Below are 57671 nucleotides of genomic sequence, written 5' to 3'. Positions count from 1 at the left end.
TCTAAAATAGTTGCTTAAGAATGCGTGGCCGTCCCGGCGTTTTTGAACCATGTCATCAACAGCTTTGTCTGAACTGTCCTTCGCTCCGGACACGAGTACGTCGGAGTATGTTTTGATGATGTGCCGGTCTTCAATCGGTGCTCCAAGCATTTCAGCAATGATAATAACAGGAAGGGGGCCTGCTATATCATCTATCATATCGATTGTGTCTTTTTGCCGCGCCTCCTGTAAGAGGAATGCTGTAACGTCTTTTATGCGGGTTTCGATTTGTTTCACTGCCTTAGGAGTAAATGATTTGTTGACGAGTGCACGTAATTTGGTATGTTTCGGAGGGTCCATTGTTAAAATGCTTTCTGCCTGTATGCCGCGTTTAGATGAAAAAAGTTTGGGATTTTTCAGGATGAATTGAACGTCATCATATTTAAAAACATCCCAGCAATCACGCTGTTTGTCATAGCGGACAGGAGACAATTTCCGAAGCTTCTCATAAATCGGGAAGGGGAAAAGACGGTCTTTTTCGAATTGTAATTCTTTCATGGGGATTAAGTTGGCGTAACGTTCATCTTTGGCAGGACGAGCTGCTTGCTTTGTCATTTTATCATCTCCTTTATCCATACGTTATCAAAGGCTGTTTTTCAATTCAACGGACATATATTGAAGAAAATGTGAATCGGACAATAGTTTTAAATTGAAGATAATAGTGAAAATAAGTTATAATGAACAAAACAAACTGTGTACCAAATGTTCACTTTATCTTTTATTCTCTCTAGCCATATAAACATCACTCACAAAATAACTCGATTAACCAGATCATTAATAGAAAGCAGGAGAACAATAGGAAAAATTGAATATTTAGTACATAGTATTCTCAGTTTACAGAGAAGGGGTGCAGACGATGAAAGAAGAAAAAAGAAGTTCCACTGGATTTTTGGTCAAACAGCGTGCGTTTTTGAAACTTTATATGATTACCATGACTGAGCAGAAAAGACTCTACGGATTAAAGCTTCTGGAAGTGCTTCGATCAGAATTTAAAGAGATTGGTTTTAAACCAAACCATACAGAGGTTTACCGGTCTTTGCATGAGCTCCTTGATGATGGGATATTAAAACAAATCAAAGTAAAGAAAGAAGGGGCTAAGCTTCAAGAAGTTGTTCTCTATCAATTTAAAGATTATGAGGCAGCCAAGCTGTATAAAAAACAGCTGAAAGTGGAGCTGGATCGCTGTAAAAAACTGATTGAAAAAGCACTGTCAGATAATTTTTAACATAGAAAAAACCCGGTATAGCCACGAGTATCGGGTGTTTTCTGTTTTTCATTATACATATTTGTCGAATTGAAACAATACAAATCAATAGTGACCTTCAAACTTGACATCATTTCCTCACGTGGTAACATTTTAAACGTGTGAAAATACGAACAAAAAAGCGAACAAAGGAGATGTTACCGATCTTTGATCAAAAAAAGGTAGCTTTTATTGGAGCCGGATCTATGGCGGAAGGAATGATATCAGGTATCGTTCGTGCCAAAAAAATCCCAAAACAAAACATCTGCGTTACAAACCGCAGCAATACGGAGCGATTAGCAGAGCTTGAACTTCAATATGGAATCAAAGGCGTGGCGCCGGATCACTTATGTATTGAAGACATGGATGTGCTCATTTTGGCGATGAAGCCAAAAGATGCTGAACACGCTCTGTCATCATTAAAAACACGTATCCAACCCCATCAATTAATTTTGTCGGTGCTAGCCGGCATAACCACCTCTTATATTGAACAATCATTGCATAATCAACAGCCGGTTGTCCGAGTAATGCCTAACACATCAAGTATGATCGGCGCTTCTGCAACTGCCATCGCGCTTGGCAGGCATGTGACAGATGATTTAGAAAAACTGACGGCGGCTTTGCTCGGCTGTATGGGTGAAGTGTATACAATCCAGGAAAATCAAATGGACATTTTCACGGGAATTGCCGGCAGCGGCCCTGCTTATTTTTATTACTTAATGGAATTCATCGAAAAGACGGGCGAAGAAGCGGGACTCGATAAACAATTATCACGAAGCATCGGTGCACAGACACTCTTAGGTGCTGCAAAAATGCTGATGGAAACAGGAGAACAGCCTGAGGTGCTGAGAGACAATATCACCTCGCCAAATGGAACGACTGCTGCCGGATTGCAGGCTTTGAAGAAGAGCGGCGGAGGAGAAGCGATTTCTCAAGCCATTAAACATGCGGCTAAGCGTTCAAAGGAAATTAGCGATGATCTTGAAAAAACAGCGGCACCGCTATAAAACAGGAGTGATAAAGTGACGTCTGAAACAGAAATGAAAAGAGTTGTCGTGAAGATCGGCAGCAGTTCATTAACAAGTCTTCATGGGGAAATCAGCATTCGGAAACTGGAAGCTTTAGTGGACCAGGTTGCCAAACTAAAAGACGCCGGATATGAAGTGATCCTGGTTTCTTCCGGCGCAGTTGCTGCAGGATATCGCAAGCTCGGATTTCTTCAACGACCAGAAAATCTGCCTGAAAAACAAGCGTCTGCTTCAATCGGTCAAGGATTGCTGATGGAGGCTTATTCAAAGCTGTTTTTGGCGCACGGTTACGTGGCTTCCCAGATTTTAATTACGAGAAGTGACTTTTCTGATGAATACCGATATCACAATGTTCGGAACACAATGAATGTACTGCTTGAACGCGGTATTATCCCGATAATTAACGAAAATGACACAGTGACCGTCAATCGGCTTAAGTTTGGCGATAATGATACACTCGCGGCGAAAGTCGCCGGATTAATCGATGCGGACCTGCTTGTGATTTTATCGGATATCGATGGTTTATATGACGGCAATCCGCGAAAGAATCCAAAAGCGAAAAGGATGCAGCGGGTCAGTGAGATTACACCGGAAATTGAAGCGTGCGCAGGCGATACAGACAGCGAAGTCGGCACCGGAGGCATGAGATCCAAATTGGATGCGTTTAAAATTGTGATGGCATCTGGCATTAAAGGATTTCTTGGCCAGGCAGACGCCGCCGATATATTATATCAAGCTGTTCATGGAGAGGCGGAAGGCACCTATTTTGAAGCTGAGGGAACGCTTCCATTGAATCAAAAAGAGCAGTGGATCGCTTTTAATTCCGGACCTGAAGGTGAAATTGTGTTATCAGATGACTGTTCCGGCCAAATAGCTGACGGTCAATCGAGTATTTACCCAGATGGTGTAAGGGAGATTAAAGGAAAATTTTAAAGCGGCGCTGTTGTCCGCCTGACTGATTCTCATGGTGAAGACATCGGCCTCGGGATCGTCAATTATTCTTCCGCGCAGCTTGAGACACCCGAAAAAAATAAAGGTATGAAAAACAAAGCTGTGATCGATCCGGAAGCGTTTGTATGCCATTTGGATTTATCTTTACCTGTATATTAAATAGGAGACATACACGAAAAAAACCCGAACTTCCGCACAGAAGCTCGGGTTTTTTTTATTGATACTGTTCCAATTTCGAGAAAAACTGTATGACAAACTCATAAAAATCCTGAGCTGACGGTGCAAGCTCTCTGTTTTTCGGCTTAATAATTCCGACAGTCCGTTTAACTTGAGGAAACTCAATTGGAATTTTCACTGTAAATCGGGGTGTCGTTTCAGCAAAAGTGCTCTCCGGCAGGAGGGTGACACCCATACCTGCGGACACCAATCCTTTGATAGCGTCCAAATCCTCACCCTCCGTAGAGACAAGAGGGGCAAACCCGGCCTGTTTGCAAGAGTCAATCGCCATTTTTCTGAGCACAAACCCTTCCGGAAACAACACAAATTGATCGTTGCGCAAATCGATTAAATGTACCGTTTTTTGTTTGGCAAGCGGATGATTTAATGGTACAAGCGCGTAAATTTTTTCTGTGAATAGGATATTTCCTGCTATATCTGGAAAATTCGTCGGCACAGGGCCTAATAACGCTAAATCGATATCACGGTTTCTGACAGCTTCAATCAGAAACTTATAAGAGCCTTGGCGCAGCAAAAACTCGACGTGCGGATATTCTTCTTTAAATGCCGAAACGACAGTCGGCAGAAGCTGACTGGCGAGGCTTGTAGGAAAACCAATTTTTACTGTTCCGCGATGCGGGTCAAGGTACTCATCAATTTGTTCTTTTGCATAATCGATGGCTTTCATCGCTGTTTTGACGTGAATTAAAAATTCTTTTCCAATCGGAGTGAGTTTGATATTTCTCCCTTCACGCTCAAATAAAGTGACATTTAATTCTTCTTCAAGGTTTGCAATTTGTCTGCTGATGGCTGATTGGGCCACATGCAGATAATCAGCGGCTTCTGAAACGTGTTCTCGCTCAGCAACCTCCATAAAATAGCGCAGTTGGCGCAGCTCCATGTATGTTTCACATCCATCTATCTCATTTTGAGATTCTTTTGATCTAAATTATATATTGTTTATATCGTTTTGAAAACCTACAATAATATTAGAGTTGTTAGATTTTATGACCGGTATTATCGGAAACTGATCGGGGGAGAGGAATTATGACTTACAATCAAATGCCAAAAGCTCAAGGTCTCTACCGTCCTGAATTTGAACATGATGCGTGCGGAATCGGCCTATATGCGCACTTAAAAGGCAAGGCGACACATGACATCGTCAAACAGGGGCTGCAGATGCTTTGCCAGCTCGACCACAGAGGAGGCCAAGGCAGTGATCCGGATACGGGAGACGGCGCCGGCTTACTGGTTCAAATCCCTGATGCTTTCTTTAAGAAAGAGTGCAAAGATATCAATCTGCCGGAAAAAGGACGTTACGGGGTAGGAATGGTCTTTTTCTCGCAGAAGGAAGATGAAAGAAAAAAAATCGAAAAGCAAATCAATGCACTGATTGAACAGGAAGGCCAAGTAGTGCTTGGATGGAGAACTGTACCTGTAAATGTCGGAAAAATCGGAACAGTAGCACAAAAAAGCTGTCCTTTTGTCCGTCAAGTATTCATTGGCGCAAGTTCTGACCTGAAGAATGATTTGTCGTTTGAGCGAAAATTGTATGTCATTCGTAAACAGGCTGAAAACTGGGGAGTAACGGAAGGTCTAGATTTTTATTTTGCCAGTCTTTCAAGCCAAACTATTGTTTATAAAGGTCTTTTAACACCTGAACAGGTTGATGCGTTTTATTCCGATCTGCAAGATGAGGCATTCGTATCCGCTTTTGCACTAGTTCATTCACGCTTCAGCACGAATACCTTCCCTACATGGGAAAGGGCACACCCAAACCGCTATTTGGTTCACAATGGTGAGATTAACACCCTTCGAGGAAATATCAACTGGATGAGAGCACGTGAACAGCAATTTGTGTCTGAAAGCTTTGGTGAGGATCTCAATAAAATTCTTCCGATTCTGAATGCTGACGGCAGTGACTCTTCCATTTTGGATAACGCATTTGAGTTTTTCGTTATGGCGGGACGCAAGCCGGCACATACGGCGATGATGCTGATTCCTGAGCCATGGACAGAAAATACGCACATGTCTAAAGAAAAAAGAGCGTTCTACGAGTACCACAGTTCATTAATGGAGCCTTGGGACGGTCCGACTGCCATTTCATTTACTGATGGAAAACAAATCGGCGCAATCCTTGACCGTAATGGTTTACGTCCGGCTCGTTATTATGTGACAAAGGATGATTATATTATTTTCTCATCTGAAGTCGGCGTTATTGAAGTTGAACAAGAAAACGTCTTATATAAAAACCGCCTTGAACCAGGAAAAATGCTTTTAATTGACCTGGAAGAAGGCCGCATCATTTCTGATGAAGAAATAAAGACACAAATCGCAACTGAATATCCATACCAAAAATGGCTTGAGGAAGAGCTCGTGCAAGTGAATCCTGATCCGGAAACAAGAGAGGAAGAGCAGTTCGCGGATCTTCTTACGCGTCAGAAAGCGTTTGGATACACATATGAGGATATTCAAAAATATTTAATTCCTGTTATTAAAGAAGGAAAAGATCCTCTCGGCTCAATGGGGAACGATTCGCCGCTTGCTGTTTTGTCTGATCGACCGCAATCGCTGTTTAACTACTTTAAGCAGTTGTTTGCACAGGTTACAAACCCGCCGATTGACGCGATTCGCGAGCAGCTCGTGACTTCAACAATGACCTGGCTCGGAGCAGAAGGCGATCTCCTTCATCCAAATGAACGTAACGTTCGCCGAATCAAGCTGTATACACCCGTGTTATCAAATGAGCAGTTTTATGCACTGAAAACAATCGTCCATCCTGATTTAAGAAGCCAAAAGATTAATGTGCTGTTTTCAGAAGATCTTGAACGCGGGTTAAAAGACATGTTCACCCAAGCTGAGAAAGCAATCAGCCAAGGCGTAAGTCTTTTGATTCTGTCCGATAGAGCAATGAATGAGCAATTAACGCCAATTCCGCCGTTGTTAGCAGTCAGCGCACTGCACCAGCATTTAATCCGAAAAGGACTGCGCACGAAAGTCAGCATTATCGTTGAATCGGGAGAAGCACGAGAAGTTCATCACTTTGCAGCTCTAATCGGCTATGGTGCTGATGCTGTCAATCCTTATCTGGCATATGCAACCTACAAGCAGGAGATTGACGAAGGCCGTTTGGATATCAGCTATGAAGAAGCGGTCAGCAAATATGGAAAAAGCATTACCGAAGGTGTCGTAAAAGTGATGTCAAAGATGGGAATTTCTACTGTACAGAGCTACAGGGGCGCCCAAATCTTTGAAGCGGTAGGAATCAGCCATGACGTAATTGACCGTTATTTTACGGGAACAGCATCACAGCTCGGCGGCATTGACTTAAATACCATTGCGGAAGAGGCGCAGCGCCGCCACCAGGAAGCGTATCAAGATGATTACAGCAAAACGCTTGAACCGGGAAGTGACTTCCAATGGAGAAACGGCGGAGAGCATCACGCGTTTAACCCAAAAACGATTCATACCTTGCAGTGGGCGTGCCGCAGAAATGATTACAATCTGTTTAAACAGTATACAAAAGCGGCAGATGAAGAACGAATCGGATTCCTGCGAAACCTGTTCTCATTTGATGAAGACCGCAAGCCTCTAAAAGTGGAGGAAGTAGAATCTGCTGAATCGATTGTCAAACGTTTTAAAACAGGTGCGATGTCATTTGGATCATTAAGTAAGGAAGCTCACGAAGCATTAGCGATTGCGATGAACCGCTTGGGCGGAAAAAGCAACAGCGGGGAAGGCGGAGAAGATCCAAAACGCTTTGTGACGGATGAAAACGGCGATGACAGAAGAAGTGCGATCAAACAAATTGCATCCGGACGATTTGGTGTAAAAAGCCATTACTTAGTCAACGCCGATGAGCTGCAGATTAAAATGGCGCAAGGCGCAAAACCGGGAGAAGGCGGACAGCTGCCGGGCAATAAAGTGTATCCTTGGGTTGCAGATGTCCGCGGATCAACACCAGGGGTCGGATTGATTTCACCGCCTCCGCACCATGACATTTATTCAATCGAGGATTTAGCCCAGCTGATTCACGATTTGAAAAATGCGAACCGTGATGCAAGAATCAGCGTGAAGTTGGTCTCGAAAGCGGGTGTCGGAACGATCGCTGCGGGTGTTGCTAAAGCAACTGCAGATGTCATTGTGATCAGCGGTTATGACGGAGGTACAGGTGCTTCACCTAAAACAAGCATTAAACATACAGGGTTACCGTGGGAGCTGGGCCTTGCAGAAGCGCACCAAACCTTAATGCTGAACGGACTCCGCGATCGTGTTGTATTAGAAACAGACGGAAAGCTTATGACAGGCCGGGACGTCGTCATGGCCGCATTGCTCGGCGCCGAAGAATTCGGTTTCGCAACTGCTCCGTTAGTTGTTCTCGGATGTGTTATGATGCGCGCCTGCCATTTGGATACATGTCCTGTCGGGGTAGCGACTCAAAATCCTGAACTTCGCAAAAAGTTCATGGGAGATCCTGATCATATTGTGAACTACATGCTGTTTATTGCTGAAGAAGTCCGTGAATACATGGCTGCATTAGGTTTTAAAACATTCGATGAAATGATCGGCCGCACTGACGCACTTAACGTGAGTGAGCGGGCAAAGGCGCATTGGAAAGCGAGCCAGCTTGATTTGTCCACACTTCTTTATCAGCCGGAAGGCGTACGGACATTCCAAACACCGCAAAACCATAAAATTGATCAATCGCTCGATATCACAACGATTCTTCCTGCTGTAAAAGATGCCATTGAATCTGGGAAAGAAGCTGATATTTCAGTCGAAATCAATAACACAAACCGTGTAGCAGGCACTGTAACAGGCAGTGAAATTTCGAAACGTTACGGTGAAGAAGGACTTCCGGAAGATACGATTAAGCTGCAATTCACAGGATCAGCCGGCCAAAGCTTTGGAGCGTTCGTTCCTAAAGGCATGACGCTTTATTTAGACGGAGATTCAAATGACTACGTCGGAAAAGGTCTGTCTGGCGGAAAAATCATTGTCAAATCACCGGAAGGATTCAACTCCGCATCACATGAAAATGTGATTATCGGCAACGTGGCATTCTATGGCGCGACGAGCGGAGAAGCATATATTAACGGCCGTGCAGGTGAACGCTTTGCCGTTCGGAACAGCGGTGTGAATGTTGTTGTTGAAGGCATCGGTGATCACGGCTGTGAATACATGACAGGCGGAAGTGTTGTCGTACTGGGTGATGTCGGCAAAAACTTCGCGGCTGGTATGTCCGGCGGAATCGCGTATGTATTAGCCGAAGATGTAAAAGCATTTAAACGCAAATGCAACCTTGAAATGATTTTGTTTGAGTCTTTAGAGGATGAAAAAGAAATTCAACAAGTTAAAGCAATGCTTGAAAAGCATGCTGCGTATACAAACAGCCAAAAAGCTGCAGACCTGCTTGAACAGTGGGAAGACAGTGTGAAAAAATTTATTAAAGTGATTCCGAAAAACTATAAACAAATGCTTGCGAGCATCGAAGAGCAAAAAGCTGCGGGCTTATCTGAGGAAGAAGCCGTTATGTACGCGTTTGAAGCCAATACGAAACCAAAGCAGAAAACAGCGCCGGCGGGACAAAAACAAGCGGTAGTGCAGTAAGGAAGGGGAGAGGAACATGGGGAAACCAACTGGATTTATGGAAATCAAACGAGAAAAACCAGCTGAGCGAGACCCTCTCACTCGCTTAAAGGACTGGAAGGAATATTCTGCTCCTTTTTCAGAAGAAGCGTCGAAACGGCAGGGGGCGCGGTGTATGGATTGCGGTACACCGTTTTGCCAGATCGGTGCTGACATTAACGGATTTACATCCGGCTGTCCGATTTACAACTTAATTCCTGAATGGAACGACCTTGTCTACAGAGGCAGATGGAAAGAAGCATTAGAAAGGCTTTTAAAAACAAACAACTTTCCTGAATTCACAGGGCGGGTTTGTCCCGCTCCTTGTGAAGGCTCATGTACACTAGCGATTTCCGATCCGGCCGTATCGATTAAAAATATTGAACGGACCATTATCGATAAAGGGTTTGAGAATGGCTGGATTCAGCCTAGAATTCCGAAAAAACGAACAGGCAAAAAAGTTGCCGTCGTTGGGTCGGGCCCAGCCGGACTGGCGAGTGCTGACCAGCTGAACCAGGCTGGACATTCTGTCACTGTATTTGAACGCGCAGACAGAGCGGGCGGACTTTTAACTTACGGCATTCCAAACATGAAACTTGAAAAAGGAATTGTCGACCGCCGCATTAAGTTGCTGACGCAAGAAGGAATCGATTTTGTTACAAATACGGAAATTGGCGTTGATATAACGGCTGATGAGCTGAAAGAGCAATTTGATGCCGTGATCCTTTGCACAGGAGCTCAAAAACAGCGCGATCTATTGATTGAGGGTCGCGAATCAAAAGGTGTTCACTACGCGATGGATTACTTGACGCTTGCTACAAAAAGCTACTTAGATTCTAACTTTAAAGACAAGCGATTCATTGATGCGAAGGGGAAAGATGTTATCGTGATCGGAGGCGGGGACACAGGAGCTGACTGTGTGGCTACCGCTTTGCGCCAAAAAGCCAAAAGCGTGCACCAATTCGGCAAACACCCGAAACTACCTCCAGCTCGCACGAATGATAATATGTGGCCTGAACAGCCGCACGTCTTTACGCTTGAATATGCGTATGAAGAAGCAGAAGCAAAATTCGGAAGAGATCCGAGAGAATATTCGATCCAAACAAAAAAATTGGTTGCCGATAAAAACGGCAAATTGAAAGAGCTCCATACGATTCAAATGGAGAAAGTGAAAAATGAGCATGGAAAATACGAGTTCCGTGAACTGCCTGGAACTGAAAAAGTATGGCCTGCTCAGCTCGTCTTTATCGCTATCGGCTTTGAAGGCACAGAACAGCCGCTTTTAAAACAATTCGGTGTTGATTCTAATAACAACAAAATCAGCGCAGCATATGGGGAGTATAAAACAAATATCGATGGTGTTTTCGCCGCAGGGGATGCAAGAAGAGGGCAAAGTTTAATCGTATGGGCGATTAATGAAGGCCGTGAAGTGGCGCGTGAAGTTGATCGGTATTTGATGGGGAGTTCCGTTCTGCCGTAAATAAAGGGGATTATATAAAAAAAGAAACCGGACTGTTTGTCAGCCGGTTTCTTTTTTAATCTATTGTGATCCCGATGTTCCCAAATTGGCTGCCTTCCTGCATTCTGGTATATGCTTCATATGCTTGTTCTATAGGATATGTCCGGTCAAGCACGGGCCGAAGTTTATATTTTTCCATAAAATGCAGCATTTCATGAAATTCATCACTGCTTCCCATTGACGTTCCCAATATATTGATTTGCGGAAAGAATAAAGAACGCAGTGGAAAACTGAGATTATCACCCGAACTTGCACCAAAGCTGACAATACGGCCGTTCGGTTTCACATGATCAAAGTATTCTGAAAAGAGGGCCGGCCCTATGCTGTCGAGAATGACATCAGCTTTTTGTCCTTGAAGATGTTCAGACCAATTGCTGTAACTGTCAAAAGCATGGTCAGCTCCTAATTGTATTGCTCTTTTTCTTTTCTCCTGGCTTCGAGAAGTCACGCTTACAGTTGCTCCAATTGCTTTAGCCATTAATAGCGCGTAGGTTGCAACGCCGCTTCCAATTCCGGGTATCAAAATATGCTCGCTTTTTTTTAATTGGGCCTTTGTAAAAAGTGCTCGATATGCGGTCAGAGCTGATAATGGCAAAACGCCTGCTTCCTCCCAGGATAGATAAGAAGGTTTTTTCACTGCGTTTTTTGAAGGAATGATCACATATTCAGCAAGTGTTCCGTTTGAAGGGCCTCCCAAAATATTCGGAACAGGAGGTACATCATCTGTTCCTTCCCAATTCAATGTCGGTAAAATCACCACTTCTGTATGAACAGCCAGATCATTTACACCTTCACCGACCGCTTCAATCATGCCAGCACCGTCAGAGCCCAGAATAAACTCAGGATCTTGTTCGGTTTTATTGTTCATGAGAAACAGGTCCCGATGATTTAATCCTGCCGTTTTCAACTTTACTTTCACTTCTCCGTATCCGGGATTTTGAGAAGGGATGTACTGATACACTAACCCCCGAAGTCCGCTTTTTCCGTTATGAACAACCGCTTTCATGCCGTCTGCCTCCTAATTCCCTCGTAATCTATGACCTTCACATATTTTACACAGCGGTTTTCTTCAAGTAAAATGAACAAAAATGATTGTCGGTATCACTTTTAATCATAGCAAGAAGGTGACAGCGTGTGGAAAGTGGAGAATTAAAGATATTCCGGGCTGTTGCCCGTGAAGGAAGTATATCAAAAGCAGCCCGGCAGCTGAATTATGTTCAATCTAATGTAACAGCAAGAATCCATAAGCTTGAAACAGATCTGAATATCAAGTTATTTCACCGGACAAATCGTGGAATGAAGTTAACGGCTGCGGGGGAAAACCTATTACAATACGCAGATCAAGTGTTATCATTATTAGACGAAGCTGAGAAATCAGCACAATTAAATAAGCATCCGAAAGGGCCATTGCGGCTTGGAGCATTGGAAACAACAGCGGTCACTCACCTGCCTGAACATGCAGCTTCATTCCTCAGACGTTTTCCTGAAGTTGATTTATCAGTGAACACAGGTGATACGCACAGTTTGGTTCGGCAAGTTCTAGATCATAAGGTGGATGGCGCTTTTGTGTACGGTCCTGTTGAATACACGGATATCAAACAAATTCCTGTTTCCCGTGAGGAATTGGTGTTAATATCAGCGGAGGAAGGGGCGATAGAGGACATGCTTCGGCTGCCAATGCTCTTTTTTGGAACCGGCTGCTCTCATCGCGATAGAGTCAAAAGATTACTAGAGGAAGCAGGTATTCAACAGCAAAAAATCATAGAATTTGGCACATTGGAAGCCGTTATCAGAGGTGTTTCCGCTGGTTTGGGGACGGCGTTGCTGCCAAAGTCAGCCATTGCCTGCTCAGCCTATCGCCAAAGGGTGTACGTTCACCAGCTTCCCGCATCATATCAGGATATGACGATCGTGTTTATTTACAGAAAAGACTTTTTTATGACCAGTGCATTTCAGCGGTTTATTGCAGAATTGAATGAGACCAAATTTATTCCATCAGTCTAATCAAAAAGAGAAGATTCAGAGGGATGCTTGGATAGATTTTTGTTTTCGTAAGCTGGAAACTATTTTCAAAAAAGCATTAAGGGATTTGAATTGATTAGCTGATAAACCTTTATGCGATTCAATTTGTTGTCTGGCACATGTCTGGATGTTATATTGAACGGTATACGTACCTTAAAGAGTTTGCGAGGACAGCGAGCATGATTAATCGTCCATAGAAAAACTGTACTCGGCAAAAACGAGTACAGTTTTTCTTTTTTATTTATGTTTCAAATTAATTCCGATTGCTGCGCCGTTTCTGCTTGAATCAGCTACTCCTTTGAAGGTGCCGTTTTCACGGTCGATAAAAATGCTTTGCACGTTTCCGATGTCCACTGGACTTGTGCCGAATTTATGGCCCATGTCTTTTAATTTGCTGAGTACATTCTCTGGAACTCCGTCTTCGTATCTGTAGGAGCTCATACTGTTTGTGTAAATTCTCGGCTCTTCAACCGCTGCTTTTAATTCCATTCCATATTCGATATTATAGAGGATGGTTTGCAGCACGGAAGAAATAATCGTTGCCCCTCCAGGAGATCCGACGGTGAGAACTGGTTTGTCATCTTTAAACAAAATCGTCGGAGTCATGCTGCTTAAAGGCCGCTTGTTCGGCTGAACTTCGTTGGCTCCGCCTGGAACCGCATCAAAATCTGTTAGTTCATTGTTTAAAATGACCCCGTAATCAGGAACCATAATGCCTGTTCCAAACAGCTGTTCAATTGTTGTGGTATAGGAAACAACATTGCCCCAGCGGTCCGCGACGGTAAAGTGTGTCGTTTGGCCGTCTACTTTATCACTCGGCTGTTCGACTTGCTTATAGTTTGCGGTTCCTTCTTCGTATTTCCAAGGATCACCGGCTTTTGGTTTTTTGTTGACTTCATCTAAACTGATTAATTGCTGGCGCTCTTTTATATAGTCGGGGTGAAGCAAACCTTTGAGAGGAACATTTACAAATTCGGGATCGCCTGCATAAGCCGCACGGTCAGCGTAAGACAAATGCATGGTTTCAGCGAGCAGATGGTATTTTTCCCATGAGCGGATATCATATTGTGAAAGGTTAAAATCATCGAGAATGTTCAGCATTTGCAGTAAGAAAACGCCGCCAGAGCTTGGAGGAGGAGTCGTTGCAATTTGATAGCCTTGATATTCCCCCCAAATCGGTTCGTCAATTGTAATATCATAATTTTCTAAATCTTTTTTGGTCATTGATCCACCGAAATCCTGAACCGTATCAGAAAGCGCTTTGGCAAATTTGCCTTCATAAAAAGCGTCTATGCCTTTCGAACGAATGAGCTTAAAGGTTTTGGCCAAATCTTTTTGAATGAGAGTATCACCTTCTTTAAGCGGCTCGCCATTCGGCAGAAATACATCCTTTGCGGCAGTCCGTGATAATTTTTCCTGATAATCAGAAATCGCATTTGCTAACACTGAATCAATCGGAAAGCCTTTATCAGCGAGTTTAATAGAGGGGGAAATTAATTGTTTCATCGAACGGGTTCCCCATTTATCCAAAGCTTTTTCCAGCCCTTTCAGAGTACCCGGAACACCAACGGCAGTACCTTTTGTGACACGTTCAGAGAAAGGTATCGCTTTGCCGTTTTCATCGAGAAACATATCCGGAGTTGCGCCTGCGGGAGCGCGTTCGCGGCTATCGATGATCGTCGTATCTTTTGTTTTTCCGTCATACACCATCATAAAACCGCCGCCGCCAATGCCTGACATCATCGGTTCTGTGACATTAAGCGCAAACTGAATGGCAACCGCCGCGTCAATGGCATTTCCGCCTTTTTTCAAGACGTCAGCCCCGATCTCTGAAGCGAGAGGATGCGCAGTTGCAACCATTCCGTCTTTGCCTACATCTACTTGCTTGTACTCGTCATAGCCTTTGGGCGGCTTTTTAGCTTCCGCGTGAAATGGAGCACTTCCAGCGACTAACAGAACACTAAGCAGGGCTGCTAAACAGACGTTCCATGTTTTTTTCATGTTCTCCCTCCTATTAAGCTGTTATGTTACAATCTTAGCGTAAAAAAAATACAGCGGTTTCACAAGTGACAAATGGTATATTATCTATAGCATTCAGCCATATTTCTGTGTGAAATTGATTATATTGGGGTGAGTCATGTGCTATAGTAGAACCATCGATTGGATCATTGAAACAGAAAGGACCCCCACTATGTATCTAACCATTAAAGAAACAGCAGAATATACAAATCTTTCAGAGGATTATATTAAAAATTTGGTACTCGAAGGGAAAATTCGCGCCGTGCATGACGGTGATCAATTTTTAATTTATAAAGGACAATTCAAAACACATCTTGAACAGCTGGAAAATTATAAAGCGCTCGTGCAGGAAATATTAAATGAGCCGATTCCGGAAGATGTCGATGTGAAGGATGAAGACTAGGACGCAATTTCAAATTGTGTCTTTTTTTGTATATTTTTTTAAGAGCATCTCAAAAAGCGAAGCCTCAGATTCCGTTTTAAGCACTTCTCTGGGGTGGGCTAGAGTAATTTGTCTCAATGATCGGAAAAGCTTCATATAAGGCTGAAAACACCTTTTAAGAGGATAGGGTGTTTCAAGAGATCTTCTTCCTGCTTATGTAACACTATGTATATTATGTTACATAAATGCTCCCGGACTTTGACATTCAACGTTTTTCCGCTATAATAGTAACATAGACCTCAAAACGTTACATAACGGTTTTTAAGGAGTTTTTTGATGCATATTGTACAGCCGATCCGCAGTTTAGAGAAAATTCAAGATGTAAAACAGTATTTACGCAGCAAAAACATGCGTGATTATTTTTTGTTTATTTTCGGCATTAACAGCGCGCTCCGAATTTCTGATATTTTGCCGCTTCAAGTGAAAGATGTCAGAAATAAAGACCATTTATGGGCGACTGAAAGCAAAACTAAAAAGAAAAGGAAGATTCTCATTTTAGAATCTTTGAAAGCAGAAATACACGAGTATACGAAAGATATGAAAGAAAATGAATACCTATTTAAATCTGTCCGAACCAGAAAGCCAATTTCACGCATTCAGGCATACAGAATTTTAAGAGAGGCAGCCGAAGCGTGCGGACTTGAGGAAATAGGGACCCATACGCTCCGGAAAACATTTGGCTATCACTTCTACCAGCGGACAAAAGATATCGCTGAGCTGCAGAGGATTCTTAATCATTCATCACCCTCAATTACAATGCGTTATATCGGAATCGATGAAGATACAACAAGAGCTGCTTATAAGGTATTTGGAGGGCTGTAAATCAAATGGCTTGAAAATCGTGACAATCGGAGCTACTATATAGATATCAAAAAAGCTCTAGTAGCACAGCGGATAGTGCAGCAGTTTCCTAAACTGCAGGTCGGGAGTTCGAATCTCTCCTAGAGCGTAATAAAAACAAAAGGGCAATGGTGGTTGATACGTCCATTGTCTTTTTTATTCTCAATATAAAAAAACGCCCGGGAAACGGGCGTTTTTTCTTATATAACTGCGTCAAAGCGATTTACTTTCCACTTTTTGTTCTCTTTTACAAATGTCACTTTCCGTTTTGCTGAAGGTGATCCGTCCAAAGTAGGAACGGTAAATTCATATGTGACTGTGCCGCCTTTTTTAGAAATGAGTTTAGCGGTTGATTTTTTCCAATTCAAGAGATTGTCTCCGTCACCGATCGGAACAGCCAGTTTCCCTTTTGAAACAATAAAATGATAGTCTTTAAAGCCTTTTTCAATCGCTAATTTTGAGAAAATAGGTGTTAAGTAATTCACAGCTTTTTCTTTTGTGCCAAGGTCACTGCACATGTATACGTACTGAAGATTTTGATGCTCAAATGTGCCTGATGGGCAAACTGCTTTCTTCGCTTTTGGATTGTGTCCGCTCATTGTATTCCAAAAATGCTCTCTAGCTGTTAGTGCCAGCTGCAATGCTTGTTTTTGTGATAAATCCCCGGATGTGTTTTTCGCAAATGCATTTGTGTTTAATGACAGAATAAGTGCAATAGTGGTTAGAAACAGAAGATATTTTTTCAATGTGGCTCTCTCCTTTAAAATCTCTTTCTCTTATGTTACAAATGTTACAATAGTTACGTTTAGATTACAATACTTTTGCATAAATTATTTTTTTATTCTTTCATCTCACCAAAAGACTATGCTTTATCGTGCTAGCTTATTCTTGATGCTTCAAAATGTGTAAAAATAGGAGAATCGGGAAGGGTTTCATAAGTACTGTGGTGAATAGTTACATGTTGCGTGTCGTGTTCATTTCAAAAGAAACGGGAGCACGTTAGTGAAACGAGTTTAAATAAAGGAGTCATTACATATGGAAACATTACAAGAAAATCCCGTATCTAAGAAGAAGAGCAATCCATCTGTTTGGCGGTCCATGTCACTATTTTTAGTGCCGCTCCTTCTGAGCAATGTGCTGCAATCAATCGGCCAGTTAGTCGGGATGGTCGCTGTGGGCAGATGGCTTGGTGTAGATGCGCTTGCAGCTGTTTCATCCTTCTTCCCGCTGTTTTTTCTTCTCATTTCATTTACGATCGGCATCGGTTCCGGCAGTTCCATTCTTATCGGGCAAGCCTATGGGGCAAAAAATGAGGAACGGTTAAAGGCCGTTGTCGGAACAACACTGACATTCACCTTTTTATTAGGAATTGTGTTAGCTGTGATCGGCAGTATATTCACCTTAGATATTCTGCGTCTCATGGGAACCCCGGAAAATGTAATTGATGTAAGTGTTAGGTATGCGCGTATCTTATTTTACGCAATGCCATTTATGTTTTTATATTTTGCCTATACCACATTCTTGCGGGGAACAGGCGATTCTAAGACACCGTTTTATACATTGATTGTAAGCACAGTCATCAATATAGCACTTTTACCGATCTTCATTCTCGGCATGTTTGGTTTGCCGAAGCTGGGCATTTACGGCTCTGCTTACGCAACCGTTATTTCTACAATTGTGACCTTTATCGTATTATTGGTGTATCTGCGGAAAACGAAACATCCGCTGCAATTTGATAAGACAGTGCGGCGTTATTTGAAAATGGATAAGGAACTGCTGGCGCTTCTGCTGCGTCTTGGAATTCCGTCAAGCATCAACATGATTCTCGTGTCGCTATCGGAAATAGCGGTCATTTCATTCGTCAATCATTATGGTTCGGATGCGACAGCAGCATATGGCGTGGTCAACCAGGTAGCCAGCTATGTGCAAATGCCGGCTGTCAGTCTGGGTATCGCGGTATCTATTTTCGCTGCTCAATCTATTGGAGCGAATGAGTTTGACCGGTTAAAGCAAGTAATCCGAGTCGGCATTTGGCTGAATTATATCATTGGCGGTGTGTTGATTGTCCTTATCTATCTTTTTGCACATCAGATTTTAGCGTTATTTTTGACCGAGAAAGATACACTTCATATTGCACACAAGCTTTTAATGATTACATTATGGAGCTATTTGCTGTTTGGAAATGCACAAATTATTTCTGCGACGATGCGTGCAAGCGGAACGGTTTTATGGCCGACTCTCATCAGTATTTTTGCCATCTGGGGAATTGAGGTGCCGGTTGCGTTTGTTCTGTCCCACTACACCAAGCTTGAAATACTCGGCGTCTGGGTTGGCTATCCGGCTGCGTTTGCCGTCAGCTTGCTTTTGATTTACGGGTATTATCAATTCATTTGGAAAAAGAAGCAGATTACACGTCTGATTCAATAAACTCCAAAAAAACACTGTTCATTTTGAGCAGTGTTTTTTTGTTTACGTAAAGACTAAAGGGAAAACATAAAATGGAGGAAATATTGCGCACAGAATTGAATGTATTATATAAGCATTGAACTAAGGAGAGGTTGAGTACATATGACAAATTATATTGAAAAGATGACGTATTTAGGAACACCAGCTGTCAAAGCGGGTAATGAGCACTTGGAAATGATAGTTGTGCCTGAGTGGGGAAGCAACGTCATTTCTCTCGTAGACAAAGAAACAAAGCTGCACCTTTTACGCGAACCGGAAACAACCGATAGCTTTCATGACACACCTACATTGTATGGAATCCCTATTTTGTTTCCGCCTAACCGCATAAGTGACGGAACGTTCAGCTTCCGGGGCAGAACCTATCATTTTGATATCAATGAAAAAGATAAACACCATCACCTTCACGGCTTTCTCTATGATAAGAAGTGGGACATCATTACGATGAAACAAACAGACGAAGAAGTGATTATAGAAACTGAAATTGATCTATCGGACATTCCCCATGTGTATAAACAATTTCCGCATCATGCCGTTGTACGGATGAGGTACATTTTAAATGATAACACTCTTCATAAGCATGCAACGATCATGAATAAAGGGGAGGACGCATTTCCTTGGGGGCTTGGTTACCATACGACATTCGTTTTCCCGGAAGAGAGCTCTTTATTTTCTCTCACAGCTGATCAGCAATGGGAATTGGATGAACGTTTATTGCCGACCGGAAAGCTGGTAGATATACCGAATCAGGAAGCTTTACACGAAGGAATGCTCTTGCGGCAGCAGCTTGATGATGTCTATTTATCTTCTTATCAGAAGAGAGGGGGAGAAAATCAGGCTGTCATTTACCATCAGCATGCACATCTGAATATGATCTACAAGGCGGATAAACAATTTAAGCATTGGGTTGTGTATAATGCTGATGGAACACAAGGGTATTTGTGCCCAGAGCCTTATACATGGGTGACAAACGCAGTTAACCTTGATCTCCCTTCGTCACTCACTGGCCTACAAGTGTTAGAGCCCGGTGAAGAGACGACAGTCAAAAGCAGCATCACGATTGAACGTAATCATCAATAGCCAATCAGGAGAGGCGGGATAAGAAAATGGGTAAAAGCATAAAGCTTTATTTTGTGATATTGCTGCTTTTCACCTTTGCTTCCGTTCCATATATGCACCATGCTGCACAAGCGGCTGAAGAACAGGATACACTTGCCGGGCAGATTGAAAACATTTTAGCCAATGAACCTGCTTTAAAAGGCGCAACGGCCGGCATTACCATCCGTTCTGCCGAAACAGGCGACGTCATATACGAGCATTTAGGGGATGTCCGGATGAGACCCGCCTCTTCTCTAAAGCTTTTTACAGCCGCCGCCGCACTTTCTGTGCTCGGTGAGGATTATTCTTTCACGACAGAAGTACGGACAGACGGCCGCCTCAAAGGTCAAAAACTGAATGGCAACCTTTATCTGAAAGGAAAAGGAGATCCAACACTTTTACCATCGGATTTTGATCAAATGGCCGAAAAGCTGAAAAAATCCGGTATTAAGGTCATTAAAGGCAATCTTATCGGCGATGACTCATGGTATGATCATATCCGCTATTCGCCAGATTTGCCATGGAGCGATGAATACACTTATTACGGCGCCCAAATTTCAGCACTGACAGCGTCTCCAAATGAGGACTATGATGCAGGCACTGTGATAGTAGAAGCAAGTCCGGGAAAGAAAGAAGGACAAAAGCCAGCAATATCAATTTCACCAAAAACGGATTATGTTGCAATTGAGAATGAGGCGAAAACAGTTGAGGCGGGAAAAAAGAAAGAGCTTTCTATCGAAAGAGAACACGGAACCAATACTATTTCAATTAAAGGGAGCATACCAGTTGATGCAAGCAAGACAAAAGAGTGGATTTCCGTCTGGGAGCCGACAGGATATGCTTTAGATTTATTTCAGCAAGCCCTCAAAAAACAAGGCATTACAGTAAAAGGGAAAATCAAAATGGGCACAGCGCCCAACTCTTCTGCCGTACTGGCCACTCATTACTCAATGCCTTTGTCAAAGCTATTTCTTCCATTTATGAAATTAAGCAATAACGGACATGCCGAGGTACTTGTCAAAGAGATGGGGAAAGTGGAAAAAGGAGAGGGCAGCTGGGAAAAGGGTCTTGAAGTGCTAAACAGTACGCTTCCGAATTTCAGCGTTGATCCCAAAACACTTATTTTGAGAGACGGTTCCGGGGTTTCTCATATCGATGCCGTATCATCAAACCAAATCACAAAGCTGTTATATGACATCCAGGGTGAAAAGTGGTTTCAACCTTATCTACATGCTCTGCCGGAAGCGGGCAACAGTGACAGGATGATAGGCGGAACGCTAAGAAACCGCATGAAAGACACCCCAGCACAAGGAAAAATAAAGGCAAAGACCGGATCGTTAAGCACTGTCAGCTCTCTGACTGGCTACGCAGAAACAAAGAGCGGAAAAACGCTGGTTTTCTCTATTCTTCTAAACGGTTTGATTGATGAATCGGATGGAAAAGACATTGAAGATCAAATTGCTGTTATTTTGGCAAATCAATAAAAAACCTGTTTTCGTGGAAAACAGGTTTTTTTATATGTTTTTACATTATTCCGTTTATCTATGGTGACACTGAGGTGGAGAACGATTTAACACTAGCCATATAAAATCAAAAGAATGAAGAAAAATTCTAGTGATGAAATACTATTAAAAAAAGCTACTTTTATAACTTTACATTCGGAATCCTCATAAAATTAATCAAGAAAAATAAATAATTAATACTATATTCAAAAAAATGTTATAAAAATTTTATATTTTTTATTGTACTTTAAAAAAATTCGGTTAATATAATGCATATATGGATGATATAGACATATAATTTCTTTTTATTGTAATTATTTCAGTTTCTTATCCTCTTATAATGAGAATTGGAGGGAATTCGTTGAAAGAATATACTTATGGTTTAACTCATGCCCAAAGGAGAGTTTGGTTTACTGAACTGTTAGAGCCTGGTACAAGCATCTGTAATCTGACCGCCTGTGTAAAATTCAGGGGTGATGTTGATCTTGATGCTCTTCAGTTGGCTCTGAACCTTTCAATCTCCCGTAATGATGCAATCAGGTTCCAGCTGACAGAAGGAATTGAATCGGAGTCAGAGCCTCGTCTGTATCTTGCAGAAAACAAAGAATTATCACTTGAAATAATAAATTTTACAAATGCTGAAATGACAGAAACAGAGCAATGGATTCATGATCAAGCCAGAATTCCGTTTACGCTGCTTGACTCGCCTCTGTATCAATTTTATCTCCTTAGAATCCACCCTCATGAGATTTGGCTATATGCGAAATTCCATCACATTATCATGGACGGCATCTCTTTAAATTTGATGGGAAATCAAATTATTGATCTGTATCAAAAAATTAAAAAAGGGGAGCCTATACCCGATCAAAAAGAGCCGTCTTACCTTAGCTACATAGAAAAAGAGAGACAGTACTTACAATCTTCACGTTTTGAAAAAGACCATTTATTTTGGACGCAAACCTACCAACAGCCGCCGGTGTACCACTCACTAACCGGACAGAGCGCTTTACAAAAGCAGAGTACCTCCGCATCGAGAGATACCATCACACTTTCACCTTACCTAGCACATTCCATCCAAGCTTTTTGCGAAGAACAGAAAATCAGTATGATTTCCTTATTTATGGCTTCATTTTACATATGTATCAGCCGCCTCACCTCTAAAACGGACCTTGCAATCGGAACCTACTATGGAAACAGGGGGTCAAAGGCGGAGAAAGAAATGCTTGGCATGTTTGTCAGCTCCCTTCCAATCAGAAAAACGGTTGATTCTGACGCCGATTTTCTTTCCTTTGTGCGCAGTGTCGGCAGAGAACAGCTTTCAGTCATGCGCCATCAAAGATTTCCTTATAATTTGCTGGTGAATGAATTAAGAAAAGAACACAAGGATTTACACAACCTGATTGGTATATCTATGCAGTACCATCCGCTTCAATGGAAAAAAGCGGATGATTTGAACTATGAGACGGCGCTTTATTTCAGCGGATACACCGCGAACGAGCTTTCTGTTCAAATACAGGAGCGGATAGACACTGGAGCCATTCAATTAAATTTCGACTATCAACATATATTATTTTCTCTTGAGGACATTAAACGGATTCAGCACCACCTGCTTACGTTGCTGGAAAACGCGCTTCAAAATCCGCATCGTACTATAAAAGAATTAGATATGGCAGAAAAACGTGAGAAAGAAAAAGTTTTGTATGACTTTAACAGAACGAAAGCTGTTTCGCCTGTATCTCCGACGCTGCACGGGCTGTTTGAACGTCAGGCGGCTTTGACGCCGGAGCGGACGGCCTTACGCTTTTCTGGCGGCTCGCTGACTTACGCGCAGCTTGACATGTACGCCAACAGGCTGGCAGCGCGCCTTACGGCGCACGGTGTCACGAAGGAAAGCATTGTCGGTGTTCTAAGCGAGCGGTCGCCGGACATGCTGACAGCCGTTCTCGCCGTATTAAAGGCAGGTGGAGCTTATTTACCTCTTGATCCTGTATATCCAGAGGAGAGGCTGAGCTATATGCTGAAAGACAGCGGGGCAGCATTGTTGCTGACACAACCGGAATTAAAGGCACCTGATTTTTCCGGAAAGACACTTGAAGTGGATATGACGGCTCTTGCGAATGAAGAATCCGAATATCACTCTCTTCATCAAGCGGACAGCGATTCTCTCGCCTATGTGATCTATACATCAGGCTCCACTGGACGGCCGAAAGGGGTCGCCGTGGAGCACCGCCAGGCGGTTTCCTTTCTGACCGGCATGCAGATGCAGTTTCCTTTAAAGGAAGACGACATCATTATGATAAAAACGTCTTTTTCCTTTGATGCCTCTGTCTGGCAGCTGTTTTGGTGGACGCTTTCAGGTGCTTCGGCCTATCTGCTTCCGTCCGGCTGGGAGAAAGACCCGGTATTGATGGTAAAAGCCATTCGAGAGGAAGGCGTTACAACGGCCCATTTTATTCCGGCCATGCTGAACAGCTTTTTGGACCAAGCGGAAATCGAAGCACCGGGAAACCTGAAGCGCGTATTCGCCGGAGGTGAACCGCTTGCGCCCCATACGGCAGCCCGTTTCGCTTCTTCGCTGCCCGAGACATCGCTCGTTCACGGCTACGGGCCGACAGAAGCAACTGTTGATGCGGCATTTTACACGTGTGATCCTGAGCTGGACAAGGATCGCTTGCGCCTTCCGATCGGAAAACCTGTGCCTGGTGCGCGTCTGTATGTGTTAGATCCGCATGTAGCCGTACAGCCTGTCGGCGTAGCGGGAGAATTGTATATCGCCGGAGCCGGCGTCGCCAGAGGCTACTTGAATCGTCCGGAATTAACAGAAGAACGTTTTCTTGATGATCCATTTTATCCGGGAGAGCGCATGTACAAAACAGGGGATTTGGCGCGCTGGCTGCCAGACGGACAAGTGGAATTCCTCGGCCGTCTGGATGACCAGGTGAAAATCCGCGGCTACCGGATTGAGCCGGGAGAAATCGAAGCCGCGCTCAGAAGCATAGAAGGCGTGCGGGAAGCGGCTGTGACTGTTCGTACAGAAAGCGGCGAGGCGGAATTATGTGCGTATGCAGAAGGGCTCGGAAGAAACGAAGTGCGCAAGCAGCTTGAGACATTGCTTCCAGGCTACATGATTCCTGCTCATATCATTGAGATGGAACAATGGCCGGTTACCCCGAGCGGAAAGCTCGACCGAAAAGCGCTGCCTGCTCCTGACGGAGCGGCAGATCGGGAAATCTACTCGGCGCCGAGAAACCTGACAGAGATGAAGCTTTCCCAGCTGTGGGAGGAAGTACTGAAAAGCGGCCCTGTCGGCATTCACGACAACTTTTTTGACCGGGGCGGCCATTCCTTAAAAGCCACCGCGCTTGTCTCCCGGATCGCCAAGGAATTCGGCGTCCAGGTGCCGCTGAAGGAGGTATTTGCCCATCCGACGGTAGAAGGTTTGGCTTCTGTCATCAGCAAAGGAACGGAAAGTCCGTATGAAGCCATTAAGCCAGCAGAAAAACGCGAGACCTACCCGGCTTCCTCTGCCCAAAAGCGAATGTATGTGCTCCAACAGCTGGAGAATGGAGGCACAGGCTACAATATGCCGGCAGTCTTGGAGCTTGAAGGAAACTTGGATGTGGAAAGATTAGACGCGATATTTAAAGCACTGATCAAACGCCACGAGTCACTGCGCACGTCCTTTACAACGGACACAGACGGCGAGCCGGTTCAGCGCATCCATGAAGAAGTGCCGTTTACATTCCACACCTCTGTGCTCGGCGGACAAACTGAACAGGAAGCCGCGGCAGCGTTTATCCAGCCGTTTGATCTCAGCCAAGCTCCGCTGTTTCGGGCGGGGATCGTCAAGGTATCAGACGAGCGGCATCTATTACTGGTCGATATGCATCACATTATTTCAGATGGTGTTTCGGTCAATACGCTCATTCGGGAATTCGGGGAGCTGTACGCCAATCAGGAGCTTCCGCCGCTCCACATTCAATATAAAGACTATGCCGTATGGCAGGAGGCCTTTAAAAAAAGAGACACGTACAAGACGCAGGAGGCGTACTGGCTGAAGCAGCTCGAAGGTGAGCTGCCTGTACTGGACCTGCCGGCTGATTACGCCCGGCCGCCGGTGCGAAGCTTCGCGGGTGATCAAGTTTCATTTACGCTCGATCAAGAACTCACAGCCGGGCTTCACAAGCTCGCACGGGAGAATGGAAGCACCCTGTACATGGTGCTCCTGGCAGCTTACACAGCGTTATTGGCGCGCTTAAGCGGACAGGAAGACATCATCGTCGGGTCACCTATCGCCGGACGTCCTCACAAGGACCTCGAGCCGATACTTGGAATGTTCGTCAACACCCTGGCGCTTCGGGCACGCCCGGAGGGCGGGAAGCCATTTGCGCAATTTTTGCAGGAAGTTCGCGAGATCGCATTGGCAGCTTACGAGCACCAGGATTATCCGTTCGAAGAGCTTGTCGACAAGCTCGGCGTAACGCGGGATATGAGCCGAAACCCAGTGTTTGATACAATGTTTATTCTTCAAAATATGGACAAGCAAGACATTCATCTTGGAGACATAAAAGCCCGGCCTGCAAATGTCATTCATCAAATTTCTGTATTTGACATGACGTTGATTGCAGCTGAATCAGATGGAGTCATCAAATGTGACATGGAATTTAGTACCGACGTATTTATGAGAACGACAATTGAACGCTGGGCGGCTCATTTTACCGAATGTTTGCGTGCTGCCACGTCAAATCCTAATACCACTCTCTCACAAGTGAATATACTTAGCGAAAAAGAAAAACAAAAGATTTTGATAGAACTCAACAAACCTCACGTTGAATGTTCTCAAACTGATACCGTTTTTCATCGCATGTTTGAAAAGAGGGCTGAAGAGACACCGGAGCATATAGCTGTTATTGACGGTGAAAAACAGATCAGCTATCGCCATCTCAACGAAAAAGCCAATCGTCTGGCGCGCACACTGCAAGAAAAAGGAAAAGAGAAGCAGCTAATCGTTGCTGTTTTAGCGGAGCGATCCATTGATGCTATTGTTGGTATTTTAGCCGTTATGAAAGCCGGCGGCGTGTATATTCCGATAGATTCTCATTACCCAAAAGCCCGGATTGAATATCTTCTCAGAGATAGCGGGGCTGAAATTCTTCTTTTACAGAATGAAGTAAAGCATTTGATTGCAGGCTCAGATATAGGTGATATTTCTCGCATCTGTCTTGATGATGAAAGTTCCTATGAAGCAAAAAGATGCAACCTTGCTTCGTCTCCTGTCCCAGAGGACTCGGCATATATCATTTATACGTCAGGAACAACCGGTGCGCCTAAAGGCGTTATCGTTACGCACCGAAACTTTGCTCATGCTGTTCTTGCTTGGCGCAGCATATATCAGCTCGATCAAATGCCTGTCAGGCTGCTTCAAATGGCGAGCTTCTCCTTTGATGTCTTTTCAGGAGATTTGGCGAGAACGCTGGCCAACGGAGGGACTCTAGTCATTTGCCCTGATGACACAAGGCTTGAGCCTGCTGAATTATATGCATTGATGAACCGCCAGCGTATCACGATCATGGAGTCAACGCCGGCACTCATTGTCCCATTTATGGAATATGTCTACCGCAATCAGCTTAGTCTTTCTGACTTAGACATTCTTATTCTTGGTTCGGATATGGTGAAAGCTCATGACTTCCAAACAATGGCGGAGCGTTTCGGAGGCAAAATGCGGTTAATCAATAGTTACGGGGTTACAGAGGCCACGATCGATTCAAGCTACTATGAAATGAATATGGGTGAAGAGTATTCGGGAGACAGCGTACCGATCGGCATCCCGCTTCCCAATGTAAAACTGTACGTACTCAGCCAGACTGATCAAATACAGCCGATCGGTATTGCCGGCGAGCTTTGCATCGGCGGAGCCGGCGTTGCCAAGGGCTATCACGGAAAATTTGAATTAACGGAAAAGAAATTTACAGAGAATCCATTTGTGCCTGGAGAAAGACTGTATAGAACAGGGGATCTGGCCTGCTGGCTTCCAAACGGCACTCTCAGACTTCTTGGCCGGATAGATCACCAAGTAAAGATAAACGGGTACAGAATCGAAACAGAAGAAATTGAAAGTGTGCTCCTCCAAACAGGACTTGTGAATGAAGCGGTTGTTACGGTTCAAAGTGATACGAATGGACAGGCTCGTTTGGCAGCTTATATTCTGCCTTCAGATGCCGATACAACGGTTCTCCGCGGTGCTTTATTGAAAATGCTGCCGGCATATATGATTCCTGCGCATATCATTCCTTTGGAAAAGATGCCGCTGACATTAAACGGGAAGCTGGACAGAAGAGCTTTACCGGCACCAAATGAAGCTTTCTCGCGGCCATATACTGCACCGATTAACGAATTGCAGGGAATGACAGCGCAGATTTGGGAGGACGTGCTGAGCGTGTCTCGAGTTGGCATTCACGACTCCTTTTTTGAGCTTGGAGGAGACTCTATTAAAGCACTGCAAGTGTCCGCCCGGCTGGCAGCTGAAGGCTGGAGCATGACTATACAGGATTTATTCCGCTATCCAACAGTTCATGAGCTGAGCGGCCATATCACACCATTGACATCTCAGGCTGAACAGAGGCCTATCGAAGGTGAAGCGGATCTCACACCGATTCAGAACAGATTTTTCGATCAGCGTCATGCTTTTCGTGATCATTACAACCAATCGGTCATGCTTTTCAGCGAAAAGGGGTTTCATGCCGACGCGCTTCGTCAAGCGCTGCGCAAATTGACTGAGCATCATGACGCGCTTCGCATGGTGTTTACACAGAATCATGCCGGGCGTGTCGTTCAGTACAATCGCGGCATTCAGATCACTGAAAACGAACTGTTCGGATTACACGTGGCAGATTGGACAAAAGAACAGGCAAAAGGCACACTCTTGGAAGAAAAATTTGCTGCTGAGGAAATCGTGCTTCAAAGCAATATGAATGTAAAAGAAGGACCTTTGCTGCAAGCAGGCTTGTTTAAAACGATAGAGGGAGACCATTTGCTGATTACGATCCACCACCTCGCTGTAGATGGCGTTTCTTGGAGGATTCTGCTTGAAGATGTAGCTGCAGCTTACCAACAGTCTTTGGAGCAAACAGAGATCAAACTGCCGCCGAAAAGCGATTCTTATTTATCATATGCCAATGGTCTGGCACAGATAGCCGGAAGCCGGCCATTGTTATCAGAAATAACATATTGGCAAACGACTTTGGATGCTCATAACGTTTTTCTGCCTAAGGACAGGGCTGAGTCGGACAGGCATCAAAGCAGTGCTGAAACAGCTGCGTTTGTATTAGCCAGTGACTGGACTAAAAAACTGCTGTTTGAAACGCAGCAAGCCTATGGTACTGATGCCAACGAACTTTTGCTGACTGCCTTAGGAATGGCGCTTTACGAATGGAGCGGACACGAACAAATTGTAATCAGCACTGAGGGCCATGGAAGAGAAGGACATGTTCCGAATATTGATATTTCACGAACAGTAGGCTGGTTCACTTCTATTTATCCTATCCTTCTGGACATGAGTGTACCGCATTCATCCGAAGATCAGCTCGGTTACAGAATCAAAGCGACAAAGGATAGGCTGAGAAGAGTGCCGCATAAGGGAACGGGCTACGGCTTATTAGTCCAAAAGGGAGCCATACAGCATAAAGAGCCTGAGATCAGCTTCAATTATCTTGGACAATTCAGCGAAGATGAGAGTTCGGATTTGTTTCAACTGTCTTCTTATCAGCCTCGTTACGAAATAGCTGGGGAGAGAGAAAGAGAGTACGAGCTCGATATGAATGCTTTGATAACAGATGGGCGTCTGCAAGTCAAAGCAGTTTACACCCGGGTGTTCCACGAAAACACAATTCAGAGTTTGATGGACAGCTTTCACAGTCATCTTATCGAGATCATTGAGCATTGTACAAAGAAAAAAGAACGAGAAAAAACGCTGAGCGATTTCAGCAACAAAGAATTAACGCCATCCGCATTATCTAGCATCGAAAATCTCGTTAAAGGTCTTTAACTTTTGGAAAAGGTGTGTGGAATTGATGACGCAAGCAACACAGATCCAAGATATTTATCCGTTATCGTACATGCAGGAAGGGATGCTGTTTCATTCACTGCTTGATTTCAGCTCTAAAGCTTATGTGGAGCAAACCTCGTTTACCATTACAGGCAGCCTGTGTATCGATTCGTTTCAAAAGAGCTTAAATCTTCTTGTTTCCCGATACGATATTTTCAGAACCATTTTCATTAAGGAGGTGCCGGATCTCACTGGGCCGCAGCAAGTTGTGCTGACAAACCGTGAATTAACCGTACAAAGGGAAGATCTTTCTCACCTGAAACATGGTGAGCAGCTTGCTCTGATAGAAGACTTTATGCAGCAGGACCGGAAAAAAGGGTTTCACTTGCAAAAAGATCCGTTAATGCGGCTTACGCTTTTTGATAGAGGAGACAGCACATATACATGTGTCTGGACACATCACCATATCATCATGGATGGCTGGTGCTTGGGCATCATCCTCAAAGAATTCTTCAGCATGTATGACTCACTTAAAAATAACAGGCCTGTACAGCTCGGCAGCACGGTGCCGTACAGCCGTTATATTGAATGGCTCGGAGAACAAGATAAAGAAGAAACCGCTGCATACTGGAGAGATTATCTGCAGGAGTACGGCAAGACCGCTTCTATTCCCAAGCTAAAAAGCCGCTCAGCGAACGGGGAATATGAACCCGCACATATCCGTTTTTCTTTGGATCAAGCTATCGTTCAGAAATTGACAGCAGCTGCCCAAAATTGGGGTGTTACATTAAACACTTTATTTATGAGTCTATGGGGTGTTCTTCTCCATCGGTACAATGGAACCGATGACGCGGTCTTCGGCTCTGTTGTTTCCGGACGTCCGTCTGCAATTGACGGGATCGAGTCAATGGTCGGCTTGTTTATTAACACGGTTCCGGTGCGTATTCGATCTGCAGAGAAAATGGCGTTTTCTACGCTTGTCAAATCCGTGCAGGAGGATACTTTACATTCTGAGCAGCATGGTTATTATCCGCTTTATGAGATTCAAAACCGCAGTGCTTTGAAGCAAGGATTGATTGATCATATTCTTGTCTTTGAAAATTATCCCGTACAGCTTCAGCAGGCAGTCAATAGGCAAAGCGAAAATGACGAAAACGCATTGAAGCTTGATGACATTTCTATGTCAGAACAAACCAACTATGACTTTAACGTTGTCATCGTTCCAGGTGAATCATTTTATATTAAATTCAGCTACAATGCCGCCGTTTATGAACGGGAAGAGGTGCTTCGGATTCAGGGGCACCTCATGCAGGCAATGGATTGTATTTTGTCAAACCCGGATATTGCTGTCGGAAACATCAACATTGTGCCTCCTGAAGAACAAAAGCTCATTCAATCGTTTAACGAAACGGAGTGCCATTATCCAAACAAAACGGTATCTCAATTGTTTGAGGAGCAGGCTCTCAAAACACCTGATGCGGCTGCTTTGAGAATGGGAGATGAGTGCCGGACATATCGGCAATTAGATGAAAGAGCCAATCAGGTTGCGCACGCCCTGATAGAAAAGGGAGCTGGACCTAACGGGATTGTCGCAGTGATGATGGAACGGTCAATGGACATGGCTGCTGCCCTGCTTGGAATTTGGAAAGCCGGCGGCGCTTATCTGCCTCTTGACCCAAGTTATCCGAAAGAACGGCTTTCTTTTCTGCTGCATGACAGTCAAGCAGCTCTCTTACTGACAGAAGAAGAACTTATTTCTTCCATCCCGTCAGGCTATGAAGGCAGTATTGTGACATCAGAACATACAGCACATTACAAAACGGACTCTCCTGATGCATCGATTGGTGAGCTTGCCTACCTGATCTATACGTCAGGAACGACAGGACGGCCAAAAGGTGTGCTCGTTGACCATCAAGGAATTGCAAATACCTTGCAGTGGAGACGGGAAGAGTACGGCATGAGCGAAGGGGATACAGCACTTCATCTGTTTTCCTATGTTTTCGACGGCTGCGTGACGAGCTTGTTTACTCCGCTTCTGTCCGGTGCATGCGTGCTGCTGACAACAGATAACGAAGCGAAGGACGTGCTCGCCCTTAGACGGAAAATAGCTCAATACAAGGTCAGTCATATGCTTATTGTTCCTTCCTTGTACCGGGTGTTATTAGAAGTGCTGACAGCTGAAGATGCACAAAGTCTTCGTATCGTGACATTTGCGGGCGAAGCAGTGACTCCCGACCTGCTTGAGACCAGCAGAAAGATTTGCCCCTCCGCTGAACTTGCAAATGAATATGGACCGACAGAAAACAGTGTGGCAACAACAATACTTCGTCATCTGAACGAAAAAGAGAAAATCACGATCGGACGCCCGATTGCTAATATAAAAGTATATATTTTACAAGGAGATCAGCTGCAGCCGATAGGCGCGGCGGGTGAACTGTGTATTTCAGGCGCGGGTCTCGCACGGGGGTACTATAAGCGGCCAGAGCTAACCGAGAAAGCATTCACAGACCATCCATTCCTCAAAGGGGAACGCTTATATCGAACCGGAGATGCAGGGCGCTTCCTGCCTGATGGAACGATTGAATATGTTGGACGTTTTGATGATCAGGTAAAAATCAGGGGATATCGCATTGAATTGAGTGAGATTGAAACTGTTCTTCGGCAAGCACCTGGAGTGAAGGAAGCTGCGGTGCTGGCCCATAATGTGTCTGATGAGGAAAAGGAACTCGTTGCTTATATCGTTCCGGAAAAGGGAAACGGCCTTCCGAATCTGCACCAGCATCTAGCCGGTACATTGCCGTCCTATATGATTCCCGCAAGCATCATCAAAGTCACTCAAATGCCGTTAACATCCAGCGGGAAGCTCGACCGTTCCGCACTTCCGGAACCAGAAAACACAACTAGCTTAATGTACATGCCGCCACACACTTTAATGGAAACTAAACTGGCACGCATTTGGGAAGAGGTGCTGAACAGAAATCAAATTGGTATTCGCGATGATTTCTTTCAATTAGGCGGACAGTCCTTAAAAGCAGCCACACTCGTATCGAGAATACATAAACGGCTGAATATCGAGCTGCCGCTCAGCGACGTTTTTTCTTATCCGACCGTGGAAAGCATGGCAGCCAAACTGATGAGTTTACATGAGCATGCTTTTACGCAGATTGAACCTGCGGATTATAGAGATGTTTATCCGCTGTCTTTCTCGCAAAAAAGATTATACGCCCTTTACCAGCTGGCAGATGACAGCACAGGCTACAACATGCCGGCAGTACTGGAACTGCGAGGACATTTGGATCGCGGGAGATTGAGAAAAGTTCTCACAGAGCTTGTGATTCGGCATGAATCATTGCGTACTGCATTTGAACTGAACAACGGAGAGCCAGTGCAAAGGATTCATCCGGCGCTGACAGCTGATCTGAAAGAGCTTGAAATTGAATCAGAACAAATGCTGCAGTCTGCGATCTCGTCCTTTATCAAACCGTTTGATCTAACGGTTGGACCGCTTTTTAGAGCAAGCTTGATATCTCTTGAAAAAGAAAGAGCCTATTTGCTGCTCGATATGCATCACATCATTGCTGACGGAATCTCTATGAGTACACTCGTCCAAGAATTCACTGATCTTTATTGCGGAAAAGAGCTTCCAGCTTTAAACCTGCATTATAAGGATTTTGCGGTTTGGCAGCAAGAGAAGTTCCCGGAAACGCATTACAGCAAACAGGAGGCCTACTGGCTGAAGCAGCTTGGCGGCAGCCTTCCAGTATTGGAATTGCCTCTTGATAAAACGAGGCCGCTTCTGCCTGATTTCAGCGGCGGGACATTTGAAGTAAACATTGATAAAAGAACGGCGGAAGAACTGCACCGCTTGATGTTTGAAACGGGAACGACGATGTATATGCTCCTTCTGGCTGTCTATTCCATCATGCTTTCCAAACTGAGCGGGCAGGAGGATATCGTTGTCGGCTCGCCTGCTGCCGGGAGACCGCACGCTGATCTGGATCGGGTCATCGGGATGTTTGTCAATACATTGGCTATGCGATGCCAGCCTGAGGGCCACAAAACGTTCAGCTCTTATTTGCAGGAAATTCGCGAACTGGCTCTGACTGCATACGAGCATCAGGATTATCCTTTTGAAGAGCTCGTCAATAAGCTTGAAACGAAACGGGAGATCAATCGCAATCCGCTGTTTGACGCGATGCTCGTGCTTCAAAACAGCGAAGATTTCCGGTTTGAAGTGCCCGGCTTATCTATCTCGTCTGTAACCCCGTCACACAATGTGTCTAAATTCGATTTGACATTACACGCTGAGGAGCATTCCGATGGCATTCGCTGCCGCTTCGAATACAGTACCGCGCTGTTTGAAGAAGAAACCATTGCTAGATGGGCCTCTCATTTTATTGAGCTGGTGAAAGGAATAACCTCTGACATTCATATGAAGCTATCGGAAGTGCAATTGCTGTCTGCTCCAGAGCGCGAATTGCTACTTGAAACGATGGGTCAGTATGCTGACTATCCAAGAGAAGAAAGCATCGTTCATTTATTTGAAAAACAAGCAGCTGAACATCCCGAACATACCGCAGTGGTATGCGATCATATACGGCTGACTTATCGTGACTTGAATGAAAAAGCAGAACGGACGGCGGCTATGCTGATGAAACAAGGAATCCAATCCGGGGATATCATCGGTTTATTGTTGGATCGATCGCCTGATATGGTGATTGGCGTTTTATCTATTCTAAAGGCCGGAGGGGCATACTTGCCGATTGACCCTGAATATCCTCAAGAACGCATCAGCTTTATGCTGAATGACAGCGGGGCAAGAATTCTCTTGACAGAGCCCGGACACAACAAACCGGCGGATTACCATGGGCAAATTTTATATCTGAATGACGCCGAAAACGAATTGATTTCGCCTGATTTGAAAGTGCAAGAAATATTAGCAGACCAGCCAGCTTATGTGATTTATACATCTGGAACCACTGGGCAGCCAAAGGGCGTCGTTGTCGAGCACCGCAATGTGATGAGTCTATTGAAGCATCAGGATTTGCCTTTTGATTTTGACAGTGAGGACGTATGGACTTTATTCCATTCATATTGCTTTGATTTCTCAGTATGGGAAATGTTCGGAGCGTTGCTGAATGGAAGTACGCTGGTTGTTGTCTCCAAAGAAACAGCCCGCGATCCGAATGCATTCCGCTTATTGTTAAAAAAAGAAGGCGTCACAGTACTCAATCAGACTCCAACTGCTTTTTACGGACTCATTCATGAAGAAGAAAACCATACGGACCGATTACATGTGCGATACGTTATTTTCGGCGGAGAAGCTTTACAGCCCGGCATGCTTGTAACCTGGAACGAGAAATACCCTGATACTGATCTGATCAATATGTACGGCATTACTGAAACAACTGTACATGTGACATATAAGAAATTGTCCTCAGCTGATATAGAAAAAAATAAAAGCAATATCGGAAAACCGCTAGCAACCCTTCAGGCTTATGTGATGGACGCTTATATGAATCTTCAGCCTACAGGAGTTCCAGGAGAGCTATATATTGGCGGAGAAGGGGTAGCCCGGGGATATTTGAACAGAGATGATTTGACCGGGGCCCGATTTGTACCTAATCCTTATCTTCCGGGAGACAGATTATACCGGACCGGAGACCTTGCAAAACGTCTGGCAAATGGAGAGCTGGAATATATGGGCCGCATTGATGATCAAGTAAAAGTGAGAGGACACCGCATCGAACTCGGTGAAATCCAGGCGTCTCTGCTGCAGCTTCCAATAATCAAAGAAGCGGCTGTCATTACAAGAGCTGATGAGCAAGGACAATCCGCTGTCTATGCTTACATGGTTGCGGCAGATGGACAGGCTGTAAATGAAGCAGATATCCGTGCTGCCCTGAGAGCCGTTCTGCCTGATTTTATGGTGCCTGCCCGTTTGATCCAGATTGACAGCATCCCGCTGACGGTTAACGGCAAGCTCGACCAGAAGGCCCTGCCGGAACCAGATAAGCGTGCTCTAGCTGAGAATGATATCAGCCCTAGAAATGAGATTGAAAAGGCGATGGCTGACATTTGGGAAGAACTGCTCGAAGCGGAGGAGATAGGTGTCAGCGCGAATTTCTTTGAACTTGGAGGAGATTCAATAAAAGCGTTGCAGGTGTGTGCGCGGCTGAAGCAGCGAGGATATGAAACGACAGTGCGTGAGATGTTTGAGCATCAGACGCTTGGTGAACTGTCGGCCCGCGTTCGAAAAGCTGTACGCGTAATTGACCAAACGCCCGTTGAAGGCGAGCTGCCTTGGACACCTGTACAGCAATGGTTTTTCTCACAATCATTGGAAGCCCATCATTTTAATCAATCCGTTATGCTCTACCGGGCTGAACGGTTTGATGACATTGCACTCAGAAAGGTACTGAAAAGCTTGGTGACTCATCATGACGCACTGAGAATCATATGCCGTTTCAAAGATGGAAAGCCTGTACAGGTTAACAGAGGACCAGATCTTCCAGATGAGGAGCTATATGCCTTTGAACTGTTTGATGTAAGAGATCACCACTCAAATACAGCAGGTGATTCACAGGGCTTATCAGCCGAAGCACGCAAACAGATTGAAGAGATGGCAAACCAAATTCAGCAAACCATTCGATTGGAGACTGGCCCTTTGCTTCATGCTGGTTTGTTTAGAGCCGAAGATGGGGACCATGTGTTTCTGACGATTCATCACTTAGTCATTGATGCCGTTTCATGGCGCATTTTATTTGAGGATTTTTCAATTGCTTACGAACAGGCAGTCTCAGGAAAACCCATCGAACTGCCGGAAAAAACAGATTCATATTTCACCTATGCACAAACATTGGCTGACTATTCAAAAAGCCGGCGTCTGCAGCGTGAAATCGCGTATTGGAAAGAGCGGGAGGATCGGCATATTGAACCAATTCCCAAAGATCATTCGATCATATCGAACTCATTCAAAGATACAGAAGTAATTGATTTCGAGCTGTCCCGTGAAGACACAGAATTGCTGTTAACTGCTGCTAACAACGCATACAACACGGAAACAAATGATATCCTTCTGACTGCTTTAGGCCTAGCTTTGCAGGAATGGACGGGAATTGACCATTTCAAAATCAGTATGGAGGGCCACGGCAGAGAAGATTATCTTGACAATATTGACATGAACAGAACTGTAGGCTGGTTCACTTCAATTTATCCTGTATGGCTTGATATGAGTGATTCTGACCATACGGATGAAGGTGAGCGGCTAGGACGACACATTAAACAGACAAAAGACATGCTGCACCGCATACCACATAAAGGCGCAGGCTATGGAGTGCTGAAATATATCAACAAGATATGGGATGCTGAGTACAGCAACCCGGAAATCAGCTTTAATTACTTAGGCCAGTTTGATCAGGATGTTCAATCAAAGGCTTTTGAGATTTCTGATATTAAGACAGGGAATGAAATCAGCCCGGATTGGGAGCGGCCTTATGTGCTTGATATCAGCGGAGCCGTTTCATCAGGGTGCCTGCAAATGCACATCATTTATAACGGACTTCAATTTAAGAAACAAACCATACAGGCATTAGCCGATCATTTTAAACATGCGCTTGAAAACATAATCCAGCATTGCGCGGGCAAAGAAAACCGTGAATGGAGTGCCGCTGATTTTACTGATGAGGAATTAACGCTGGAGGATTTAAGTGAAATTATGGGAGCCGTCAACAAACTATAGGAGAGGAGATTCATTGATGCCGCAGCAACCCGAAATACAGGATATATATCCCTTGTCTTTTATGCAGGAGGGGATGCTTTTTCATTCGCTGTATGATGAACAGTCGAGAGCTTATTTTGAACAGGCTTCTTTTACAATCAAGGGGCAGCTTGACTTAGACCGTTTCCAGAAAAGTATGGACGCTGTTTTTGACAGGTATGAAATCTTTCGAACGACTTTTATCTACAAAAATGTAGCCAAACCTCGTCAGGTGGTGCTTAAAGACCGTTCTTGCCGTGTTCATTTTGAAGATATTTCTCATCTTAATGAGAGAGAGAAAGAACATTGTACAGAAGCATTCAAGGAACAAGATAAAAAAAGGGGCTTTGATCTTCAGTCGGATGTACTGATGAGAATATCCGTTTTAAAATGGGCGCCTGAGCGTTACGTGTGCATTTGGAGCCATCACCATATTTTAATGGACGGATGGTGCTTAGGCATTATCATTAAAGACTTCCTAAACATTTATCAAGCGCTGGGAGAAGGGCGGCTTCCATATTTGCAGCCAGTTCAGCCGTACGGAACGTATATTAAATGGCTAATGCAGCAGGATCGTGAAGAGGCAGCTGCGTATTGGAAAAAGCGGCTGCAGCACTTCGAGAAAGCTTCTTCTTTGCCAAAAAGAAACGAGCAAGTATCAGAAGGTGAATTACAGCAGGTCATGTTTACTATCTCTGAAAAAGAAACGTCCGATTTGCAGAAAATCGCAGCAGCATCCGGTGCAACGCTTAACACCGTTTTCCAAGCTTTGTGGGGGATTTTGCTGCAAAAATTCAATCGCTGTGACGATGCCGTGTTCGGATCAGTCGTCTCAGGCAGGCCTTCTGAGCTGAAAGATGTAGAAAATATAGTCGGCCTTTTTATTAACACCATTCCCATCCGGGTCCAAAGCAAAGCTCTTTCTTTCTCTGACCTGGTCAGTCGGATGCAAAAGGAAATGACTGAAGCAGAAGCATACAGCTATTTCCCTCTATATGACATTCAAGCGCAGAGTGCTCTTAAACAAGATCTCATTGATCATATTATCGTGTTTGAAAACGTGCCGACCCAGGAAGAAATTGAAGGACTAAACCAGACTGGATCGTTCGGTTTCTCAGTGGAAAACTTTGCGATGGCGGAGGAGACGAATTATGGATGCAGCGTCAAAGTGATTCCAGGCCGCACATTGTTCGTGCGCATCAATTTTCATACAGGTTTATATGAGCCTGGCATAATTGCTGAGATAAAAGATTATTTACAGCATATGATTTCAGCTGTCATCTCTGATCCTTCTCTTCCTGTTTCAAGGATGACGTTACTAGATAAAGACAAAACACAGAAAATGGTTGCTGAATATAATACGACGGGAGCTGTTTCAGCGTTAGCTCCGACGCTGCACGGGCTGTTTGAACGTCAGGCGGCTTTGACGCCGGAGCGGACGGCCTTACGCTTTTCTGGCGGCTCGCTGACTTACGCGCAGCTTGACATGTACGCCAACAGGCTGGCAGCGCGCCTTACGGCGCACGGTGTCACGAAGGAAAGCATTGTCGGTGTTCTAAGCGAGCGGTCGCCGGACATGCTGACAGCCGTTCTCGCCGTATTAAAGGCAGGTGGAGCTTATTTGCCTCTTGATCCTGTATATCCAGAGGAGAGGCTGAGCTATATGCTGAAAGACAGCGGGGCAGCCCTTTTACTGACACAGCCGGAATTAAAGGCACCTGATTTTTCCGGAAAGACACTTGAAGTGGATCTGACGGCTCTTGCGAATGAAGAATCCGAATATCACTCTCTTCATCAAGCGGACAGCGATTCTCTCGCCTATGTGATCTATACGTCAGGCTCCACTGGGCGGCCGAAAGGGGTCGCCGTGGAGCACCGCCAGGCGGTTTCCTTTCTGACCGGCATGCAGATGCAGTTTCCTTTAGAGGAAGACGACATCATTATGATGAAAACGTCTTTTTCCTTTGATGCGTCTGTCTGGCAGCTGTTTTGGTGGACGCTTTCAGGTGCTTCGGCCTATCTGCTTCCGTCCGGCTGGGAGAAAGATCCGGCATTGATGGTAAAAGCTATTCGAGAGGAAAGCATTACAACCGCCCATTTTATTCCGGCCATGCTGAACAGCTTTTTGGACCAAGCGGAAATCGAAGCACCGAGAAGCCTGAAGCGTGTATTCGCCGGAGGTGAACCGCTGGCCCCTCATACGGCAGCCCGTTTCGCTTCTTTGCTGCCCGAGACATCTCTCGTTCACGGCTACGGGCCGACAGAAGCAACTGTTGATGCGGCATTTTACACGTGTGATCCTGAGCTGGACAGGGATCGCTTGCGCCTGCCGATCGGAAAACCTGTGCCTGGCGCGCGGCTGTATGTGTTAGATCCGCATGTAGCCGTACAGCCTGTCGGCGTAGCGGGAGAATTGTATATCGCCGGAGCCGGCGTCGCCAGAGGCTACTTGAATCGTCCGGAATTAACAGAAGAACGTTTTCTTGATGATCCATTTTATCCGGGAGAGCGCATGTACAAAACAGGGGATTTGGCGCGCTGGCTGCCAGACGGACAAGTGGAATTCCTCGGCCGTCTGGATGACCAGGTGAAAATCCGCGGCTACCGGATTGAGCCGGGAGAAATCGAAGCCGCGCTCAGAAGCATAGAAGGCGTGCGGGAAGCGGCTGTGACTGTTCGTACAGAAAGCGGCGAGGCGGAATTATGTGCGTATGCAGAAGGGCTCGGAAGAAACGAAGTGCGCAAGCAGCTTGAGATAGTGCTTCCAGGCTACATGATTCCTGCTCATATCATTGAGATGAAACAATGGCCGGTTACCCCGAGCGGAAAGCTCGACCGAAAAGCGCTGCCTGCTCCTGACGGAGCGGCAGATCGGGAAATCTACTCGGCGCCGAGAAACCTGACAGAGATGAAGCTTTCCCAGCTGTGGGAGGAAGTGCTGAAAAGCGGCCCTGTCGGCATTCACGACAACTTTTTTGACCGGGGAGGCCATTCCTTAAAAGCCACCGCGCTTGTCTCCCGGATCGCCAAGGAATTCGGCGTCCAAGTGCCGCTGAAGGAGGTATTTGCCCATCCGACGGTAGAAGGTTTGACTTCTATCATCAGCGAAGGAACGGAAAGTCCGTATGAAGCCATTAAGCCGGCAGAAAAACGCGAGACCTACCCGGTTTCCTCTGCCCAAAAGCGAATGTATGTGCTCCAGCAGCTGGAGGATGGAGGCACAGGCTACAATATGCCGGCAGTCTTGGAGCTGGAAGGAAAGCTGGATCTTACAAGAATGGATGCCGTATTCAAAAAGCTGATCAAACGCCACGAGTCCCTGCGGACGTCCTTTACAACAGACACAGACGGCGAGCCGGTTCAGCGCATCCATGAGGAAGTGCCGTTTACATTCCACACCTCTGTGCTCGGCGGACAAACTGAACAGGAAGCCGCGGCAGCGTTTATCCAGCCGTTTGATCTCAGCCAAGCTCCGCTGTTTCGGGCGGGGATCGTCAAGGTATCAGACGGGCGGCATCTATTACTGGTCGATAAGCATCACATTATTTCTGATGGTGTTTCAGTCAATACGCTCATTCGGGAATTCGGGGAGCTGTACGCCAATCAGGAGCTACCTGCGCTTCACATTCAATATAAAGACTATGCCGTATGGCAGGAGGCCTTTAAAAAAGGAGACACGTACAAGACGCAGGAGGCGTACTGGCTGAAGCAGCTCGAAGGCGAGCTGCCCGTACTGGACCTGCCGGCTGATTACGCCCGGCCGCCGGTGCGAAGCTTCGCGGGTGATCAAGTTTCATTTACGCTCGATCAAGAACTCACAGCCGGGCTTCACAAGCTCGCACGCGAGAATGGAAGCACCCTGTACATGGTGCTCCTGGCAGCTTACACAGCGTTATTGGCGCGCTTAAGCGGACAGGAAGACATCATCGTCGGGTCACCAATTGCCGGACGTCCTCACAAGGACCTCGAGCCGATACTTGGAATGTTCGTCAACACCCTGGCGCTGCGGACACGCCCGGAGGGCGGGAAGCCGTTTGCGCAATTTTTGCAGGAAGTGCGCGAGACCGCATTGGAAGCTTACGAACATCAGGATTATCCGTTCGAAGAGCTTGTCGACAAGCTCGGCGTAACGCGGGATATGAGCCGAAATCCGCTGTTTGATGTGATGTTTGTGCTTCAGAATATGGACCAAGAATCCATGCAGCTGAAGGACCTGTGTCTCCGGCCCGCAACAAATATGGGACATCAAGTATCGAAGTTCGATTTAACCCTGTATGCGTACGAGGAATCTAATGGATCTATGATGTTTCAAATGGAATATAGCACGGATCTCTATCAGAAAAAAACGATCGAAATGTGGCTTCACTATTTAATGAATTTGCTACGCGCCATCATCCAAGACAGCAAAGCAGCACTTGGAACAATACATGTATTGGACGAGAATGAAACCCATTTCCTTATCCATGAACTCAACTGTACAAAAAGAGAGTATCCGAGACATGAAACCATCAGCAGGCTGTTTGAGTTACAGGCTGCACAAACGCCTTATGCCATAGCAGTGGCCGGCGATGAACAAACATTAACGTATGAGGAACTGAACAGCCGGGCAAACAGGATTGCTGCTGTTCTTCGGAGAAAAGAAGTCGGACCTGAAACTGTAGTTGCATTATTGACAACACGAACTCCAGAACTTGCAGCCGGAATGCTCGGCATTTTGAAAGCTGGAGGAGCCTATCTGCCTATTGCTAAGGATCTGCCCGCTGACCGAATATCATATATGCTGTCAGACAGCGGTGCAAAAATACTCCTTCGATCTGAAAAAACAAATAGTCAACGATTAGACTTAGAGCATAATTGTGAGCAAATCGTCATTGAAGAGATTCAAGGACAAGGAGAAGCGAAGAACTTTGAATCTCCAGCAGGACCACATTCACTCGCTTATATCATCTATACATCAGGATCAACCGGCAAACCGAAGGGTGTCATGATTGAACAGCGAAGTGTGATCCGTCTCGTTAAAAACAGCAATTACATTGAATTTACACCTGAAGACCGGCTTCTGCTGACTTCTTCACTCGGTTTTGATGTCGTTACATTTGAAATACTCGGACCGTTGCTAAATGGCGCTGCTTTGCATCTCACAGATAAAGAAACATTTCTGGATTCCCATCAGCTTAAGAGATACATAGAACAAAACGGAATCACCACAATGTGGCTGACTGCATCTCTTTTCAACCATTTAACAGAACAGAATGAGAAAATATTTTCTCGGCTCATAAATCTGATAATTGGCGGAGAAGCTCTGTCAGCCAGTCATGTCAATCGAATCAAGCAAGCATGCCCGGAATTGTCAATTTGGAACGGATATGGGCCGACTGAGAATACAACTTTTTCGACTTGCTTTCACATTGAAAAAACGTATGATCATTCCATCCCGATCGGCCGGCCGATTGGTAATTCAACCGCATTTATCTTAAATAAATGGGGAATGCTGCAGCCGACCGGAGCTGTCGGTGAACTGTGTGTCGGCGGAGATGGTGTGGCAAGAGGCTATCTTGGTCGCCCAGACCTGACGAAAGAGAAATTTGTGCCAAATCCATTTGCGCCCGGCGAACAAATGTACCGTACCGGTGATCTGGCACGCTGGCTGCCAGACGGCACAATTGAATACGTAGGCCGTGTCGATGATCAGGTAAAAATAAGGGGCTACCGGGTTGAGCTTGGTGAGATTGAATCTGCGCTTCGTCATATAGACGGTGTCAAAGAAGCAGCTGTATTGGCGCGAACAGGACAATTAGGCAGCAAGGAGCTTTGCGCCTATATAAGCGTAAAAGAGGATACAGATGCTGAACAAGTGCGTACTCACCTTTCTCAAATGCTGCCTGGCTATATGATGCCGGCCTATATGATAGAAATGGATGCTCTCCCGCTCACGGCCAACGGAAAATTGAACCGAAAAGCATTGCCTGAACCAGATATCACATCTAAACAAACGTACGTCCCGCCTCGAAATGACCTTGAAGAACAACTTGCAAACATATGGCAGGAGGTTCTCGGGACACAGAGGATCGGAATAGAAGATTCGTTTTTTGAATTAGGCGGAGATTCTATTAAGGCTCTTCAAGTATCCGCGCGCCTCGGGCGTTATGGATGGAGCTTGCATGCAAGCGATTTATTCCGCCATCCGAAAATAAAAGATTTATCAGCAGTCATCCGCAAGACAGAAAGAGTCATAGACCAAGGATCTGTTCAGGGAGCTGTTCCATGGACACCCATTCAGCATTGGTTCCTCTCTCAGGATATAGAAGATAGACACCATTTTAACCAGTCTGTCATGCTGTTTAGTCCTGATTGTTTGTCTGAAGATGCACTGCGAGCGTCACTGAAAAAACTGGCAGAGCATCATGATGCCCTGCGGATGATTTATCGGGATGATAGCGGACAACAGCTGCAAATCAACCAAGACATTCATGAATCCAAACTGTACAGCTTAAGGACTTCTGATGTTTCAGATCCGGGTATTGATTGGGAAACGAGCATTAAAGAAGAAGTTTCAAATCTTCAGCAAAGCATTAATCTCCAACAAGGACCATTACTGCATGCCGCTTGGTTTAAAACGCTGACCGGAGATTATTTATTTCTCACGATTCATCATTTGGTCGTTGATGGGGTATCATGGAGAATTTTACTGGAGGACCTGTCAGCGGCATATCATCAAGCAGCTTCTGGACAGGCTATACAGCTCCCGCCTAAAACAGATTCCTATCTTGAATACGCACGGCGAATTCAAGATTATGCCCAAAGCAGCAAGCTGATTCGCGAGGAAACGTACTGGCGGACGGTTGAAGAGGAAAAAGCAGCGGAACTGCCATATGAAATGCCTTATCTGGAGAATATGGACAGCAGTGAAAGGGAAACATTGCGCTTTTCACTCACTGAGGCAGACACCGCGGTCTTGCTGCAAAAGGTAAACCACGCTTATGGCACAGATACACAAGATATTCTTTTGACGGCGGCTTCCTTAGCGATTTGTGACTGGACAGGGGGCAGCAAGCTCCGTATGGCAATGGAGGGACACGGAAGAGAACACATTCTGCCAGATTTAGACATCAGCCGCACGGTTGGCTGGTTTACATCCATTTACCCCGTCCTTATTGACTTTGAAAATCAAGCGGATGAGCTTGGAACCGCAGTTAAAACCGTGAAAGATACATTGGGCCGGATACCGAACAAAGGGGTAGGCTACGGCATGTTGAAATATATCACACCTCCCGAATATAAAAGTATGGTGTTTTCAAAAACACCTGAAATCGGCTTTAACTATTTGGGGCAGTTCAACGACATAGGAAGACAAGACCGTTTCCGCCCGTCCGGTCTTGGGAGCGGTAAGGACATCACGCCTACTTGGAAGCGGGAGCAGCTTATTGAAATGAGTGCGATGGCAGCAGAAAACCAGCTTCATTTTCAGCTCAGCTATGCGCCAGCACGGTTTCACAGGGGGACAATGGAGCGGCTTATCAACCTAATTGAATGCTATCTGCAGAATATTATGAAACACTGTGCTGAAAAACAGAACACAGAAAAGACGCTGAGCGATTTCAGCAGCCAATCGTTAACGGCAGAGGATTTGGACAGTATATCCAGCTTGGTGGAAGACTTGTAGAAAATCGTGACAGGGAGATATGAACATGACAAAAGCGAATTCAATTCAGGATATTTATCCGCTGTCTTATATGCAGGAAGGAATGCTTTTTCATTCCCTCCTACAAAAAGATTCACGGGCATATGTTGAACAAGCCTCTTTTACAATAGAGGGAGAAGTTAATTTACAGTTTTTCCAAGAGAGCATCAATGCTTTAGTAGCAAGACATGACATTTTCAGAACGATTTTCATCAGCCAAAATGTCTCTTCACCTCAGCAGGTTGTCCTGAGAGAACGGACTGTCAGTGTACTGGAGGAGGACATTGCTCATTTAGATGAAGCGGGCCAATCTGAGTTTGTCGAACAAATAAAAGAAAAGGACCGCGCCAAAGGGTTTCATCTGCAAAAGGATATGCTCATGCGCATCACACTTATTCGAACCGGAAAGCGGGAATATACTTGTATTTGGACCTTTCACCACATCATGATGGACGGCTGGTGCCTCGGCATTGTACTAAAAGAATTCCTTCAGATTTATGCATCAAAAATAAAAGGGGCTCCATTATCACTGGAGCCCGTTCAGCCATACGGAACTTATATCAATTGGCTGATGGAGCAAGACAAAGAGAAAGCTATTTCCTATTGGGACAATTATCTTTCCGGCTATGAGCAGCAAACCTTGCTTCCGAAGCAGAAAAAAACAAAGAGTACAAGCAGGCAGGAGCAAATTACATTTTCATTTTCAAAAGAAGACAGCAGCAGGCTTTCAGAGCTTGCCGTAAGAGAAGAAGTCACACTCAGCACGATTTTCCATACCCTTTGGGGGATTCTTCTTCAAAAATATAACAATAGTGATGACGCGGTATTCGGTTCTGTCATGTCAGGAAGGCCCTCAGACATTGAAGGAATTGAACAAATGGTTGGGCTTTTCATTAACACAATTCCCATACGGCTACACGGATCAAAAAGGCCATTTTTACAGCTCGTAAAAGACATGCAAAAGGATCGCCTTGCTGCAGAAGCATACAGCTACCATCCTCTATACGAGATACAGTCCCGTTCAGCAGTCAAGCAAGGTTTGATAGATCATATTCTTGTATTCGAAAACTATCCGGTGCAGAAAGAAATAGAAATGCTGAACAGCCAGGAGCACGATTCAGATCTTTTTCAGATTCATAACTTCAAAGTGGCGGATGAAACCAATTACAGCTTTTATCTCATGGTCGCACCAGCGGAAGAAATCCATATAAAAATGAGCTATGATCCAGCACTGCATGACCGATCCTTTGTGCTTTCTGTTAAGGAGCATCTGTTGAACACTGTTTCTCAAATCTTAGATCATCCGCATCTCTCACCAGCAGACATCGATATCATAACAGACAATGAAAAGCTGCAGTTGATTGGGGAAATCAAAGATCACACACCAGCTTATGAAACCATCCATGCCATGTTTGAAAAACAGGCAGAAAAGACGCCTGACGCGCAGGCTGTAATTGATCAAGCACAATCTCTGACCTATAAAGAATTGAACGAATCCGCCAACAGATTGGCACGGCATTTGCGGAAAAAAGGCGTTATGAGGCAGGAACCTGTCGCAATCATGATGGAACGCTCAGCTGAGTTCATTACCGGTGTTCTCGGTATATTGAAGGCTGGAGGCGCCATTGTTCCAATCGATCCCCATTATCCGTCTGACAGAATCCATTATATTCTGAATGACTGCGGCTGCTCTCATGTCGTTTCACAAGCTCGTTTTGCACCTTTGCTTGAGACTGGCCTGAATGTTACCTATATGGAAGATACTCAAATCGAAGACGGCAGCTGCTTACATTCAGTGAATAGTGCTGACGATCTGCTCTATATGATTTACACATCAGGCACAACAGGAAAACCAAAAGGCGTTCAATTTGAACATCGAAATATGGCGAACTTGCTGCAGTTTGAATTCACTCGCTCTGGCATTGACTTTCAAAATAACGTTTTGCAATTTGCTACTCCTGCCTTTGACGTCTGCTATCAAGAAATATTTTCAACATTGCTGGAAGGCGGCACACTTCATATCGTACCTGAAGCTATAAAAAGAGACGTGCCTCAGCTGTTTGCATTTATAAAAGAGCATCAGACGGCTATTGTGTTTCTCCCAACAGCTTTTATCAAAATGATTTTCAGCGAACAGGAATTTGCGAACGCGTTTCCTCGTGATGTAAAACACCTAATTACAGCCGGTGAGCAATTAATCGTTTCCAGTCTCCTCCAAGATGTTTTGCGTCAGCGCAGCATGTGCTTGCATAATCATTATGGACCTTCAGAAACTCATGTAGTGTCGGCATATACCATATATCCGGGTGACCAAATTCCTGAGTTTCCTCCGATTGGCAAACCGATTGATTGTACTGATATGTATATTTTAAATCGCCAAAAACAGCTGCAGCCTCGGGGAGTATCAGGAGAACTTTATATTTCCGGTTCAAGTGTCGCCAGAGGTTATATCAATAACGATAAACTGACGCGAGAGAAATTTTTACCCGATCCCTTCAGGTCCGGAGCTGTCATGTACCGAACGGGAGATGTAGCGAGAATTCGTGAAGATGGCAATTTTGAATATATCGGTCGAGCCGACGATCAAGTGAAAATCAGAGGTTATCGAATCGAGCCGCAAGAAATAGAAATCGCGTTAATGAATCATCCGGAGGTAAAAGAAGCTGCTATTCTTATCCGGCAAAATCAAAGCGGAGAACATGAGTTATGCGCTTATTATAGCAGTATGCACAGGCTGGATCCCTCGGCTTTGCGACAATATCTGGCAAGTGAGCTCCCAGAATATATGATTCCGGCCAAATGGATCTCGGTGGACAGCATTCCTTTGACGCCGAACGGGAAAGTCGATCAATCAGCTCTTCCAGAACCGGAAGCTTCAATCAGCAGTCATACATACGCTGCTCCGCGGAACCTGTTAGAGGTAAAGCTTTCACAGCTGTTTGAAGATGTGCTGAAGGAAGGCCCAATCGGCATTCACGATAACTTTTTTGACCGCGGCGGACACTCGTTAAAAGCAACGGTGCTTGTGTCGCGAATCGCCAAAGACTTTCATGTACAAATCCCGCTGAAGGACGTATTTGCCCATCCGACAGTGGAGGGATTGGCTTTCATCATTCGAAATGCAGAGGAAAATCCCTATGCGGCGATTGCACAGACAAAAGAACAACCGACGTACCCAGTATCATCAGCTCAAAAGCGGATGTACGTGCTCCAGCATCTAGATAATGGCGGTGTCGGCTACAACATGCCGGCAGTTTTAGAACTTGAAGGAAAGCTTGATCGCGAAAAATTGGCTGCTGTATTCAAGGAACTGATCAGCCGGCATGAGCCGCTTCGAACGTCCTTTGTGCCGGGAGAAAACGCCGAGCCCGTACAGCGTATTCACAGTGAAGTTCCGTTTACGTTAAGTGAGGAAGCCTCTGCTGCTGGATTTGTCCGTCCATTTGACCTCAGTCAAGCGCCGTTATTCAGAGCTGGCCTTGTGAAGCTTGCGAACGAGAAGCATTTGCTGCTGGTGGACATGCATCATATCATTTCTGATGGTGTATCCGTTCAGCTGTTAATCCGCGAATTCACTGAGCGCTATGCAAATCGGACGCTTAAGCCGTTACGAATCCAATATAAAGATTACGCCGTTTGGCAGCAGGAATTTCAAAAGGGAGACACATACAAAAAGCAGGAGACTTACTGGCTGAGACAGTTTAGCGGTGAGCTGCCGGTGCTTGAGCTCCCAACAGACAAGCGCCGACCGGCAGAACGGAATTTCTCAGGCGGAAAAATTTTATTTCAAATGAATGAAGAAATCACATCCCGCCTGAAGCAGCTAGCCCGCAAAAATGGGAGTACGCTGTACATGACGCTACTGGCATTGTATTCAGCTTTTTTGTCGCGGTTAAGCGGTCAGGAAGACATCGTGATCGGTTCGCCTATTGCCGGACGCCCGCATGCCGATCTTGAATCGGTCCTTGGCATGTTCGTCAATACATTAGCGCTTCGGACGCACCCAGCCGGCAATAAGACATTTACGGATTTTCTGAAGGAAGTCAATCAGACTGCCCTGGAGGCCTATGAGCATCAGGATTATCCGTTTGAGGAGCTGGTTGATCAACTCGGTGTGCAGCGGGAAATGAGCCGGAATCCGCTGTTTGATACAACACTTGTGCTGCAAAATATGGAAAAGCAAACACTGAAAATGAATGATTTGCTGCTTAGATGGAATGATTTGCAGCATCCGATATCTAAGTTCGATATTTCCCTGTATATCACGGAGCATGAAGCTGAGCTGTACTGTCAGTTTGAATACAGTACCGCTTTGTTTGAAAAAGATACCGTTCAAAGATGGGCCGACCTTTTTATAACACTTGTGGAAAACACGGCTTCCAGTCCTGAGATGGAATTGGACGATATTCCGATCCTGACAATAGCAGAAGAAAGGTCTTTCATTGACTCATGCCATCGGCTTGAAGAGACAGGCTATCCGTTGAATCAGACCTTGCACCATGCACTCGAACAGCAAGCGGCAAAAACACCTGACCAACCGGCCGTGATTTTTGAAGACGGAGCGATAACCTACAAGGAATTGAACGAACGGGCGAACCGTGTAGCCTGGGAGCTGATCGACCGAGGAGTAAAAGCCGAAACGACTGTTGCCATTATGGGAAGGCGTTCCCCTGAAATGCTGGTCGGGATTTATGCGATTCTAAAAGCAGGCGGCGCTTATCTTCCTATTGACCCGGATTATCCAGAGGAACGGATTCGCTTTTTGCTGAAGGACAGCGATTCTGGGATTCTCCTTATTCAATCTGACAATCTAGACATTCCGGCTTTTAATGGAGAAATCGTTCATCTCAGTCAATTAAACAGCGGGCTGACACATCGTGTATCCAATCCAAATGTTGAAGTCTATCCGGATTCTTTAGCCTATATGATTTATACATCCGGCTCTACTGGAAGACCTAAGGGGGTACAGGTTGAGCATCAATCTGCAGTGAATTTTTTGAATTCCCTTCAGTTCCGCTATCCTTTGAATCAATCGGACGTCATTTTGCATAAAACGTCGTATTCCTTCGATGCTTCGATATGGGAGCTGTTTTGGTGGCCGTACGCTGGCGCCTCTGTTTACCTGCTTCCTCAAGGAGGCGAAAAAGAACCGGACATGATATTGAAGGTCATAGAAGAACAGCAGATTACCGCGATGCATTTTGTGCCTTCTATGCTTCATGCGTTTTTAGAATATCTAAAAAATGGCCCTGTACCGATCAAAACGAACAGGCTGAAGAGAGTGTTTTCTGGAGGCGAACAGCTAGGGGCTCATCTTGTCTCTCGGTTCTGTGAATTGCTGCCAGATGTTACATTAACCAATTCCTATGGGCCTACCGAAGCTACTGTAGAAGCGGCATTCTTTAATTGCCCGCTGGATGAAAAACTTGACCGCATTCCCATTGGCAAACCTATTCATCATGTCAGATTGTATATTCTAAACCAGAAGCAGAGGGTGCTGCCTGCTGGATGTATCGGGGAATTGTATATCGCCGGAGCCGGTGTCGCCAGAGGCTACTTGAATCGCCCGGAATTAACAGAAGAACGTTTTCTAGATGATCCATTTTATCCGGGTGAACGCATGTACAAAACGGGTGATTTGGCGCGCTGGCTGCCTGACGGACAGGTTGAATTCCTCGGCCGTCTGGATGACCAGGTGAAAATCCGCGGCTACCGGATTGAGCCGGGAGAAATCGAAGCGGCGCTCAGAAGCATAGAAGGCGTGCGGGAAGCGGCTGTGACTGTTCGTACAGAAAGCGGCGAGGCGGAATTATGTGCGTATGCGGAAGGGCTCGGAAGAAATGAAGTGCGCAAGCAGCTTGAGACATTGCTGCCGGGCTATATGATTCCTGCTCATATCATTGAGATGGAACAATGGCCGGTTACCCCGAGCGGAAAGCTTGACCGAAAAGCGCTGCCTGCTCCTGACGGAGCGGCAGATCGGGAAACCTACACAGCGCCGAGAAACCTGACAGAGATGAAGCTTTCCCAGCTGTGGGAGGAAGTGCTGAAAAGCGGCTCTGTCGGCATTCACGACAACTTTTTTGACCGGGGCGGCCATTCCTTAAAAGCCACCGCGCTTGTCTCCCGGATCGCCAAGGAATTCGGCGTCCTGGTGCCGCTGAAGGAGGTATTTGCCCATCCGACGGTAGAAGGTTTGGCTTCTGTCATCAGCGAAGGAATGGAAAGTCCGTATGAAGCCATTAAGCCGGCAGAAAAACGCGAGTCCTATCCGGTTTCCTCTGCCCAAAAGCGGATGTATGTGCTCCAGCAGCTGGAGGATGGAGGCACAGGCTACAATATGCCTGCGGCCTTGGAGCTTGAAGGAAACTTGGATGTGGAAAGATTAGACGCGATATTTAAAGCACTGATCAAACGCCACGAGTCACTGCGGACGTCCTTTACAACGGACACAGACGGCGAGCCGGTTCAGCGCATCCATGACGAAGTGCCGTTTACATTCCACACCTCTGTGCTCGGCGGACAAACTGAACAGGAAGCCGCGGCATCGTTTATCCAGCCGTTTGATCTCAGCCAAGCTCCGCTGTTCCGAGCGGGAATCGTCAAGATATCAGACGGGCGGCATCTATTACTGGTCGATATGCATCACATTATTTCAGATGGTGTTTCAGTCAATACGCTCATTCGGGAATTCGGAAAGCTGTACGCCAATCAGGAGCTTCCTCCGCTTCACATCCAATATAAAGACTATGCCGTATGGCAGGAGGCCTTTAAAAAAGGAGACACGTACAAGACGCAGGAGGCGTACTGGCTGAAGCAGCTCGAAGGCGAGCTGCCCGTACTGGACCTGCCGGCTGATTACGCCCGGCCGCCGGTGCGAAGCTTCGCGGGTGATCAAGTTTCGTTTACGCTCGATCAAGAACTCACAGCCGGGCTTCACAAGCTCGCACGCGAGAACGGAAGCACCCTGTACATGGTGCTCCTGGCAGCTTACACAGCGTTATTGTCACGCTTAAGCGGACAGGAAGACATCATCGTCGGGTCGCCTATCGCCGGACGTCCTCACAAGGACCTCGAGCCGATACTTGGAATGTTCGTCAACACCCTGGCGCTTCGGGCACGCCCGGAGGGCGGAAAGCCATTTGCGCAATTTTTGCAGGAAGTGCGCGAGACCGCCTTGGAAGCTTACGAACACCAGGATTATCCGTTCGAAGAGCTTGTCGACAAGCTCGGCGTGACAAGGGATATGAGCCGAAATCCAGTGTTTGACGCCATGTTAGTCGTTCAAAATACAGAGCAACAGACTTTGGAGCTGAATGACATACAACTTCAGCCGGCCAGCGTTTCTCATCATGTTTCTAAATTTGACATCACATTGCAGGCTTCTGAGGGTGACGAGCAAATTCATTTACAATTTGAATATTCGTCTGCTCTTTTTCAAAAAGCAACGGTAAAACAATGGACATATCATCTGTCAAATTTGCTGAGCCATATCGTCGAAAACCCGAACACACTTCTTAACGATCTCGACATTCTGACTCATGAAGAACGAAACAAACTGCTGAATGAGTTTAACAGCGGACAAGAAAATGAACATAAAGGGCAAACAATCGATCACCTGTTTGAAAAACAGGCAGCGCTGACTCCGAATGCTCCTGCACTCGTCAGCAGAGAAAACACGCTCACCTATCAGGAACTGGACGAATGGTCCAATGGCATTGCATGGGCCCTGCGTGACCGCGGGGTTAAACCGGACACACCAGTCGGAATTATGATGCCTCGTTCCTTCAGCATGATTGCAGCCATTCTGGGCGTTTGGAAAGCCGGCGGCTGTTATGTCCCGATTGATCCGGAATACCCGGCGGAACGGAAACGCTATATACTCGGCGACAGCCGAGCCAAACTGCTCATCACTTTACCTGCTGCGGACCAAGAAGCACTTGAAGATTTTGAAGGTGAGATATTCGCCATAGAGAACGCGGAGACATACGACGGATCACCGCTTCCGCAAGTGTCACGCCCTCAGCATTTGGCTTATATCATTTATACTTCAGGAACGACAGGCCAGCCTAAAGGAGTGATGGTCGAGCATAAAGGAATAGCCAACACCCTGCAGTGGCGGCGAAACGCTTATGCTTTGAATGAGACAGACACAGTCCTTCAGCTCTTTTCTTTTTCGTTTGACGGCTTTTTAACAAGTATGTTCACACCGCTTTTGTCAGGTGCAAAGACAGTGCTGCCTGATGAAAACGAAGCGAAAGATATTTTGTCCATTAAGCATGATCTATTTCATCATCGAGTTACACATATGATTATCGTCCCTGTTTTATATCGTGCGCTTTTGGACGTCCTACAGCCGGAAGATGCAAAGAGGCTTAGAGTAGTCACGCTTGCAGGAGAAGCAGCTGACCGGGAATTGATAGACCGCAGCATGGCAATATGTCCGAATACAGAGCTAGCAAACGAATATGGGCCGACAGAAAACAGTGTGGCAACCACAGCCATGAGACATATGGAACGGCAGAAAAACGTATGCATCGGCCGGCCGATCGACAATACTGAAGTGCTGATTTTAAACCGGGATCAGCTTCAGCCAATCGGCGTTGCCGGCGAGCTTTGCATAGCAGGAACAGGGCTTGCGAGAGGGTACGTCAATCTTCCGGAACTGACAGCAAAAACGTTCGTTCAGCACCCATTTCAGCCCGAAAAACGCATGTATCGAACAGGTGACGCAGCCAGATGGATGGCAGACGGTACGATCGAGTACTTAGGACGATTGGACGATCAAGTCAAAATCAGAGGCCACCGTGTAGAAACGAAAGAAATTGAATCGGTTATCCGCCGTATAAACGGAGTAAAAGAGGCCGTTGTCCTTGCTCGCGAAACAGCGCCTGCTCAAACCGAATTATGTGCTTATATTGTGGCAGAGCAAGACTTCAATACAGAAATGCTGCGTGCCGAATTAAAAAAACAGCTGCCTTTATATATGATGCCGGCGTTTATTCAAACGCTGGACACGCTTCCTTTGTCACCAAATGGCAAGCTGGATCGCCGGGCACTTCCAGAACCGGCATTCAATCAAGTACGGACATTTCATGCACCGAACAGCGAGATGGAACAAAAACTGGCAGATATATGGGGTGAAGTGCTCGGTGCAGAAAAAATCGGAATTGACGCTTCGTTCTTTGAGCTCGGAGGAGATTCCATTAAAGCGTTACAGGTGTCAGCACGGCTTCATCGAATCGGGAAACAAATGTCGGTTAAAGATTTATTCAGTCATCCGACAATTAAAGAATTGGCAGCCTATATTCGTGATTCCGATACTATTGCCAGCCAAGCTCCGGTTGAGGGTGAAGTACAATGGTCACCTGTTCAGAAATGGTTCCTTTCTCAAGATATAAAAGAGAAACACCATTTTAATCAATCTGTTATGCTGCATCGGAATGCCTCCGTCCAAGAAGACGCGCTGCGCAAAACGTTAAAAGCCATCACCATTCACCACGATGCGCTGCGAATGGTGTTCACACAGTCTGAGCAAGGCAAATGGGTTCAATATAATCGGCCGGTCAGTCATTCAGACGACGCACTGTACAGCCTTCAGATCATCAATCTTAAAGGTTCAGAAGTCAATGCATATGAATCTCTTATGAAACACCATGTACGTGGCATTCAACAGAACATAGATTTGGAAAAAGGGCCGCTATTGCAGGCCGGACTTTTCCGTACAGATGACGGAGACTTTTTGTTCCTAACGGCTCATCACTTCATCGTTGACGGCATCTCATGGCGTGTCCTGCTGGAGGATTTGGCAACCGGATATCGTCAGGCTGTAAAGGGAGAAGGCATTGATTTGCCGCCTAAAACTAGCTCTTTCAAAGCATATACGGAAAAACTCGCCGACTATGCTGAAAGCCGTCAGCTTATGAAACAGCTCGCCTATTGGCGCGAAGCTGAAGAGTATCAGGCAGAAGCACTGCCGTTTGATCAAATAAACGATCAAACGTTAAATCAGAGAAAACGGGAAACAGTTTCATTCTCTCTCAATACAAAAGAGACGGAGGCGCTTTTAAAAAGCGTCAACCGCACATATAACACAGATACGCAAGATATGCTGCTGGCTTCCGTGATTCTAGCTTTGCGGGATTGGACGAAACAATCCGCCGTCAAATTGTCATTAGAAAGCCACGGACGCGAGGATGTGTTAGACGGTATAGATGTCAGTCGCACGGTTGGATGGTTTACCGCCATTTATCCGTTATTCGTCAAACTAGATTCAAACTTGACCGACAAGGATCAAGAAGAATACTTGGTTCATGTGTTAAAAACAACAAAAGATACACTGAGACGCGTACCGGACAAAGGATTCGGCTACGGTGTACTCAAGTATTTGACCCCGCCTGAGAAAACTGACGTCGATTTCAGCGGCACAACGGAAATCAGCTTCAACTATCTGGGTCAATTTGAAAACAGCCGTACAACTGAAGCGCCTGATGAAAAAACCTTCTCGTTTTCTCCACTCGGGACCGGAGAAGATATCAGCACCTCTTGGAACCGTGAGCAAACGCTTGATATCAGTGCGATGGCAGCAGAAGGAAAAATGACAGTCAACATGACGTATGAAACATCCCGTTTCCAGCATAAAACAATTGCACAGCTTTGTGAGAATTGCCATCACTACTTACTGAAGCTGATTGATCACTGTCTGAACAAAACAGAAACAGAAAAAACCATCAGTGATTTTGATGATCATGAACTGACCGAGGACGCACTCCAAGAGATCGCTGATATGCTCAGTTTTCACTAATGAAACCGTATAGAAAGGTGCAGGCCATATGGGGAAAACCAAAAAAATCAAGAACATATATCCTCTGAGTTATATGCAGGAGGGCATGCTGTTTCATTCCTTCCTCCAAAAAGAGGAGGGAGCATATGTTGAGCAGTCGCTCTTTACGATAAAAGGAAACCTTAGCTATGAGATGTTTCAGCGCAGTATTCAAGCCATCATCGACCGCCATGATATCTTCAGAACCGTATTTCTGCCGCACGTCCCCAATTTATCGGGGCCTCGGCAGGTCGTGATGACAGAACGGAAATTCCATTTGCACAATGAGGACATTTCCAGCCTGCAAACGAATGAGCAGAATGATTATATTGAACAGTTTAAAGAGATAGATAAGGAAAAAGGGTTTGATTTGCAAAAAGACATGCTGATGCGGATTTCTCTGCTCAAAAAAGCGGATAATGAGCATGTCTGTGTCTGGAGTCATCATCACATCTTAATGGACGGCTGGTGTCTCGGGATCATTCTGCAGGAATTTATGCAAATCTATCAATCTATCCATACAGGAAATCACCTTTCTATGGAGCCTGTCCGTCCCTACAGCACCTATATTTCTTGGCTGACAAAACAAGACAAAGAAACGGCAGCGGACTACTGGCGTGCTTATCTGAAAAACTACAGCACCCCCTCACCGCTGCCTCGGGTGACGGACAGAGAAGCAAAAGAAGGGTATTACCGCGAAGAATTAATTTTCACTCTACATCAAAAGCTGACGGACAAGCTGAAAGAGACCGCCAAACAAACAGGCGTCACGCTTGCCACCTTTATTCAAACGGTCTGGGGTGTCATGCTCCAGCGCTACAACCGAACGGACGATGTCGTTTTTGGCGCAGTCGTTTCAGGCAGACCATCTGAAATCCCGGGTGTTGAGTCAATGATCGGATTGTTTATCAATACGGTTCCGGTTCGTGTTCAAACAGGCAAAGAAGAAACGTTAGCAGAACTGCTCACCCGCTGTCAAAAAGATATGCTGGACGCCGAGCCGTTTACCTGCCATCCTTTATTCGATATTCAGGCAAACACCGCCTTAAAACAGGAACTGATTGACCACATTATTGTCTTTGAAAACTATCCATTACAGCAAAAAATGGCTGACTCAGCTGATCGGATTGATTCACCTCTGCAAATAGACAATGTAAACGTGTCTGAACAGTCAGGGTACAATTTTAACCTTGTCGTTGCTCCCGGTGATGAACTCGTCATCAAGTTCAGCTATAATGCGCACGTGTATGATGCTGCCTGGATGACCTGCATCCAAAGACAGCTTACACAAGCGTTACAAGTTGCTGCAGATCACCCTGACATTCCCGTTGCAGACTTTTCCTTTCTTGATCCGAAAGGAAAAGAGCAGATGCTGACACAATGTAACGACACTTCGACGGAGTATCCGAAAAACAAAACAGTAATAGATCTATTCCGCGAACAGGCAGCAAAAACACCAGATCAAACGGCGCTAGTTTACGGAAATAGGTCCATCTCTTATCGTGAGCTCGATCAAAAATCGGATGCACTGGCCAGAACATTGTATGAAAACGGGCTGCGCCGAAACGGGACAGCGGGTATTTTGGCTGGTCATTCTCCTGAATTCATCATTAGTGTACTGGCTGTTTTAAAAGCAGGGGGGACATACCTTCCTCTTGACGCGGAGCTTCCGCCTGAACGGATCAGCTATATGCTCGACGAGACAAAAGCCGCTATGCTGATTGTTCAAAAAGGACTGGAGCCAAACACAGCGTTTGCAGGAACCTTCATTTCTGCAGATGCAGAGGCGCTGATTGAAGAAGATACGACACCTTTGGAAATCGTCACTGGCCCGGATGATCTCGCGTACATCATGTATACTTCCGGTTCGACAGGCCGGCCTAAAGGCGTCATGATCACCAATCGCAATGTCGTGTCCCTTGTTTGCAACAGCAATTACACATCAGCTTCTGTAAATGACCGCTTTATCCTGACAGGATCCATCAGCTTTGACGCCGTCACCTTTGAAATGTTTGGGGCCCTTTTAAAAGGAGCAACTTTGCATATCATTGATAAATCAACAATGCTGACACCAGATCTTTTTGGCGCGTATTTGCTTGAAAACAACATCTCAGTGCTGTTTTTGACAACTGCTCTTTTTAATCAGCTGGCACAAGCTCAAGCTGACATGTTCCGCAGGCTTCATACGCTATATGTCGGAGGCGAAGCGCTGTCGCCCGAGCTTATAAATGCTGTCAGACACGCGTGTCCGAAGCTTTCGCTTTATAATATCTATGGACCAACGGAAAACACGACGTTCTCAACCTTTTTTGAGATTAAAAGAGACTATGCGACTCCAATCCCGATCGGGAAACC

At 45.5% G+C, this 57671-nt stretch carries 20 protein-coding genes, 1 tRNA gene and 1 pseudogene (2 of these 22 running past the window's edge); 17 read left to right on the top strand and 5 right to left on the bottom strand.

Features of this window, described 5'->3' with window-relative positions:
- Window positions 1-594 carry the beginning of a cytochrome P450 gene (locus NST56_RS11400; RefSeq protein ID WP_268505129.1) on the bottom strand. It extends 624 nt beyond the left edge of the window, so the window shows 594 of its 1218 coding nt (coding positions 1-594); the start codon lies at window positions 592-594; its stop codon lies beyond the left edge, outside the window.
- A 301-nt stretch (window positions 595-895) separates the two neighbouring features.
- Here NST56_RS11400 and rtp point away from each other — a divergent pair, with 301 nt between their 5' ends.
- From rtp to proB, 3 genes and pseudogenes are all read left to right on the top strand, one after another.
- A complete protein-coding gene (gene rtp, locus NST56_RS11395; RefSeq protein WP_010334473.1) occupies window positions 896-1264 on the top strand; it encodes a replication termination protein in 369 nt (122 codons plus the stop codon).
- A 146-nt stretch (window positions 1265-1410) separates the two neighbouring features.
- On the top strand, window positions 1411-2289 hold the full coding sequence (proC, locus tag NST56_RS11390) for a pyrroline-5-carboxylate reductase (protein WP_168749441.1): 879 nt from the start codon (window positions 1411-1413) through the stop codon (window positions 2287-2289).
- Between the two features lie 15 nt (window positions 2290-2304).
- Window positions 2305-3420, top strand: a pseudogene (gene proB / locus NST56_RS11385) (glutamate 5-kinase).
- 55 nt (window positions 3421-3475) lie between these two features.
- Here the strand turns inward: proB and gltC are convergent.
- Entirely contained in the window at window positions 3476-4378 is a 903-nt protein-coding gene (gene gltC / locus NST56_RS11380) for a glutamate biosynthesis transcriptional regulator GltC (RefSeq protein WP_024121635.1), read from the bottom strand.
- 146 nt (window positions 4379-4524) lie between these two features.
- Here gltC and gltB point away from each other — a divergent pair, with 146 nt between their 5' ends.
- Both gltB and gltD read left to right on the top strand, forming a co-directional pair.
- Complete coding sequence (gltB, locus tag NST56_RS11375; RefSeq protein ID WP_326197474.1) at window positions 4525-9087, top strand: glutamate synthase large subunit; 4563 nt, start codon at window positions 4525-4527, stop codon at window positions 9085-9087.
- Between the two features lie 16 nt (window positions 9088-9103).
- Complete coding sequence (gene gltD / locus NST56_RS11370; RefSeq protein ID WP_168747986.1) at window positions 9104-10585, top strand: glutamate synthase small subunit; 1482 nt, start codon at window positions 9104-9106, stop codon at window positions 10583-10585.
- A gap of 55 nt (window positions 10586-10640) precedes the next feature.
- On the opposite strand, the gene NST56_RS11365 is transcribed toward gltD, so the two are convergent.
- Window positions 10641-11630 (bottom strand): zinc-binding dehydrogenase, encoded by a 990-nt coding sequence (locus tag NST56_RS11365; RefSeq protein WP_339176770.1) that lies wholly within the window; start codon window positions 11628-11630, stop codon window positions 10641-10643.
- Between the two features lie 128 nt (window positions 11631-11758).
- Between NST56_RS11365 and NST56_RS11360 the strand changes: the two genes are divergently transcribed.
- Complete coding sequence (locus NST56_RS11360) at window positions 11759-12628, top strand: LysR family transcriptional regulator (RefSeq protein ID WP_339176769.1); 870 nt, start codon at window positions 11759-11761, stop codon at window positions 12626-12628.
- 255 nt (window positions 12629-12883) lie between these two features.
- Here the strand turns inward: NST56_RS11360 and ggt are convergent, their stop codons facing one another.
- A complete protein-coding gene (gene ggt / locus NST56_RS11355; RefSeq protein WP_268449351.1) occupies window positions 12884-14647 on the bottom strand; it encodes a gamma-glutamyltransferase in 1764 nt (587 codons plus the stop codon).
- 190 nt (window positions 14648-14837) lie between these two features.
- Between ggt and NST56_RS11350 the strand changes: the two genes are divergently transcribed.
- The 3 genes from NST56_RS11350 (at window position 14838) to NST56_RS11340 (ending at window position 16056) form a co-directional block, all read left to right on the top strand.
- Window positions 14838-15068, top strand: coding sequence for an excisionase family DNA-binding protein (locus NST56_RS11350; RefSeq protein WP_168747982.1), 231 nt, complete (start codon window positions 14838-14840; stop codon window positions 15066-15068).
- A 315-nt stretch (window positions 15069-15383) separates the two neighbouring features.
- A complete protein-coding gene (locus tag NST56_RS11345; protein ID WP_339176768.1) occupies window positions 15384-15929 on the top strand; it encodes a site-specific integrase in 546 nt (181 codons plus the stop codon).
- A gap of 54 nt (window positions 15930-15983) precedes the next feature.
- A tRNA-Arg gene (locus NST56_RS11340) sits at window positions 15984-16056 on the top strand.
- Window positions 16057-16147: 91 nt separating this feature from the next.
- On the opposite strand, the gene NST56_RS11335 is transcribed toward NST56_RS11340, so the two are convergent.
- Window positions 16148-16693 (bottom strand): IseA DL-endopeptidase inhibitor family protein, encoded by a 546-nt coding sequence (locus NST56_RS11335; protein ID WP_339176767.1) that lies wholly within the window; start codon window positions 16691-16693, stop codon window positions 16148-16150.
- Between the two features lie 289 nt (window positions 16694-16982).
- Here NST56_RS11335 and NST56_RS11330 point away from each other — a divergent pair, with 289 nt between their 5' ends.
- The 8 genes from NST56_RS11330 to fenB all read left to right on the top strand — a co-directional run.
- Window positions 16983-18374, top strand: a complete 1392-nt coding sequence (locus NST56_RS11330; protein WP_229147370.1) for an MATE family efflux transporter — start codon at window positions 16983-16985, stop codon at window positions 18372-18374.
- Between the two features lie 141 nt (window positions 18375-18515).
- The gene (galM, locus tag NST56_RS11325) at window positions 18516-19490 is read left to right on the top strand and encodes an aldose 1-epimerase (RefSeq protein WP_339176766.1); all 975 of its coding nucleotides are present in this window, start codon (window positions 18516-18518) and stop codon (window positions 19488-19490) included.
- Window positions 19491-19516: 26 nt separating this feature from the next.
- Window positions 19517-20992, top strand: a complete 1476-nt coding sequence (gene dacB / locus NST56_RS11320) for a D-alanyl-D-alanine carboxypeptidase/D-alanyl-D-alanine-endopeptidase (protein WP_339176765.1) — start codon at window positions 19517-19519, stop codon at window positions 20990-20992.
- A 379-nt stretch (window positions 20993-21371) separates the two neighbouring features.
- On the top strand, window positions 21372-29054 hold the full coding sequence (gene fenC, locus NST56_RS11315; protein WP_339176763.1) for a fengycin non-ribosomal peptide synthetase FenC: 7683 nt from the start codon (window positions 21372-21374) through the stop codon (window positions 29052-29054).
- Window positions 29055-29079: 25 nt separating this feature from the next.
- Window positions 29080-36795 (top strand): fengycin non-ribosomal peptide synthetase FenD, encoded by a 7716-nt coding sequence (gene fenD / locus NST56_RS11310; RefSeq protein ID WP_339176762.1) that lies wholly within the window; start codon window positions 29080-29082, stop codon window positions 36793-36795.
- 16 nt (window positions 36796-36811) lie between these two features.
- Window positions 36812-44476, top strand: a complete 7665-nt coding sequence (gene fenE, locus NST56_RS11305) for a fengycin non-ribosomal peptide synthetase FenE (RefSeq protein WP_339176761.1) — start codon at window positions 36812-36814, stop codon at window positions 44474-44476.
- A 25-nt stretch (window positions 44477-44501) separates the two neighbouring features.
- Complete coding sequence (gene fenA, locus NST56_RS11300; RefSeq protein WP_339176760.1) at window positions 44502-55298, top strand: fengycin non-ribosomal peptide synthetase FenA; 10797 nt, start codon at window positions 44502-44504, stop codon at window positions 55296-55298.
- 28 nt (window positions 55299-55326) lie between these two features.
- A protein-coding gene (gene fenB, locus NST56_RS11295; protein ID WP_339176759.1) for a fengycin non-ribosomal peptide synthetase FenB crosses the window boundary here: on the top strand, window positions 55327-57671 show its 5' portion. Its footprint extends 1480 nt past the window's final position; only the first 2345 of its 3825 coding nucleotides appear in the window; it begins with the start codon at window positions 55327-55329; the stop codon falls past the right edge of the window.

The organism is Bacillus sp. FSL R5-0560 (assembly GCF_037966305.1).
Taxonomy (GTDB): Bacteria; Bacillota; Bacilli; order Bacillales; family Bacillaceae; genus Bacillus; species Bacillus mojavensis.
This window is presented reverse-complemented; position numbering and strand designations above follow the sequence as displayed.

Bases quoted from the DNA above. Each gene is read 5' to 3' on its own strand.
- rtp (WP_010334473.1), top strand. From the start codon at position 896: ATGAAAGAAGAAAAAAGAAGTTCCACTGGATTTTTGGTCAAACAGCGT.
- gltC (WP_024121635.1), bottom strand. From the start codon at position 4,378: ATGGAGCTGCGCCAACTGCGCTATTTTATGGAGGTTGCTGAGCGAGAA.
- gltB (WP_326197474.1), top strand. From the start codon at position 4,525: ATGACTTACAATCAAATGCCAAAAGCTCAAGGTCTCTACCGTCCTGAA.
- gltD (WP_168747986.1), top strand. From the start codon at position 9,104: ATGGGGAAACCAACTGGATTTATGGAAATCAAACGAGAAAAACCAGCT.
- NST56_RS11365 (WP_339176770.1), bottom strand. From the start codon at position 11,630: ATGAAAGCGGTTGTTCATAACGGAAAAAGCGGACTTCGGGGGTTAGTG.
- ggt (WP_268449351.1), bottom strand. From the start codon at position 14,647: ATGAAAAAAACATGGAACGTCTGTTTAGCAGCCCTGCTTAGTGTTCTG.
- NST56_RS11350 (WP_168747982.1), top strand. From the start codon at position 14,838: ATGTATCTAACCATTAAAGAAACAGCAGAATATACAAATCTTTCAGAG.
- NST56_RS11345 (WP_339176768.1), top strand. From the start codon at position 15,384: ATGCATATTGTACAGCCGATCCGCAGTTTAGAGAAAATTCAAGATGTA.
- NST56_RS11330 (WP_229147370.1), top strand. From the start codon at position 16,983: ATGGAAACATTACAAGAAAATCCCGTATCTAAGAAGAAGAGCAATCCA.
- galM (WP_339176766.1), top strand. From the start codon at position 18,516: ATGACAAATTATATTGAAAAGATGACGTATTTAGGAACACCAGCTGTC.
- dacB (WP_339176765.1), top strand. From the start codon at position 19,517: ATGGGTAAAAGCATAAAGCTTTATTTTGTGATATTGCTGCTTTTCACC.
- fenD (WP_339176762.1), top strand. From the start codon at position 29,080: ATGACGCAAGCAACACAGATCCAAGATATTTATCCGTTATCGTACATG.
- fenE (WP_339176761.1), top strand. From the start codon at position 36,812: ATGCCGCAGCAACCCGAAATACAGGATATATATCCCTTGTCTTTTATG.
- fenA (WP_339176760.1), top strand. From the start codon at position 44,502: ATGACAAAAGCGAATTCAATTCAGGATATTTATCCGCTGTCTTATATG.